The 57671-nt window shown below is 70.4% G+C and carries 52 protein-coding genes (2 of these 52 cut by a window edge); 24 read left to right on the top strand and 28 right to left on the bottom strand.

Annotated elements, in window-relative coordinates; translation table 11 throughout:
• On the bottom strand, positions 1-1769 hold the beginning of the coding sequence (locus AA0Y20_RS04030) for a S8 family serine peptidase (RefSeq protein ID WP_412937622.1). The gene continues 1843 nt to the left of window position 1, outside the view; only the first 1769 of its 3612 coding nucleotides appear in the window; its start codon is at positions 1767-1769; the stop codon falls past the left edge of the window.
• Between the two features lie 191 nt (positions 1770-1960).
• Between AA0Y20_RS04030 and AA0Y20_RS04025 the strand changes: the two genes are divergently transcribed.
• From AA0Y20_RS04025 to AA0Y20_RS04005, 5 genes are all read left to right on the top strand, one after another.
• The gene (locus tag AA0Y20_RS04025) at positions 1961-2503 is read left to right on the top strand and encodes an ECF transporter S component (RefSeq protein WP_412937621.1); all 543 of its coding nucleotides are present in this window, start codon (positions 1961-1963) and stop codon (positions 2501-2503) included.
• 75 nt (positions 2504-2578) lie between these two features.
• Entirely contained in the window at positions 2579-4405 is a 1827-nt protein-coding gene (locus AA0Y20_RS04020) for an ABC transporter ATP-binding protein (RefSeq protein ID WP_412937620.1), read from the top strand.
• Complete coding sequence (locus AA0Y20_RS04015; protein WP_412937619.1) at positions 4402-5220, top strand: energy-coupling factor transporter transmembrane component T; 819 nt, start codon at positions 4402-4404, stop codon at positions 5218-5220. Before AA0Y20_RS04020 ends, AA0Y20_RS04015 begins: the two co-directional genes overlap by 4 nt.
• A 109-nt stretch (positions 5221-5329) precedes the next feature.
• Complete coding sequence (locus tag AA0Y20_RS04010; protein ID WP_412937618.1) at positions 5330-6241, top strand: siderophore-interacting protein; 912 nt, start codon at positions 5330-5332, stop codon at positions 6239-6241.
• On the top strand, positions 6238-6807 hold the full coding sequence (locus AA0Y20_RS04005; protein ID WP_412937617.1) for an ECF transporter S component: 570 nt from the start codon (positions 6238-6240) through the stop codon (positions 6805-6807). The genes AA0Y20_RS04010 and AA0Y20_RS04005 overlap by 4 nt, the downstream gene beginning before the upstream one ends.
• 110 nt (positions 6808-6917) lie before the next feature.
• Here AA0Y20_RS04005 and AA0Y20_RS04000 read toward each other — a convergent pair whose 3' ends face one another.
• Positions 6918-8189 (bottom strand): M15 family metallopeptidase, encoded by a 1272-nt coding sequence (locus AA0Y20_RS04000; protein WP_412937615.1) that lies wholly within the window; start codon positions 8187-8189, stop codon positions 6918-6920.
• Between the two features lie 64 nt (positions 8190-8253).
• Positions 8254-8778 carry an NUDIX hydrolase gene (locus tag AA0Y20_RS03995; protein WP_412937614.1) on the bottom strand — a complete coding sequence of 175 codons (525 nt, stop codon included), beginning with the start codon at positions 8776-8778 and terminating at the stop codon, positions 8254-8256.
• 297 nt (positions 8779-9075) lie between these two features.
• Between AA0Y20_RS03995 and AA0Y20_RS03990 the strand changes: the two genes are divergently transcribed.
• Entirely contained in the window at positions 9076-10137 is a 1062-nt protein-coding gene (locus AA0Y20_RS03990; protein ID WP_412937612.1) for an Rv2578c family radical SAM protein, read from the top strand.
• 265 nt (positions 10138-10402) lie between these two features.
• Here the strand turns inward: AA0Y20_RS03990 and AA0Y20_RS03985 are convergent, their stop codons facing one another.
• From AA0Y20_RS03985 to AA0Y20_RS03970, 4 genes are all read right to left on the bottom strand, one after another.
• Positions 10403-12739, bottom strand: coding sequence for a DEAD/DEAH box helicase (locus AA0Y20_RS03985; RefSeq protein WP_412937610.1), 2337 nt, complete (start codon positions 12737-12739; stop codon positions 10403-10405).
• 521 nt (positions 12740-13260) lie between these two features.
• Positions 13261-16755 (bottom strand): efflux RND transporter permease subunit, encoded by a 3495-nt coding sequence (locus tag AA0Y20_RS03980; protein WP_412937609.1) that lies wholly within the window; start codon positions 16753-16755, stop codon positions 13261-13263.
• A 121-nt stretch (positions 16756-16876) separates the two neighbouring features.
• Positions 16877-17263: a fluoride efflux transporter FluC gene (locus tag AA0Y20_RS03975; RefSeq protein ID WP_412937608.1), complete on the bottom strand. Its 387-nt coding sequence runs from the start codon at positions 17261-17263 to the stop codon at positions 16877-16879.
• On the bottom strand, positions 17260-17721 hold the full coding sequence (locus AA0Y20_RS03970) for a fluoride efflux transporter FluC (protein WP_412937607.1): 462 nt from the start codon (positions 17719-17721) through the stop codon (positions 17260-17262). The genes AA0Y20_RS03975 and AA0Y20_RS03970 overlap by 4 nt, the downstream gene beginning before the upstream one ends.
• Before the next feature lie 59 nt (positions 17722-17780).
• Here AA0Y20_RS03970 and AA0Y20_RS03965 point away from each other — a divergent pair, with 59 nt between their 5' ends.
• From AA0Y20_RS03965 to AA0Y20_RS03930, 8 genes are all read left to right on the top strand, one after another.
• Positions 17781-19502: a dihydroxyacetone kinase family protein gene (locus AA0Y20_RS03965; RefSeq protein ID WP_412937605.1), complete on the top strand. Its 1722-nt coding sequence runs from the start codon at positions 17781-17783 to the stop codon at positions 19500-19502.
• A gap of 1 nt (position 19503) precedes the next feature.
• Positions 19504-19959, top strand: a complete 456-nt coding sequence (locus AA0Y20_RS03960) for a ribose-5-phosphate isomerase (RefSeq protein ID WP_412937604.1) — start codon at positions 19504-19506, stop codon at positions 19957-19959.
• Between the two features lie 10 nt (positions 19960-19969).
• Positions 19970-20710: a triose-phosphate isomerase family protein gene (locus AA0Y20_RS03955; RefSeq protein WP_412937603.1), complete on the top strand. Its 741-nt coding sequence runs from the start codon at positions 19970-19972 to the stop codon at positions 20708-20710.
• Between the two features lie 31 nt (positions 20711-20741).
• Positions 20742-21464, top strand: a complete 723-nt coding sequence (locus tag AA0Y20_RS03950; protein WP_412937602.1) for a GntR family transcriptional regulator — start codon at positions 20742-20744, stop codon at positions 21462-21464.
• Positions 21465-21611: 147 nt separating this feature from the next.
• Positions 21612-22505 carry a sugar phosphate isomerase/epimerase family protein gene (locus tag AA0Y20_RS03945; protein WP_412937601.1) on the top strand — a complete coding sequence of 298 codons (894 nt, stop codon included), beginning with the start codon at positions 21612-21614 and terminating at the stop codon, positions 22503-22505.
• A 23-nt stretch (positions 22506-22528) separates the two neighbouring features.
• Positions 22529-23500, top strand: coding sequence for a 3-hydroxyacyl-CoA dehydrogenase family protein (locus AA0Y20_RS03940; protein ID WP_412937600.1), 972 nt, complete (start codon positions 22529-22531; stop codon positions 23498-23500).
• An 11-nt stretch (positions 23501-23511) separates the two neighbouring features.
• Positions 23512-24282: an SDR family NAD(P)-dependent oxidoreductase gene (locus AA0Y20_RS03935; protein ID WP_412937598.1), complete on the top strand. Its 771-nt coding sequence runs from the start codon at positions 23512-23514 to the stop codon at positions 24280-24282.
• A gap of 162 nt (positions 24283-24444) precedes the next feature.
• Entirely contained in the window at positions 24445-25839 is a 1395-nt protein-coding gene (locus AA0Y20_RS03930) for an MFS transporter (protein ID WP_412937596.1), read from the top strand.
• A gap of 102 nt (positions 25840-25941) precedes the next feature.
• Here the strand turns inward: AA0Y20_RS03930 and AA0Y20_RS03925 are convergent, their stop codons facing one another.
• Positions 25942-26904: a DNA topoisomerase IB gene (locus AA0Y20_RS03925; RefSeq protein ID WP_412937595.1), complete on the bottom strand. Its 963-nt coding sequence runs from the start codon at positions 26902-26904 to the stop codon at positions 25942-25944.
• Between the two features lies 1 nt (position 26905).
• Positions 26906-27175 (bottom strand): Rho termination factor N-terminal domain-containing protein, encoded by a 270-nt coding sequence (locus AA0Y20_RS03920; protein ID WP_412937594.1) that lies wholly within the window; start codon positions 27173-27175, stop codon positions 26906-26908.
• A gap of 289 nt (positions 27176-27464) precedes the next feature.
• Between AA0Y20_RS03920 and AA0Y20_RS03915 the strand changes: the two genes are divergently transcribed.
• The 3 genes from AA0Y20_RS03915 to AA0Y20_RS03905 all read left to right on the top strand — a co-directional run bounded on the left by AA0Y20_RS03915 (position 27465) and on the right by AA0Y20_RS03905 (position 29379).
• The gene (locus AA0Y20_RS03915; protein WP_023953086.1) at positions 27465-27629 is read left to right on the top strand and encodes a hypothetical protein; all 165 of its coding nucleotides are present in this window, start codon (positions 27465-27467) and stop codon (positions 27627-27629) included.
• A gap of 155 nt (positions 27630-27784) precedes the next feature.
• On the top strand, positions 27785-28768 hold the full coding sequence (locus AA0Y20_RS03910) for a DUF4097 family beta strand repeat-containing protein (protein ID WP_412937593.1): 984 nt from the start codon (positions 27785-27787) through the stop codon (positions 28766-28768).
• A gap of 2 nt (positions 28769-28770) precedes the next feature.
• A complete protein-coding gene (locus AA0Y20_RS03905; protein WP_412937591.1) occupies positions 28771-29379 on the top strand; it encodes a PadR family transcriptional regulator in 609 nt (202 codons plus the stop codon).
• A 46-nt stretch (positions 29380-29425) separates the two neighbouring features.
• On the opposite strand, the gene AA0Y20_RS03900 is transcribed toward AA0Y20_RS03905, so the two are convergent.
• On the bottom strand, positions 29426-29956 hold the full coding sequence (locus AA0Y20_RS03900; protein ID WP_412937590.1) for a universal stress protein: 531 nt from the start codon (positions 29954-29956) through the stop codon (positions 29426-29428).
• A gap of 148 nt (positions 29957-30104) precedes the next feature.
• Here AA0Y20_RS03900 and AA0Y20_RS03895 point away from each other — a divergent pair, with 148 nt between their 5' ends.
• Complete coding sequence (locus tag AA0Y20_RS03895) at positions 30105-30281, top strand: DUF3073 family protein (protein WP_023953093.1); 177 nt, start codon at positions 30105-30107, stop codon at positions 30279-30281.
• A 9-nt stretch (positions 30282-30290) separates the two neighbouring features.
• On the opposite strand, the gene AA0Y20_RS03890 is transcribed toward AA0Y20_RS03895, so the two are convergent.
• From AA0Y20_RS03890 to AA0Y20_RS03870, 5 genes are all read right to left on the bottom strand, one after another.
• On the bottom strand, positions 30291-31514 hold the full coding sequence (locus tag AA0Y20_RS03890) for a CynX/NimT family MFS transporter (RefSeq protein ID WP_412937589.1): 1224 nt from the start codon (positions 31512-31514) through the stop codon (positions 30291-30293).
• Positions 31511-32971 carry an amidophosphoribosyltransferase gene (gene purF, locus AA0Y20_RS03885; RefSeq protein ID WP_412937588.1) on the bottom strand — a complete coding sequence of 487 codons (1461 nt, stop codon included), beginning with the start codon at positions 32969-32971 and terminating at the stop codon, positions 31511-31513. Before purF ends, AA0Y20_RS03890 begins: the two co-directional genes overlap by 4 nt.
• Before the next feature lie 6 nt (positions 32972-32977).
• Positions 32978-34096 carry a phosphoribosylformylglycinamidine cyclo-ligase gene (purM, locus tag AA0Y20_RS03880; protein ID WP_412937587.1) on the bottom strand — a complete coding sequence of 373 codons (1119 nt, stop codon included), beginning with the start codon at positions 34094-34096 and terminating at the stop codon, positions 32978-32980.
• Positions 34097-34424: 328 nt separating this feature from the next.
• A complete protein-coding gene (gene nagB / locus AA0Y20_RS03875; RefSeq protein WP_412937586.1) occupies positions 34425-35210 on the bottom strand; it encodes a glucosamine-6-phosphate deaminase in 786 nt (261 codons plus the stop codon).
• Between the two features lie 51 nt (positions 35211-35261).
• A complete protein-coding gene (locus AA0Y20_RS03870) occupies positions 35262-36407 on the bottom strand; it encodes an ROK family transcriptional regulator (RefSeq protein WP_412937585.1) in 1146 nt (381 codons plus the stop codon).
• A 98-nt stretch (positions 36408-36505) separates the two neighbouring features.
• Between AA0Y20_RS03870 and nagE the strand changes: the two genes are divergently transcribed.
• Entirely contained in the window at positions 36506-38425 is a 1920-nt protein-coding gene (nagE, locus tag AA0Y20_RS03865) for an N-acetylglucosamine-specific PTS transporter subunit IIBC (RefSeq protein ID WP_412937584.1), read from the top strand.
• Positions 38426-38498: 73 nt separating this feature from the next.
• Positions 38499-39110, top strand: a complete 612-nt coding sequence (locus AA0Y20_RS03860; RefSeq protein ID WP_412937583.1) for a zinc-binding alcohol dehydrogenase — start codon at positions 38499-38501, stop codon at positions 39108-39110.
• A 117-nt stretch (positions 39111-39227) separates the two neighbouring features.
• Here AA0Y20_RS03860 and AA0Y20_RS03855 read toward each other — a convergent pair whose 3' ends face one another.
• From AA0Y20_RS03855 to AA0Y20_RS03825, 7 genes are all read right to left on the bottom strand, one after another.
• Positions 39228-39551 (bottom strand): potassium transporter Trk, encoded by a 324-nt coding sequence (locus tag AA0Y20_RS03855; protein WP_412937581.1) that lies wholly within the window; start codon positions 39549-39551, stop codon positions 39228-39230.
• An 80-nt stretch (positions 39552-39631) separates the two neighbouring features.
• Positions 39632-42514 (bottom strand): HtaA domain-containing protein, encoded by a 2883-nt coding sequence (locus AA0Y20_RS03850; RefSeq protein ID WP_412937580.1) that lies wholly within the window; start codon positions 42512-42514, stop codon positions 39632-39634.
• Positions 42515-42618: 104 nt separating this feature from the next.
• The gene (locus AA0Y20_RS03845) at positions 42619-43404 is read right to left on the bottom strand and encodes a heme ABC transporter ATP-binding protein (RefSeq protein WP_412937579.1); all 786 of its coding nucleotides are present in this window, start codon (positions 43402-43404) and stop codon (positions 42619-42621) included.
• The gene (locus tag AA0Y20_RS03840; RefSeq protein ID WP_412937578.1) at positions 43401-44450 is read right to left on the bottom strand and encodes a FecCD family ABC transporter permease; all 1050 of its coding nucleotides are present in this window, start codon (positions 44448-44450) and stop codon (positions 43401-43403) included. The genes AA0Y20_RS03845 and AA0Y20_RS03840 overlap by 4 nt, the downstream gene beginning before the upstream one ends.
• Positions 44447-45550: a heme/hemin ABC transporter substrate-binding protein gene (locus AA0Y20_RS03835; RefSeq protein ID WP_412939697.1), complete on the bottom strand. Its 1104-nt coding sequence runs from the start codon at positions 45548-45550 to the stop codon at positions 44447-44449. The genes AA0Y20_RS03840 and AA0Y20_RS03835 overlap by 4 nt, the downstream gene beginning before the upstream one ends.
• Positions 45551-45552: 2 nt before the next feature.
• Positions 45553-46446, bottom strand: a complete 894-nt coding sequence (locus AA0Y20_RS03830) for an HtaA domain-containing protein (protein WP_412937577.1) — start codon at positions 46444-46446, stop codon at positions 45553-45555.
• Positions 46447-46495: 49 nt separating this feature from the next.
• On the bottom strand, positions 46496-46864 hold the full coding sequence (locus AA0Y20_RS03825) for a sterol carrier family protein (RefSeq protein ID WP_274178110.1): 369 nt from the start codon (positions 46862-46864) through the stop codon (positions 46496-46498).
• Positions 46865-46899: 35 nt separating this feature from the next.
• Here AA0Y20_RS03825 and purD point away from each other — a divergent pair, with 35 nt between their 5' ends.
• On the top strand, positions 46900-48171 hold the full coding sequence (purD, locus tag AA0Y20_RS03820; RefSeq protein ID WP_412937576.1) for a phosphoribosylamine--glycine ligase: 1272 nt from the start codon (positions 46900-46902) through the stop codon (positions 48169-48171).
• 116 nt (positions 48172-48287) lie between these two features.
• Here the strand turns inward: purD and AA0Y20_RS03815 are convergent, their stop codons facing one another.
• The 3 genes from AA0Y20_RS03815 to AA0Y20_RS03805 all read right to left on the bottom strand — a co-directional run bounded on the left by AA0Y20_RS03815 (position 48288) and on the right by AA0Y20_RS03805 (position 50937).
• Complete coding sequence (locus AA0Y20_RS03815; RefSeq protein ID WP_412937575.1) at positions 48288-49781, bottom strand: DHA2 family efflux MFS transporter permease subunit; 1494 nt, start codon at positions 49779-49781, stop codon at positions 48288-48290.
• Complete coding sequence (locus AA0Y20_RS03810) at positions 49778-50401, bottom strand: PadR family transcriptional regulator (protein ID WP_412937574.1); 624 nt, start codon at positions 50399-50401, stop codon at positions 49778-49780. Before AA0Y20_RS03810 ends, AA0Y20_RS03815 begins: the two co-directional genes overlap by 4 nt.
• Positions 50402-50466: 65 nt before the next feature.
• A complete protein-coding gene (locus AA0Y20_RS03805; protein WP_412937573.1) occupies positions 50467-50937 on the bottom strand; it encodes a DUF2695 domain-containing protein in 471 nt (156 codons plus the stop codon).
• Positions 50938-50969: 32 nt separating this feature from the next.
• On the opposite strand from AA0Y20_RS03805, the gene AA0Y20_RS03800 reads away from it, so the two are divergent.
• The 3 genes from AA0Y20_RS03800 (at position 50970) to AA0Y20_RS03790 (ending at position 54315) form a co-directional block, all read left to right on the top strand.
• Positions 50970-51848 (top strand): phosphoribosylaminoimidazolesuccinocarboxamide synthase, encoded by an 879-nt coding sequence (locus AA0Y20_RS03800; protein ID WP_412937572.1) that lies wholly within the window; start codon positions 50970-50972, stop codon positions 51846-51848.
• A 115-nt stretch (positions 51849-51963) separates the two neighbouring features.
• Positions 51964-53304 carry a uracil-xanthine permease family protein gene (locus AA0Y20_RS03795; protein ID WP_412937571.1) on the top strand — a complete coding sequence of 447 codons (1341 nt, stop codon included), beginning with the start codon at positions 51964-51966 and terminating at the stop codon, positions 53302-53304.
• 129 nt (positions 53305-53433) lie between these two features.
• Positions 53434-54315: a VOC family protein gene (locus tag AA0Y20_RS03790; RefSeq protein ID WP_412937569.1), complete on the top strand. Its 882-nt coding sequence runs from the start codon at positions 53434-53436 to the stop codon at positions 54313-54315.
• 3 nt (positions 54316-54318) lie between these two features.
• On the opposite strand, the gene AA0Y20_RS03785 is transcribed toward AA0Y20_RS03790, so the two are convergent.
• The 3 genes in view from AA0Y20_RS03785 to AA0Y20_RS03775 are tightly spaced (at most 7 nt apart) and all read right to left on the bottom strand, a layout consistent with a single transcriptional unit that may run on beyond the window.
• On the bottom strand, positions 54319-55332 hold the full coding sequence (locus tag AA0Y20_RS03785; RefSeq protein WP_412937568.1) for a LacI family DNA-binding transcriptional regulator: 1014 nt from the start codon (positions 55330-55332) through the stop codon (positions 54319-54321).
• 7 nt (positions 55333-55339) lie between these two features.
• On the bottom strand, positions 55340-56857 hold the full coding sequence (locus AA0Y20_RS03780; RefSeq protein WP_412937567.1) for a GH1 family beta-glucosidase: 1518 nt from the start codon (positions 56855-56857) through the stop codon (positions 55340-55342).
• Positions 56854-57671 carry the 3' portion of a carbohydrate ABC transporter permease gene (locus AA0Y20_RS03775; protein ID WP_412937565.1) on the bottom strand. It continues 100 nt past the right edge of the window, so 818 of the gene's 918 nt are visible here — the last part of the coding sequence; its start codon lies off the right edge, out of view; the stop codon is at positions 56854-56856. The genes AA0Y20_RS03780 and AA0Y20_RS03775 overlap by 4 nt, the downstream gene beginning before the upstream one ends.

Genomic DNA, 57671 nt, shown 5'->3' with positions numbered 1-57671 from the left:
GCGACGCCGGGAGCGGTGATGTCGGGCTTGATCACGTCACTGCCGTCGGCGAGCATCGGTCCACGGCTGGAGAAGCCCGCCACCTGCGGGACCGGAGTCTCGGTGCCGGTGACGTTCTCGCCGATGAGCGTGACGACGCGGTCGGTGCCGCCCTGCACGTACTCGAGCACAGCCGGACGGGCGGTGTCGGCGACGTGCACGGTGGGGACCGAGTGGAAGTCGTTGTCGAGCGAGGCGGGCGTGACGTTCGTCAGGATCATGCCGATGCCGCCGGCCTCCTCGACCGCTTGCGACTTCTCGATGCGCGCGTTCGATCCGCGGTCGCAGACGACGATCTTGCCGGTGACCTTCGCCGGATCGAGCGATCCGAGCAGGCAGAGCTCGGGCGTCGCGGCACCGGCCAGGCCGGCATCGCCCGCGAAGACCGAGGGGCCGGAGATCGTCTCACCGAAGCCGACCGAGACGGAGGCTCCCGCGAACTGGGCTGCGGAGGTGTCGCCCTCCTCGCCGAGGCGGACGGTGCCCTCCCACGTGGGGATGGTGGACGCCGCCACCGTCGCGTACCACGGCGACGCGTGGTCGGCCGTGACCGGGTCGGGGCCGGAGTTGCCGGCGCTCGTCGCGACGAAGACGCCCGCCGCGGCCGCGTTGAAGAACGAGATGTCTTCGGGCGCGAGCACGGTCGTGGCCGAGCCGCCGCCGATCGAGTAGTTGATGACGTCCACGCCGTCGGCGACGGCCTGGTCGATCGCTGCCAGCAGGTCGCTGAGGGCGCAGATGTCGTCGGTCGTGACGAGCGGGTCGGGCCCAACGTAGCAGGCCTTGTACGAGGCGACCTTGGCCGCCGGCGCGACGCCCGAGATCGACCCGAAGTCGATTCCCTCGACATTCGCCTCGACGCCGTTGTTGCCCGCGGCGGTGCTCGCCGTGTGCGAACCGTGTCCGTCGCCGTCACGCGGCGAGAGGTGGTCGTCGGCGAACGAGAACCCATTGGCCGCGGCACCGTCGCCGAAGTAGTGCGCTGCGATGAGCTTGGTGTTCAGGAGCGACGGGTCCCAGGCATCCTTCGTTCCCGCACCCTGGTCGACGACCGTGCTGCGGAACTCGCCGCCGTCTGCCTTGGTGAACACGACGTCGTCGCCGTCGCGGTAGGGCTGGTCGCCCGCCGAGGTCCCGAGCGCGTCGCCGGCGAACGCCGGGTTCTCCGGCGCGATGCCCGTGTCGACGACGCCCACGACGACGCCTTCGCCGGCAGCGTCGATGCCGCCGACCCTCTCCCAGACGCCGCCGGCGCCTTCGAGACCGAGGAACTCGGTCGACGGGACGGCGTCGACATGACGGATCTCGTCGGGGAAGACGCCGAGGACGCCCTTCTTCGCGGCGAGCTTGCCCGCCTGGTCGGCGGTCAGCTGAGCCGCGAACCCGTTGAGGGTGGTCTGGTAGGTCGCGTCGGGCGTCGCGCCGACCTCGCTCGCGACCTCTTCTTGACGCTGTTCGAGGAAGCCGGAGTAGTCGGTGACGGCACGCGACTGAGCGTCGAGTCGTTCGCCCTCGTCGGGCTTGGTCGGCGCGAGGCCGGCCTCGCCGCCCTCATAGGTCGCGACGGGTGCCTCGTCGAGCAGGACGATGTAGCGCCCGCTCTCGCTCTCGATCGGAACCGGGATGTTCACCCCCTCTCCCGTTGCAGCAAAGGATGCCGTTGCGGCAGAGCTCGTGAACAGTGCAGCCAGGGATACAGCCGCGACTGTTCGCAGGGTGGTGCGAACCATGTGCGCTCCAGTGGGGGGATGGATGAGCAGTCCGCACGGCGTCGTCGGCGCGCGGTGAAGTCAACCTAGCTCACAGTTCGGGCACAAGGAACCCTCGGCTTTCATTCAGGTCACGGAGATCGCGCCGGGCGCGGCGTATTTCTCACGGCCGGGGGCAGAGCCGCCCCGCGCGCGTCCCATAGGCTGGGCGGGTGGCCCCGGCATCCCGTCTCTCCACGCGCGTTCTGCTCGTCTGCGCTGCCATCGGGGTCGCCACGGGTCTGCTCGGCGGCATCGAGGGATGGCTCGCCATCCCCGTCATCACGGGCCTTCCGATCCTCTACGGCTTCCTCCTCGGCATCCACGTGCTGCCCGGGATCGTCGCGCAGGAGACCCTGCGCCTGCCGTGGGTCGCGCTCATCACGCACCTGATCGCGGCGCTCGCGTCGTCGGCCGTCGCGCCGCCGTACACGTTCCAGTTCCTCGGAACCGCCCTGCTGTTCGGCGGCCTGCAGGAAGGGGTCGCCGCCCTCGTCCGCTACCGCTCGTGGGCGCCCTGGCGGTTCTTCGTCTCGGGCCTGGTCATCGGGGTCGTCGTCGCTCTCGCGGTGTTCTTCGCGGCCCATCTCAGCGCCCTCCCGCTCTGGGCTCAGGTGACGTATCTCGCTCTCGCCGTGCTCGGCCCCGTGATCTGGACGGCGATCGGGCTATGGATCGGCGTCGGCCTCCGGCGTGCCGGCGTCGCCCGCCGCTGACCCACCCACCGCACCTTTCGGCACGAAGTTAGGGTCGGCTAAGCTAAGCGCATCCGATCCGATCCGAGGACGCCCGTGACATCCGCCGCATCCGGTGCCGCCACGGCGGGGACGCCGGTCGCCGCGACCGCATCCACGCCGCTGCTCGCCGTCCGCGATCTCGCCGTGACTTACGAGGGATCGGATGCGGCCGCGACCCGAGGCGCCTCGTTCTCGGTCACCCCCGGCGAGGTCGTGCTGCTCCTCGGACCGAGCGGCTCCGGCAAGTCGACGGTCGCGCTGACGCTCAACGGTCTGATCCCGCAGTCGATCCCCGCGGCGACCGAGGGAACGGTCCTCGTCTCGGGGGAGGATGCCGCGACCACCCCGCTCCCCCGGCTCAGCACGCGCATCGGCATGGTCTTCCAGGATCCCGACGCGCAGCTGGTCACCGGCACCCTGCTCGACGAGGTCGCCTTCGGCCCCGAGAACCTGCGGCTGCCCGTAGACGAGGTCCTCGCCCGGAGCGAGCGCGCGCTGCGCCGGATGGGGCTCTGGGAGCGGCGGCACGAGAACCCCGACCGCCTCTCCGGAGGCGGACGCCAGCGCCTCGCGATCGCGTGCGCGCTCGCGATGGACTCGCCCCTGCTCGTGCTCGACGAGCCCACGGCGAACCTCGACCCCGAGGGCATCGAGGACGTCTATGCCGCCCTGGGCGAGATCGCCGCCGTCGGCGACCGGGCGATCCTGCTGGTCGAGCACAACCTCGACGCGGCGATCGGCTTCACCGACCGTGTCGTCGTGCTCGACCATGGCGGTCGCACGATCGCCGACGGTCCGATCGACGCGGTGCTGCGCGAACGGGCGGCCGAGCTGCACGAGATCGGCGTATGGCTGCCGGTGTCGACCATCGCGGCCCTCCATCTGCGCGATGCGGGCTATCCGCTCGATCCGCTCCCCCTGACGCCGGACGAGCTGCGCGCGGGGCTCGAGGCCGCGGCATCCGGTGGCGAGAATCGGAGGATCGCGGCATCGTCGGAGGCGACCTCCGATTCGGTCCGAGTTTCGCGCGATTCTCCGGCGCACGCGCACGCGCACGCGCCGGCGCCGGCGCCGGCGGTCTCGGTGCGCGGCCTGACCCTTCGGCGTGGCCGGGCGACGGTGCTCGACGACGTCGACCTGGAGGTCGCACCCGGTGAGTTCGTCGCCGTCGTCGGCGCCAACGGGGCGGGAAAGACGAGTCTCGTCCAGGCGATCGCCGGCGTCGTCCGGGGTCCGCGCGGGCGCATCGACATCGGCGGCCTCGACCCGAGCCGCGCGGACCCCCGGGCGATCGCCGCACGCGTCGGGTTCGTCTTCCAGAACCCCGAGCACCAGTTCGTCGCCCACACGGTCTTCGACGAGCTCGCCCACGGGCTGCGCCGCCAGCGGGTTCCCGACGACGAGATCCGAGAGCGCGTCGATCGGATGCTGCGCCGATTCGGCCTCGAGGCGCACGCCGAGCGGCATCCGTTCCTGCTGTCCGGCGGCCAGAAGCGCCGCCTGTCGGTCGGCACGGCACTCATCGCCGGCGCCCCCGTGCTCGCCCTCGACGAACCGACGTTCGGCCAGGACCGCGCCCGCGCCGACGAGCTGCTGCACGTGCTGCGCGACCTCAACCGCGACGGCACGACGATCATCGTCGTCACCCACGACATGCAGCTGGTGAGCGAGTACGCCGAGCGCTGCGTCGTCGTCGGCGCCGGCCGTATCGTGGCGAATGGCTCGACCGCCGAGATCCTCGGCGACGACGAGCTGCTGCGCTCCGCCGCCCTTCGGATGCCCCCGCTGCGTCGAGCGCTGCACGGGCTCGAGGCATTCCCGGAACTGTCGGGCATCGCGCGCCTGCGCGACCTCCCGCGAGACCCGCGAGAGACGCGATGAGCGCGACGACCGACACCGCGCTCGATCCCTACGCGGCAGCGCCGGCATCGCGTCGGCTGCTGTTCGGGCTCAATCCGCTGGCGAAGCTCGCGGCGCCCGTCCCCGCGATGGTCGCACTCATCTTCACGCGCGATCTCGTCACGCCTCTCGCGATCCTCGCGCTCGCTTACGCGGTGCTGATCGTCGGCGCGCGCTGGACGCTGCGCACAGCCGCGCTGCTCGCGGTCGCCCTCCCCCTCGGCATCCTGCTCGTCGGGGCCGGGATGTCGCTGTGGGTCGACGCCGCGCGGGTGGCGGACACACCGGTGCTCCTGCGGCTGGGCGGCTGGAGCCTGCACGCGGGAGCGTTGCAGATCGGGATGGCGACCGGGTTGCGACTGGGAGCGATCGCCGCGCTGGCCTTCATCGCGGGCCTCACCACGACCGGGCCGGATCTCGTCCGCGCCACCGTCCAGCAGCTGCGGGTGCCGTATCGCGTCGGCTACACGGCGCTCGCGGCGTTCCGGTTCGTGCCGCGGTTCGGCTACGAGCTCGAGCTCATCCGGCAGGCCCACCGCGTGCGCGGCGCCCATGGCGGTCGAGGCCCGTTCGCGGCGGTCGCCCGATGGGGCGGGTATGTCGTCCCGCTGCTGGCCGGAGCCATCCGGCACGCCGAGCGGGTCGCCCTCGCGATGGACTCGCGCGCCTTCGGCGCCCACCGCGACCGCACCGAGCGGCACCTCGTGCCCTTCCGACCTCGTGATGTCGTCTTTGTCGCAGGTTTCTGGCTCGTCTCGGCGGCGATCCTCATCGCCCTCTTCCCCTGGACCGCATGATGCCGGCCACACCCCGTCGACTCGCCACGTATCGCGGATGCGGGAGCGCCGGCATCCGCATTTGTCGGCGAGTCGACGGGCTGCGGCGGGCCCGGAAAGGATGCTGCGCATGACCCGCAACCTCGTCAAGCCCAGGACGCCCGGACTGGTGCGTCTGGAGGTGCTGCGCGCCGAGCGCCTCGCCCCGCACTGGATGCGGGTGACGCTGGGCCGCGGCGACATCGACCGGTTCGTGCCGCTGGGCTACGACCAGTGGTTCCGTCTCTTCCTGCCGCTCGGCGGCGATGAGGCCCTCGACCGCATCCCGGCCAAGGCCAACAAGCTGTTCGGCTACCTGAAGTACCTCCGCATCCCCGAGGGCGAACGGCCGGTCATGCGCAACTACTCGGTGCGGGCGTACCGCCCGGCGGGGCCGGCGGGCGGCGCCGAGATCGACGTCGACTTCGTGCTGCACGGCTCGGGGCCGACCGCCGGACCCGCCTCCCGCTGGGCGTCGCAGGCCCATGCGGGAGAGAGCGTCGTCGTCATCGACGAGGGGCTGCGCTTCAACCCCGAGCGGGGCGTCGATCATGTGCTCCTCGTCGCCGACGAGACGGGGGCGCCGGCCGTCGCCTCCATCTGCGCGTCGCTTCCGGAAACGGCATCCGGAACCGCATTCATCGAAGCCCCGTCGAGCGACGACGTGCTCGAGATCGAGGCACCTCCGGGCGTCGAGGTCCGCTGGCTCGTTCGGGCGCCCGACGCGAAGCCGGGGTCAGCCGCCCTCGCGGCGCTGAGCTCGTTGGCGCCGGGCGCATCATCCGCGCAGCCCCTGCACGCTTTCGTGGTCGGCGAGCAGTCGCTTCCGACCACCGCCCGGCGGATGCTCATCGCCGACCACGGCATCCCGAAAGAACAGATCAGCTTTATCGGCTACTGGCGGGAGGGCGTGAGCTCGCCGACCCCGAAGCCCTCGGCGGAACCCGAGCACAGCGCGGTCGATGAGCGCCGAATCGAGCCGGAACAGGAGACCCGGGCATGACCACCACACCTCGATCGCGCGCAGCGCGTGTCTCGACGGCTTATCTGCTGACCTGCGCAGCGATCGGCGTCGCGGCGAGCGCATTGCTCGCGCCTGCGTGGGTCGCGTCGACGACCCTGTTCCTCACGGTGCCGTTCGCGACGGTGGCGGTCGCCGGGCTGTGGGTTCTGCCCGCCGTCACCGCCCTCAGGCTGCTGCAACGCCCGGGAGCGGGGCTGCTCGTGGGGCTGATCTCGGGACTCGTGCTTGCGCCGTTCTTCACGATCGGATCGGTCGCGACGATGCTCTACTGGTCGTTCTTCCCCGAGCTGCCGTTCCTCGCGACGCTCTACCGACGCTGGAACACCTGGCTGCACTACGCGGGGGCCGCGATCATCGGCGCGACGTACCCCGTGTTCGCAGCGCAGTCGTTCGATCTGTGGAGCATGACCGCGCCCGTGCTCATCGGGTTCGTCGCACTGTGCATCGCCAGCTGCGTCGGAGCGACGTGGCTCGGCATCCTGATCGGCGACCGCCTGCGTGCCGCGGGCGTCGCGACCCTGGCCCGCCGCCGCACCCCCGCCTGACCCCCCCTCTCCCTTCCGTCGACTCGCCAGAGAATGCGGATGCGGGGGGTGCGGCATCCGCAGAACCTGGCGAGTCGACGAGCGGGCGCGGGCGCGGGCGCCGGGCCGGGTCAGTCGGCGTAGGTCGGGGCCGGAGGCATCCCGAAGAAGTCTTCGAGGGTGCGGTAACCACCCTCGGCGTAGAGTGCGGCGAGCTCGGGGCCGATGTAGCGCAGGTGCCAGGGCTCATACTCGTAGCCCGTGGTGTCGGTGAGTCCGTCGGGATAGCGAATGATGAAACCGAAGCGGTGCGCGTTCGCGGTGACCCAGTCGGATTGCGCGGTGCCGCCGAACTGCTCGATTGCTCCGCACCCGCCGTCGCAGGCGACGACGTCGACGGCGAGGCCGGTCTGATGCTCGCTGTGACCGGGGCGGGCGCTGGTGAGGTCGGCGTTGCTCTGTCCGAGCTGACCGACGTAGTTGCGGTACGTCGACACCTGGGAGTCGTACGAGCGGAATCCGCTGTTGACCCCGATCGTGCCCGCGCCCTCGTCTCGAGCAGCGGCCACGAGCTGCGCGAGCGCGAGCGCCACATCCGCCCGCATGTGCCCGCCGCTCGTCCGCTCCACGCCCTCGGCCCGCGCTTGCGGCTCAGGCCAGTAGTCGATCGGATCGAGCGCGTTCAGCTTGTTGACGACGACCCAGGTGCGCCCCGCCTCGTGCAGGTCGACGCAGGGGGCGGCACCGGCCGCGACGGCAGCGCGGAAAGGCTCCGCGCCGCCCGCCGCGGCGAAGACCTCCGCATCGGATCCCGATGCCACAGCCTGCGTGAAGGCCTGCGCGGAGCAGATGTCGGCCGTGCCGGCGGCATCCTTCGCCGCGTCGTCAACGGCGTGGTCCCCGGCAGCGTCGCCGGACTGCGCGGGCGCGGGAATCGACGACGCGTTGGGCACGACAGCTGCGCGGTCGCCGAGAAGAGCGGCGACCGGGTCGGTGGGAGCGTCGTTCGATCCGCTGAGCGCCGACGTGATGCCGGCGGTGCCGGCGACGACGAGTCCGACGAAGGCGAGCGCGGCAACGGCCGCGACAGCGCGGCGGCGGACGTAGACGGATGCCGGCAGGCGCACGGATGCCGGCAGGGCATCGGCCTCGGCCGATCCGGGCTCAGGTGATCGGCTGTGCGGTGATCGACCTGTCGGCGCCGGTGCGAGGTCGTCGCGCGGGCGGGCGGTCGCAGACCCCGAAGCGGCGGCCCGCTCACGCAGCTCGCGCCGCGAGGGAAGGGGTCGCGCCTCCGTCGACCGCTCGCGTCGCGAGCGACGCGTCTCGGAGTCGGTCGGGTGCACCACGACCCCCATTCTGCCCTGCAGGTTCGGTGCGGCTCCGATCTCAGCGCGGTTCATCCGCGAGCCGGGGTGCTCCTGCCGTCGAACAGGGCTCGGAGTCCGTCAGGCGCGATCGCCGTGCTCACGCTTCCGCGCGACCCTTCGTCGCCGCCGCGGCAGCCGGTGCGAGCAATTCGCGCGCGATCGCCTTCACGGAGGGGAACGCGTCGAGCTCGTCGATCTCGACGCTCGAGAACCAGCCCGCGTCGTGAACCTCTCCGGCCGCGGGCATCAGGGCGCCGCGCTCCGACGTGTGCAGCACGAAGGCCATGTCCATATGGATGTGCGCGGGTTCGCCGGGGCGCTCGGGGATGAGCTGATAGCTCATGCTGATCGGGAGGCCGAGCTGCGCTTCGGTGCGACCGTCCGCAGAGAGGTCGATGCCCGTGTGCGGGCGCAGCACGGCTGCCACGCCGGTCTCCTCGAACACTTCTCTGACGACCGCCGCCTGGGGCGTCTCGTCCTCGTCGACATGACCCCCCGGCGGAAGCCACTTCGCGAGCTTTCTGTGATGGATGAGGAGGATCCGGTCCTCGGCGGGATCGAGCACGTAGCCACTGACGGTGAACTGTTTGGCGTACGACGCGGTGCGATCGATGATCGTCATCGTGCGGCACCGTTCACGCTGGCGCTGACGACACGTCGGATTTCATCCTCTCGGACGAACCGCGGACGCATCGTCGTCATCAGCGCGCGGCCTCGATCCGGCGCGCAGGCGCCACCCACCCCGGCGTATCGCGCCCTCGTCGCCCCTGACGTCGATGTCACTTCACACTCCCCCATCCGCTCGCGGCCTCGGCGATTCCGGCGCGGCGACCTGATCGTCGCCTCACCGGCACCCGAGCATACGAGTGTTCGGGTGTTCATGTTTGACAACGCTTCGAATCTCTGTTCGAATCTTCTCATGCGATGGCAGGGGCAGCAGATGGGCGTGGCGGATGCCGCTGCGCTGCCCGGCCTCGAAACGCTCAACGGCCTGGTGCGCTCGGTGACGACGCCCGAGTTCGCAGGAGTGACCTTCCACGAGGTCATGTCGCGCTCGGCTCTCAACCGGGTCCCGGGCCCGTCGGCGATGCCGTTCGACTGGACGGTCAATCCCTACCGGGGGTGCACGCACGCCTGTGTCTACTGCTTCGCCCGCGGCACGCACGAGTACCTCGACATGGACGCGGGAGCCGACTTCGACTCGCAGATCGTCGTCAAGCTGAACGTCGCCGACGTACTTCGCCGCGAGCTCTCGAAACCGACCTGGGCGCGCGAGCAGGTCGCTCTCGGCACGAACACCGACCCCTACCAGCGTGCGGAGGGCCGCTATCGGCTGATGCCCGGCATCATCACGGGACTGGTCGACAGCGGCACACCGTTCTCGGTGCTGACGAAAGGCACCCTGCTGCGCCGTGACCTGCCGCTGCTTGCCGAGGCGGCACGCTCGGTGCCCGTCGACCTCGCGATGTCGATCGCGGTACTCGACGAGCCTCTCCGGCAGCTGCTCGAACCCGGCGCGCCGACATTCGCAGCTCGCCTCGACACCGTTCGGGCCGCCAGCGCCGCCGGCTTCCGCGTCACCGTCTTCCTCATGCCGATCGTGCCGCACCTCACCGATTCGACCGAGGTGCTCGACGACGCCCTCGACCAGATCGCGGATGCCGGTGCCGCCCGCGTCGTGTACGGCGCGATGCACCTGCGGCCCGGCGTCAAGCCCTGGTTCCAGCAGTGGCTCGCGCGTGAACGCCCAGACCTCGTGCCGGTGTACCGAGGCCTGTACCCCGGGGCCTCGGTGCAGGCGCCGCAGGGCTACCGGCGAATGCTCGCGGCGCGAGTCCGTCCGCTGCTCGCACGGCATCGCCTTCGGGGCGGGCTCGAGGAGGAAGAGGCCCAGCCGAGCACCCGGCGATTCCGTCCCGGACCGGTGGTCACGACCTCGCGCGGCCGCGCCGCCGCGGCATCCGCTCCCACGCTCTTCTGACAGAAGCAGCACAGCGGCCCGGGTTTCGCGCTGCGGGGCGCTGCGGATCGGAGCCGGGAGTGCGAGCCAGGACACTCTCCCGCGCTGCCGGGGTGTGGTCCCGAGATCAGGCTCAACCCGCGGGCGGCTCCCACCGCTCAGCCTCTCAGGGCCCTCAGCCTGCGCACGGCACGCGAACCGCGAGCGACCCGCCGACGGAAACGCCCCGCCGACCGCCACGACCGTCGGGTCGCAGCGCTCGGCGGGGCGTCTACGGGGCGTCAGCTCAGGCGTCGACGTTCGACAGTTGGCGGCCCGAGACCTCCTCGAGGATGTCGTCGCCAGGGCGGACATCGTCGAACGGCGCGTCGATCTCGGCACGCTCGAGCATCTCGGTCATGCGACGGCGACGCTGACGCGTGATCAAGGTCACGACCGATCCCGAACGACCGGCGCGGCCCGTGCGGCCTGCGCGGTGCAGGTAGGTCTTGTACTCGTCGGGCGCGTCGGCCTGGATGACCAGATCGATGTCGTCGACGTGGATGCCGCGGGCTGCGACATCCGTCGCGACCAACACTCGCACCTTGCCGTCGGTCAGGCGCTGCAGGTTGCGCGTGCGCTTGCCCTGGTTGAGGTCGCCGTGGAGCGCGACCGCCGCGATCCCGGCATCCTCGAACTGCTCGGCGAGCATCTCCGTGTAGGCACGGGTGCGCGCGAAGACGAGGGTCTTGCCGTCGCGGTCGACGAGCGAGTTGAGGATCTCGGCCTTGTCGCGGTGATCGAGGACGAGCACGCGGTGGTCGATCGTGGAGGTGTCCTGGCTCTCGCCCGCGACCTCGTAGACGGCGGGCTCGACGAGGAACTCGTCGACCAGAGCCGCGACCTCACGGTCGAGCGTCGCCGAGAACAGCAGCTTCTGCGCGCCGTCCTGCACGAGGCGGAGGATGCGCTGCATCGGCTCGAGGAAGCCCAGCTCGCTCATGTGGTCGGCCTCGTCGAGGACGACGATGCCCACCTCGGACAGGTCGAGCTTGCCCTGGTTCTGCAGATCCTCGATGCGACCGGGGGTGCCGATGATGATGTCGACGCCCTTCTTGAGGGCTCCGACCTGACGCGCCTGCGGCACTCCGCCGTAGATCTGCGTCGTGAACAGGCCGACGCTGCGCGCGATCGCCTGGACGGTGCGGTCGATCTGCAGCGCGAGCTCGCGCGTCGGGGCGAGGATCAGGGCCTTGGGTGAACGCCCGAACTCACGGCGCTTGCCTGCCTGGCTGCGCAGGATCGACTCGACGAGCGGCGCACCGAACGCGATGGTCTTGCCCGAGCCGGTGCGGCCGCGGGCGAGGACGTCCTTGCCCTCGAGGATCGGCGGAATGGTGGCCGCCTGGATCGGGAACGGGGATGCCGCACCGAGCGCCTCGAGCTGACGCACGATGTTGTCGCCGAGACCGAGGTCGGCGAACGACGACTGGGCGACGGATGCCGCGTCGACGGCCTCCGCCTGCAGACGCTCGTGGACGGTGTCGACGTGGTCCTGGTGGGCCTTCGACTTCGTCTCGGCGTTCCAGTCCGACCGGTTCGGGCGGTCGCCGAAGTCACGGCGGGGTCGGTCGTCGCGGTTGGGACGGTCCGAGAAGTCACGACGCGGACGGTCGTCGAACGAACGCGCGGGACGATCACCGAAGTCACGACGCGGACGGTCGTCACGGTTGGGACGGTCCGAGAAGTCACGACGGGGCCGGTCGTCGAACGAACGAGCAGGACGGTCGCCGAAGTCACGACGCGGACGGTCGTCACGGTTCGGGCGATCACCGAAATCGCGACGGGGGCGATCGTCGAACGAACGAGCGGGACGATCGCCGAAGTCACGGCGGGGCCGGTCGTCACGGTTGGGGCGGTCCGAGAAGCCACGACGGGGACGGTCGTCGAACGAACGAGCCGGACGGTCATCACGACGCGGACGGTCATCGCGGTTCGGACGGTCCGAGAAATCACGACGCGGACGGTCATCGAACGAACGAGCCGGACGGTCATCACGACGCGGACGATCGTCACGGTTCGGACGGTCCGAGAAGTCGCGACGCGGACGGTCGCCGAACGAACGCGCCGGGCGGTCGCCGAAGTCACGGCGGGGACGGTCGTCACGGTTGGGACGGTCCGAGAAGTCGCGACGCGGACGGTCGTCGAACGAACGCGCCGGACGATCGTCACGACGGGGACGGTCATCACGGAACGAGGGCCGCGCGTCGCCGAATGTGCGACGGTCATCGCGGGGCTGCGCCTCGTAGGGACGCCGGCCACCGGCATCCGATCGCCGGTCGTTGCCGTAGCCGCGCTGCTCGCGAGACGCGCGGTCGTCACGACCGCCGCGGTCATCGCGGGCCTGCGAGCGGATGCTACGGGCTTCGTCGCGACCGGCCCGCTCCTGCGAGGACCAGCGGTTCTTGCGACCGGTGTCTTCGGTCTCCGCGCGATAACCGCGGTGCCCGGGGCTCTTGCTGCCGGGGGTCCCCGCCGACGACTGTCCGGGGCGACGCTTCGCGTCCTGGAACGAGGTCTTCTTGCCGTACCGGGGCTCGAAGTTCTGAGCGCGGCCGCCGGCCGGCTTCTTGTTCTTGGGCATGGGTGTGTCCTTCTGGGTTCTCTGCACGAGAACAGCGCCCGCGCGCACGCGAGCAAACCCGGACATCCGTCGGCCGGGGGCCATTCACATGATGGTCATGCGCGCCGATCGGCGCTCACCATCGGCCCCATGGACTCACAAAACCTGTCGCGATCACGCGCTGCCCAGAGCCGACGGCCCCACGATACGGCATCCGCCTGAGAATCCGCCCGCACCGGCCAATGCTCCGGTACCGGCCGGCGAATGCCGCGCTGAGCCTGACGACAAGACGGCCCGGCGAGAACCGGCTCGGGCAGCGCGGGCTCGAGGCGCGCCCCTCGCCAGCCCGAGGCGTGCCGCGAACATGCCAGGCAGTCGTTACCTGGCCCGTGGCGAGATTCGGGATGGACTGAGCCTGTCGACGGGACGACTCGAGCCCCGCAACCCTGGCCGCCGCGCCCGCAGCAGGTCAGCGCGGCGCGGCTCTGGCGCAGGCCGAGCCCGGCCCGAGGCCCGAGGCCCGAGGCTCGAGTGTGCCGCGATCAGGCCAAACGGCGGCGACGGGGTCCGCGAGACGGTCCGGGGATGCGCTGAGCCTGTCGACGGGACGGCCCAGTCCCCGGCTCACCGGAATCCACCGACTCACCGGCACCCGCACCGGCACCCGCACCGGCACCAGCACCCGCACCGGCACCGGCACCGGCACCGGCGACCTCATCGTCATCCGGCGCGACCGGGATGACGAGGTGCGTCGGCGCGTCGGGCGAGCCGTCGACCGGCACGACGAGGTGGGTGGGTTCGGCCGTCGCCGCTTCGGCGAGACGTCGTTCACGGCGGGTCATCGGCGTGGCGGACGCCTCATCCCCGTCGGCCCCGGCGACCCCGGCAGCACCAGCCCCGGCAGCACCAGCCCCGACAGCACCAGTCCCAGCCCCAGCACCAGCCCCCGCGTCACGGCGACGCCGCGCCGCGCGGCGCTCGCGCGCACCCTCGACGAGGTTGTAGAGGGTCGGCAGCACGAGCAGGGTCAGCAGCGTCGACGAGATGAGTCCGCCGATGACGACGATCGCGAGGGGCTGCGAGATGAATCCGCCGTGACCGGTGATTCCGAGGCCCATGGGCGTCAGGGCGAAGATCGTCGCGAGCGCGGTCATGAGGATCGGCCGCAGACGACGCGATCCGCCGGCGATCGTCGCGTCGTGGGCCGACAGCCCCTTCTCGCGATACTGGTTGACCAGGTCGATGAGCACGATCGCGTTGGTCACGACGATGCCGATGAGCATCAGCACGCCGATGAGCGACGCGACGCCGAGCGGCACGCCCGTCGCGATCTGCAGCAGAATCGCGCCGGTCGCGGCGAACGGCACCGAGATGAGCAGCAGCAGCGGCTGCCGCAGCGACTTGAAGGTCGCGACCATCACGATGTAGACGATGAGGATGGCGGCGAGCGCGGCGAGTCCGAGCTGCGCGAAGGCGTCCTGCTGCTGCGTGAGAACACCGCCGATCTCAGCGTCCGCGCCCTGCGGCAGCTCGACCGTGTCGAGGGCATCGGCGACCGTCGCGGATGCCGCGTTGAGGTCGTCACCCGAGGGCGTCACCGTGACCGTCGCGGTGCGCTGACCGCGCTGCGTCGTGATGGAGGTCGGGCCCTCGCTCTGCTCGACGGTGGCGACGTCCTGCAGCGGGATGGGGCCGCCGGCCGTGGGGATCGTCAGCTGCCGCAGCTCGTCGATCGACGCGGGCGCCTGCGACGCCGCGAGATAGACGGTGAGCGAGGTGTCGTCGATCTCGACGGTTCCGATCGACTGAGGCTGCATCGTGCCCGAGACGATGCCGCCCACCGCGACCTCCGACAGGCCGCGGGATGCCGCCGCGTCGCGGTCGACGGTCACGGCGATGTACGGCAGCGAGGCCGAGAGGTTCGACGTGACCTGGCTGACGCCGTCGGCATCCTGCAGCGACGCCACGACGGCGTCGGTCGCTTCGCGCAGCGCGGTCTGGTCGGGCGCGGTGACATCGATCTCGATGTCGCTCGAGCCGAAGCCGCCTCCGCCCGCGGCGATCTGGATGTCGCCGACGCCCTCAAGGTCGGCGACGGCGCGCTGCACGCGGTCGCGCACGTCGAGCTGGTCTGCCGAGCTGTCGGTCGTGATGGAGTAGGTGACTCCGCCGCCGCCGCCCGAGAAGGCGTCGCGCAGCTGCGATCCGGACGAGCCGATCGACACCTGCACGGCGTCGATGCCGTCGAGTCCGGTGATCGCGTCTTCGACGCGCTGCGCGGCGGCATCCTCCGCCTCGAGGGATGCTGCGGGCCCGAGCGTCTGCGTCATGGTGAAGGTGTTCTGACCGGAGTCGCCGAGGAAGTTCGTCTTCATCAGCGGCACGGCGGCGAGGGTGCCGCCGAGCACGAGGACCGCGAGCACGAGGGTGACGGCCGAGTGACGCAGGGTCCAGCGCAGGATCGGCAGGTAGGCCTTCTGCAGTCGCGACGGCGGGGCCTCGGGGTCTTCGGGGTCGATGCGCCGGCCGTCGGGGGTGACGACGGGCTTGCCGGGACGCAGGAACCAGTACGCGAGCACCGGCACGATCGTCAGCGAGACGAACAGCGAGGCCGACATCGCGATGGTGACGGTGAGGGCGAAGGGCCGGAACAGCTCGCCGGTCAGGTCGCCGACGAAGGCGATCGGCAGGAACACCGCGACGGTGGTGATGGTCGACGCCGTGATGGCGGCGGCCACCTCGCGGACGGCCAGGGTGATGGCCGCGAGTTTGTCGGCACCCTCGACGTAGTGCCGCTTGATGTTCTCGATGACGACGATCGAGTCGTCGACGACACGGCCGATGGCGATCGTGAGGGCGCCGAGGGTGAGGATGTTGAGCGAGTAGCCGAACGCCTGGATGCCGACGAAGGTGATGAGCACGCTCGTGGGGATCGAGATCGCGGTGACGATCGTCGAGCGGACCGAGAGCAGGAAGACGAGGATCACGAGCACCGCGAAGACGAGGCCGAGCAGACCCTCCTGCGCGAGCGCCTCGATCGACTGCTCGATGAAGGGGGCCTGGTCGAAGACGACCGTGAACTGCGCTTCACCGCCGAGGTCGTCCTCGAGCGTCGGCAGGGCGTCGAGCACACCGCGTGACACGTCGACGGTGTTGGCGGCGGGCAGCTTGGTGACCGCGATGGTGAGGGCCGGCTCGCCATCGACGCGTGAGATGGAGGTGATCGGCGAGGGTTCCTGCGTGACGGTGGCGACGTCGCCGATCGTGGTCGTGCCGTCGGCGAGCTGCGCGGCATCCGTGGGCACAAGCGGGAGCGCCGACAGCTCGTCGACCGAGGCGATCTTCGCGCCGGTCTGCACCGTCAGCGACTGGTCGCCCTCGGTGATCTCGCCGCCGGGGAAGAGCACGCCGTTCTGGTCGAGCGCGTCGCGGATGGCCTGCTGCGTGAAGCCCGCCTCGGCGAGCGCGGTCTGGTCGGGAGTGATCGTGATGCGCTCGACGCGGCCGCCGACGACCTGGGCGGCGTTGACACCGTCGACGTCTTCGAGGTCGGGGATGACGGTGCTCTCGAGCCGCGCCTGCACCGATTCCGCGTCGTCGTATCCGGTCACGGCGAGCTGGATCACGGGAAGGTCGTCGAGCGAGAAGCTCAGCACGTTCGGCGTGACGCCGTCGGGGAGCTGGCTGTCGATGCGGTTGATCGCCTGCAGGATCTTCTGCTCTGCGGTGGCCAGGTCGGTGCCGTACGTGAAGGACGCCTGGATGATCGAGGCGTTCGTCGAGCTCGTCGCGGTCGTCGACTCGAGCCCGGGCACGCCCTGGATCGCGGTCTCGATCGGGGTCGACACATCTGTGTTGACGACCTCGGGCGACGCGCCGGGGTACGTCGTGACGACGGAGAGCTGAGGCAGCTCGATCGACGGGATGAGCTCCTGCTTGAGGTTCGTGAGCGCGAGGCCGCCGAACACCGCGGCGACGATCGTGATGAGCGCGATGAGAGCGCGGTTCTTCAGGCTCAGGACGGCGAGTTTCGACACGGGTTCCCTCGGGCGCACCGGACCGGCGCAGGTAGGTGTGATGCAGGCGAACGCGATGCGCTCGTCGATACATGGATGTATCGACTTCAGTATCCCACGGGGTCACCGACGCAGCGTGGGCTCAGCCTGGGAGCAATCCCCCGATGACGATGCCGATCGCCGCGGCGACGACAGCCATGGCGAAGGTGCCGACGAGGTTGACGATCGCCCAGTCGCGCCGGCCTCGCCGCATCAACTGGATCGTCTCGACCGACACCGTGCTGAACGTCGTGTAGCCGCCGAGCAGGCCGATGCCGAGGACGGCGAGCCAGTCCGGCGCGACGAGCGTTCCGAGTCCCGTCAGGAGCCCGAGCAGTCCGGATCCGGTGACGTTGATCACGAGGATGCCGATGGGGAAGGCATCGCGGCGCCCCGGTGTGAGCAGGGCGTCGATGACGTACCGGATGCCGGCGCCTGCTCCGCCCGCGACGATGAGCGCCACGAGCATCCCGCCGCTCACCCCGTTCACGCGGCATCCGTTTCGGGGCGGGTGCCGAGGGCCAGTCCGAGGGAGGCGGCGACGAGCCCACCGGCGAGACTGACGGCGATGAGCGCGAGTCCGACGATCGGCGCGGCGGTGGCGACCTGGATCGATTGCACGGCGAAGGCGCTGTAGGTCGTGAACCCGCCGAGCACGCCGGTGCCGGCGAAAGCACGGAGCCGCGGCCGGGTGGCAGCCCACCGCCCGACGACGACGCCGAGCAGGAGCGATCCGAGCAGATTGCATCCGAGCGTGACCGCGGGCACCACGAGGGGGTGGGTCCATCCGGTGACCGGAAGAGTGAACGCGGCTCGCACGGCGACGCCGACCGCACCGCCGATCACGACGAGGACCAGCGTGAGCGGCGAGATGCGCACCCGCTCGACCACGTCGCCACCGTAGACCCGGCGAGCGGTCGGCGGAGGCCGCCACTCCGGGTCGCACATCGGCTCATTTCCTATAGGATCGACGAAAGGTTCACTCCCCCATCGCAGAGGAGAGCGCAATGACGCGTCTGTTCAACGACCCCGACGAGTTCGTCGAGGATTCCGTCGCCGGCTTCGTCGCGGCATCCGCCCGATGGGTCCGCCCGGTCACGGGAGGCGTCGTCCGTTCGACCCGCGGCTCGGAGCCGACGGTCGCTGTCGTCGTGGGGGGCGGCAGCGGCCACTACCCCGCGTTCGCCGGCCTCGTCGGTCCCGGCCTCGCGCACGGCGCGGTGATGGGCAACGTGTTCGCGTCGCCGTCGGCGCACCAGGTGCGATCCGTCGCGAAGGCGGCGCACGAGGGCCGCGGTGTGCTGCTCAGCTACGGCAACTACGCCGGCGACGTCCTGCACTTCACCCAGGCGCAGGATCGCCTTCGCGAAGCGGGCGTCGACTGCCGCACCGTGACGGTCACCGACGACATCTCCAGCGCGCCCGCGGGCGAGCGCGAGAAGCGGCGCGGCATCGCCGGCGACCTCGTCGTGTTCAAGATCGCCGGCGCCGCCGCTGAGGAGGGCCTCGACCTCGACGACGTCGAGCGCCTCGCACGGCTTGCCAACGACCGCACCCGCTCGCTCGGCGTCGCCTTCGGCGGCTGCACTCTCCCGGGCGCCACCGAGCCGCTCTTCACCGTGCCCGAGGGACGCATGGCCGTCGGCCTCGGCATCCACGGCGAGCCCGGCATCGACGAGGTCGACATTCCGACCGCGGCCGATCTCGCGCGACTGCTGGTCGAACGACTGCTCGCGGAGCGCCCCGACGGCGCCGCTCCGACCGGCCGCGTGGTGCCGATCCTCAACGGCCTGGGCTCCGTGAAGTACGAGGAGCTCTACGTCGTGTACGCCGCGGTCGATCGTCTGCTGGCCGAAGCGGGAGTCGAGGTCGTCTCGCCCGAAGTCGGCGAGTTCTGCACGAGCTTCGACATGGCGGGTGTCTCGCTCACCCTGCTGTGGCTCGACGACGAGCTCGACCGGCTGTGGCACGCGTCGTGCGACACCCCCGCGTTCCGACGCGGCTCGGTCGACGGACGCGTCGCAGTGACGGCCGTCGCCGACGACGACGACGAGACCGAGGCGATCGGGCCGGCGGGAGAAGAGTCGCGACGCGCGGCCACCGTCGTCGCCCGCGCGCTCGACGCCGTCGCGGCGATGCTCGACACCGAGGCCGACGAGCTGGGCCGCATCGACCGCATCGCGGGCGACGGTGACCACGGCATCGGCATGCAGCGCGGCAGCCGCGCGGCAGCGGCCGCCGCATCGCGGGCCGTCACCGCCGGCGCCGGCGCTCGAACGGCGCTGCAGCACGCCGGCGACGCCTGGGCCGACAAGGGCGGCGGCACGTCGGGCGCGATCTGGGGCGAGATGCTCGTCGACCTCGGTGCGGCGCTCGGCGATGACGACGCGGTCGATGCCGAAGCCCTGTCCGCGGGCGTCGGGCGCATGAAGGATGCCGTGATGTCGTTCGGTAAGGCCACGGTCGGCGACAAGACGATGATCGACGCGATCGTGCCCTTCGCCGACACGCTCCGCGACCGACTCGCCCAGGGCGATCCCCTGCTCGAAGCCTGGGCCACCGCCGCCGATGCGGCGCACGCGGCCGCGCAGGCCACGGCCCAGCTCACCGCCCGACTCGGACGCGCCCGCACGCACGGCGACCGCAGTCTCGGCACCCCCGACCCCGGCGCGGTCTCGTTCGCGCTGGTCACCCGCACGGTTCTCGATGTCCTGAAGGAGGACGCCTGACATGGCACTGCGACTGATCGTCGGCTCGGATGACGCCGGCTTCGAGTACAAGGAACGCATCAAGGCCGACCTGGAGGCGAACCCCCTCGTCGCCGAGGTGATCGACGTCGGCGTCGATGCCGACAGCCACACCAACTACCCGGCGGTCGCGACGGCCGCCGCGGAGCGCGTACGCGACGGTGAGGCCGACCGCGCGATCCTCATCTGCGGCACGGGCCTCGGAGTCGCGATCGCGGCGAACAAGGTCACCGGCATCCGCGCCGTCACGGCGCACGACTCGTACTCGGTCGAGCGATCGATCCTGTCGAACGACGCCCAGGTGCTGTGCATGGGCCAGCGCGTCGTGGGGATCGAGCTGGCGCGGCGCCTCGCGGCGGAGTGGTTGACCTACACCTTCGACACCTCGAGCGCCTCGGCCGACAAAGTGCGCGAGATCTGCGCCTACGAAGAGGGGTGAGGACCGCCCGATGCTCATCGGCGCGAGCCTCAAGACCTACTTCTCGCACGCCCGCACGCTGACCTGGGTGTCGGCGGTCGCGGCGATCCTCGACGACCACCCCGCGCGCGACCGGGTCACGGCCTTCGTCGCGCCGCAGTTCCCCTCGATCCCCGGCGCCCTCGAACGCGCCGGGCGTCTGGCGGTCGGAGCGCAGGACCTCGCCGTCCACGACGCGGGCGCCTTCACGGGCGAGGTCTCGGGTGCAGTCCTGGCCGAGCTCGGATGCCGCTACGCCGAGGTCGGCCATGCCGAACGGCGCCGGATGTTCGGCGAGACCGAGACTGTGGTGTCCGCCAAAACCCACGCAGCTCTCCGGAACGGCCTCATCCCGGTCGTCTGCGTCGGCGAGAACGACGAAGCGGGGATCGACGCCGCGATCGCCACATGCGCGGACCAGGTGCGCAGCGCCCTCGCGGACGCCGACGATGCGGGCGTGCGCGGGACGGTCGTCATCGCCTACGAGCCGCTGTGGGCGATCGGCGCCCCGGCACCTGCGACGCCCGACCACATCCGCGCGGTCTGCTCGGGGCTGCGAGCCCAGTCTGGCTTTGCCGATCGCGAGGTCTCGATCATCTACGGCGGCAGCGCGGGACCGGGTCTGCTGTCGACGATCTCCGACGACGTCGACGGCCTGTTCCTCGGCCGGTTCGCGCACGACCCGCGCGCAGTTCGTGACATCCTCGATGAGGTGGACGCCCTCTCGGGGTGAGGCGCGCTCCGTGCGAACCGGAAGAGGGACGATGACCGCATCACGGGACGGCAGCCTGCGGGGACTCGATGCGACGATCGAGCGTCGCGGCCTGCGCGACCACGTCTACGAACGGATCCTCCAGCTGCTGCTCAGCGGCGAGGCCGTCCCGGGACGCCGTCTCTCGATCGACACGATCGCGCGCCAGCTCGACGTGTCGCAGACGCCGGTGCGCGAGGCGCTCGTCCAGCTCGAGCGCACGGGTCTCGTCACCCGCGAGGCGCTGCGGGGCTACCGCGTGGCGCCGCCGCTCGGACTCGATCAGCTGCGCGAGCTGTTCGACGCGCGGATCATGCTCGAGACGCACGCCACGCGTCTCGCCACCCCCGCCTCCGCCGAGATGATCGGTGAGCTCCGCGCCGCCGAGGAGGAGCACCGCAGCATCGGCAAGCGCGTCATCGAGGCCCTGAACGCCGGTGCCGCCGATCTCGAGCTGACCGCCTCGTACTTCGTCGCGGACGCGGCTTTCCACCGCGTCGTCTTCGATCACTGCGGCAACCGATACCTGACGGAGATGTCCGAGACGCTCGGAGCCCAGCTCCACCGGATGCGCCAGTCGGTGCGCCACGGCGTGACCGACGTGCGTGAGGCGATCGCCGAGCACGAGGCCCTCGTCGACGCCTTCGCCACCGACGACCCCGACGCTCCGGAGCGGTCGATGCTCCATCACCTCGAGCAGGTGCGCCAGCGATCGCTCGGGCTCGAACAAGCCTGACTTCGTCGCCCGGAATTTACTCTTGCAGCGTTCTCTATTTCCTATAGGATCTACGGGAGTCCTCGACCGGACCCGCTCGCCAATGGAGTCGTCATGAATGCACCGTCGCACCCGTCCGCCCCTACGCCCGGCCCGATCGCCGTCTGCATGCACGGTTTCGCACCGGTCGCTGCAGACGGGACGCGTCTGCACGACGCCGACGCCGAGACCTGGAACGACGTGTTCTCGCAGGTCGAGCGGCTCGGTTTCACCGCGATCGAGATCGCGGACAGCCATATCCGCCCGTCCGAACTGACCGCATCCCGCCGCGCGGAGCTGAAGTCGATCGCGGCGAGTCACGGCGTCGAGCTCGTCTCGGTGCACGTGCAGCGACAGAGCGTCATCCAGCCGGGCAAGGGTGAGGAGAATCTCGCTTACGCGCACCGCGCCATCGATGCGGCCGCCGAGCTCGGCATGAGCGTGTTCTCGACCGGACTCCACCAGCCCTTCAGCGAGGCGCAGCGCGCTGCCCTGTGGTTCTGGACCGCCCCGGGCCCCGTCGACCCCGACGACGCCGACACCCGGGCGCTCGCGGTCCGGCGTCTGCGCGAACTGGGCGAGCACGCGGCATCCGTCGGGCTGCCGATGTCGCTCGAGATGTACGAGGACACCTACCTCGGCACAGCCGACAGCGCGGTTCGCCTCATCGAGGAGATCGGTCTCGACAACGTCGGCCTCAACCCCGACATCGGCAACCTCGTGCGCCTGCACCGCCCCATCGAGGACTGGCGCGAGATGCACGAGAAGACGCTCCCCTACGCCAACTACTGGCACATGAAGAACTACGCGCGCGACGAGGCGGCCGACGGCAGTTGGCAGACCTCGACGCCGACGAGCATGGAGCTCGGCCTCATCAACTACCGGGCGATGGTCGCCCGCGCGCTCGAGCTCGGGTTCCGCGGCCCCTTCCTCATGGAGCAGTACGGCGGCGACAGCCTCGGTGTCTGCGCCCGCAATCGCGACTACCTGACCTCCCTGCTTCCGGCGCCCGCCGGAGCCTGACCGACACCGACGAGGAGAACGTCATGACCGAGAACGAACGCCCCGTGTACGCGGTGGTGGGCAGCGGCTACATGGGCGGCGGCATCGCGCAGTCGCTCGCCCTGTCCGGCGCCGACGTGCGCATCGCCGACGTCGACATCGAAGTCGCCCGCGGCAACCGCGACCGCCTCATCGCCGAGGCCGCGCAGTTCACCGCCGACGGCCTGTTCCCCGCCGACGCCAGTGCCGTCATCGCGGAGCGCATCACGGCGATGACGATCGAGGATGCCGTCGCCGGCGCCTCTTTCATCGAGGAGGCCGTGCCCGAGAAGATCGAGATCAAGCACGCGACCCTCCGCCGCATCTCGGCGGCGGCCGCTCCCGACGCGATCATCGGCAGCAACACGTCGACGATCCTCATCGGCCGCCTCGCTGAAGCCGTGACGAACCCCGGCCGGTTCCTCGGCGTGCACTTCTCCAACCCCGCCCCCTTCATCCCCGGCGTCGAGCTGATCCCCCACGCCGGCACCGACGAGTCGGTCCTCCCCGTGGTCGAGGCCATCGTCGCCGCGACGGGCAAGGAGACCGCCCGGGTGAAGGATGCGACCGGGTTCGTGCTGAACCGCCTGCAGTACGCGCTCTTCCACGAGGCGACGCAACTGGTCGAGGAGGGGGTGGCCACGCCGGAGGACATCGACACCATCGTCCGCACGACCTTCGGCTTCCGCCTGCCGTTCTTCGGGCCGTTCGCGATCGCCGACATGGCCGGGCTCGACGTCTACGCGTTCTGCTACGCCTCGCTGCAGACCGAGTTCCCCGAGCGGTTCGCGACGCCGCCCATCCTCGATCAGCTCGTGTCGGCCGGCAAGCTCGGCACGAAATCCGGCGCCGGCTTCCTCGACGTGCCCGCCGAGCGCACGCCCGAGCTCATCGCGTACCGCAACAAGGCGTACGTCGCGATGAAGAAACTCGTCGACGAGCTCGGCCCCGCCCCCATCCACCCCGCACAGGACTGAGAGAACCCGCTATGGCATCCGTCTTCCCCGCTGAGCGCACCGTCATCCTGACCGGCGCCGCGAGCCCCCGGGGCATCGGCCGCACGACCGCCTTCCACCTGGCCGAGCGCGGCTGGCACGTGGGCATCGTCGACGTCGACGCCGAGGCGGCCGAGCGCACCGCCGCCGAGGTCGCCGAGGCCCACGGCGTTCGCGCGGTCGGTGTCGGTGCGAACGTGGCCGACCGTGAGCAGGCCGTCGCCGCGATCGACGCACTCGAGGCGTCGCTGCCGCAGATCGTCGCACTCGTGAACTTCGCGGGCGTCTCGTCACCCGTGCCGTACCTCGACGTCACCCCCGAGGAGTGGCACCGCGTCGAGTCGATCAACCTCGACGGCGTGCACTGGGTCACTCAGCGCGTCGCACGCACCCTCGTCACCAACGGCGTCGGCCGCCTGGTGGGCATCTCGTCCGTCTCGGCGCAGCGCGGCGGCGGAACCTTCTCGAAGACGCCCTACTCGGCGGCGAAGGCGGGAGTGATCGGACTGATGCGCTCCGTCGCACGCGAGCTCGGACCGCTCGGCATCACGGCGAACGTGATCTCTCCGGGTCCGATCGACACCGACATCATGGGCGGGACGCTGACAGAGGAGCGCAAAACGGCGATGGCCGCCGACGGCGTCCTGCCGCGCATCGGCACCCCCACCGACATCGCCGCAGCCGTGGCCTACCTGATCAGCGAGGACGCCGGATTCGTGACGGGCCAGACCCTGAACGTCGACGGCGGCCTCTACATGCACTGAGGCTGTCGTGAACCGCAACTGGACGCGCGGACGCCTCGGGTTCCTGGCCATCGGGGTGATCTGCGTGGTCGTCGGCCTCGTCCTGATCATCCCCTCACTCGGCGGCTGAGCCGCCACTTCGTCACCCCGTCACACCTCACACGAACTCGAAGGAGAGTCACTGTGTCCTCATCGGACTACGGTCCCGCGACGCGGGCCAACGTCACGGTCGCGAATGAGCTGCTGAGCAGCCCGCACCTGGCGAGCGGCATCAAGAAGGCCACCTACCGGCTCATGCCGATGCTCATCATCCTGTACTTCGTCGCGTTCCTCGACCGCACGAACGTCGGGTTCGCCGAATCCGCTCTCGAAGTCGACCGGGGCATCTCCGCGGGCGCGTACGCTCTCGGAGCCGGCATCTTCTTCATCGGATACGCCCTCTTCGAGATCCCCTCGAACCTGCTGCTCGACAAGTTCGGCGCGCGCTTCTGGCTCGCCCGCATCGCCGTCACCTGGGGCATCGTCGCCTCGCTGTTCGCCTTCGTCAACGGCGAGACGATGTTCATCGTCCTGCGCTTCCTGCTGGGCGTCACGGAGGCCGGTCTGTTCCCCGGCGTCATCATGTTCCTCGCGCAGTGGTTCCCCAACAAGCGCCGCGTGCAGATGTTCGCCCTGTTCTACCTCGCGCAGCCCTTCTCGCAGATGCTCGGCGCCCCGCTCTCGGGCGGCCTGATCAGCATCGGCGACCAGGTCACCCCGTGGGCGGGATGGCAGGTGATGTTCTTCGTCGAGGGCATGATGGCGGTCGTCGCCGGTATCGCGGCGCTGTTCTTCCTCGTCGACTCGCCGCAGAAGGCGAAGTTCCTCGACGACGATGAGAAGGCCGCGCTGAAGGCGGTCATGGAGCACGAGGACAGCGTGAAGGAATCCGATGGACCCCGCGGCATCGGCGCGGCGCTCATCAGCTGGAAGGTCTGGTACTTCACCGTCATCTACTTCTGCCTGCAGATCGCTGTCTACGGCACGACGTTCTACCTGCCCCAGCAGGTGTCGAGCCTCATCGGCGAGTCCGTCGGCTGGCAGGTCGGGCTCGTGTCCGCCATCCCGTGGGCCGTCGGTCTGTTCGCCTGCTACTACGTCGGCAAGCACGCCGACACCGTGCGCCGTCGCCGCGTCTGGGGTGCCCTGTTCTTCCTCGTGACGGGCTCGGCCATCCTCGTGTCGGCCTGGGCCGGGGCCAACGGACAGGGACTGCTCGGCATCATCGCGATCACCGTCGCCGTCGCCGCGTTCCTGTCGGCGGGGCCCATCACCTGGTCGTTCCCGACCTCGTTCCTCACGGGCGCGGCGGCCGCCGCCGGCATCGGCCTCATCAACTCGCTCGGCAACCTGGGCGGTTTCGTCGCCCCGATCATGCGAACGGGAATCAACGAGGCCGTTCCCACCGACAGCGGAGCGTGGGGCGTGGTGTCGCTCGGACTGTTCGCCTTCCTGGCCGCCGTCATGATGTGGGCCACCCGGTTCTTCAGCTCGAAGGCCGACGCCCTCCTCACCTCGGGGGAGAGCAAGCGCCGCTGACGCGTCGCGCTTCTCGAACGGCCCGGTGTCGCCTCGTGCGGCCCGGGCCGTTTCGACGTTGTGCGCCCGCGCCGGCGCCGTCGTTGCTCGGAAGCTGCGCCGTCAGCCGAGGACGAGCGAACGGATGGCGGACTCGGGCGAGACCGTCGTGTCGAGCAGCATCCCCGAGCGGTAGCGTTCGAACACGCGCGGGTCGATGTACGAGCTGCGGGCCACCGCGGGCGTGTTCCCCAGTGCCGTCGCGGCGGCGCGCACCGCTTCGACCTCCGCCTGATGCACAGCCCGGGCGGTCTCGGCGATGCCGATGCGCGCGAGGGCGTCGGCCGCGACGACGGTGCCGCGGAGGGTGCGGAAGTCCTTGGCGGTGAACGGACCGCCCGTCAGCGCGCGCACGTATGCGTTGACATCGTTCGGGGTGAGCGGCACGCGCCGACGCTGCCGCTGCCACGCGAGCAACGGCGACGCGGGCCGCCCCTCGATCAGAAGCATGATGGCCGTCGCGAGATCCGGGTCGGGGATCTCCAGCGCCTGCCGCTGCCCGCTCTTGCCCGAGAAGGCCAGGCTGACGACGGCGTCGGCCACCGAGGCATCGCGACGCCTCAGCGTCGTCAGGCCGCGGCTGCCATGCTGCAGAAGGTAGCGCTGCGATCCGATCCGGAGCGCCGAGCGGTCGAGCAGCCGGAACGCCGCGGCAAGCACGCGCTCGCGGTCGAGGTCGGAGCGCCGCAACGAGGCGGTCGCCCGTGACCGGGCGCGAGGCAGCGATTCGGCGAGCTGCAAGGCACGGGCGTACTTGCCCTTGTCGCGACTGCGCGTCCAGTCCGGGTGATAGATGTACTGTCGGCGACCCGCGTCGTCGGTTCCGACGACCTGGATGTGGCCCTGCGGGTCCGCGCAGATCCAGACGTCCTGCCAGGCCGGCGGGATGACGATGGTCCGGATGCGGGCGAGGTCGCGGCGTGCGACGGCCGCGCCGGCGGCATCGGTGTACCGGAACCCTTTGCCCGAGCGGATGCGGCGGATGCCGGCATCCACGTCGGGCCGGACCCGGACGAGCCGCGCCACCTCAGTGGTCGCGCAGCATCGAGATGATCTGCGCCTTCTTCTTACCCGAGTAGCCCGAGATGCCGAGCTCCTTGGCGCGCTTCTTCAGGTCGTCGACGGTCCAGTCCTCGTAGTCGCCGGACTTTCCGCCTCGACTGCCGACCTTCTTCCGACCGTCGCGGGCTGCGGCGTTCGAGATGCGGGCGGCCTTCTCTTTCGAAGCGCCGTCCTCGCGCAGCTCCTCGTAGAGGTCGGGGTCTTTGAGACTGTTCGATCCGCGTCCCTGTGGCATGGCGGTCTCCCCTCTTCGTCAGGCCGAGGCTACGACCGTCGCGAGGGTCGCCGCAGGTGCTTGACAGGCGTTCGCGCGAGGGCGTAGCCGGGCGTTCCGCGGCTGTGGACGGTCACGGGACGCGGGTTCGGCGTAGTGCGCATCGCGTGCGGGCAGCTACCACCGCGGAGAATCCCTCGTCAAGGCCTCGGCACTTACGCTCGGCATTCTCTAACGTTGCGGTCAGCCCTTCACGGGGTCGGAACGTCTCGCAGTGGGACGGACATTGGGAGACAGACAAGGAGCCCCCATGAACATCTTCCTCATCATCATCATCGTCGTTGCGATCGTGCTCGCGATCGTCAGTGGCCTGAACAGCGCACTGAGCTGGCTGCTCTGGGTTGCCCTGATCGTCGGTGTGATCGCGCTCATCGCGTTCCTCTTCCGAGTGATCAGCGGTAACAAGCGCGTCTGACCGCCGCGCTGCTCGAACGCCTCCGCCTCCGGGCGGGGGCGTTCTGCATTCCTCCGCCCTCCCCTGGACGACTCACGATATATCGTGTTACCGTCAGCTCACGCGATATATCGCGAACCGTTCGCGGCACGCATCGCTTGAGAAGAGGGAACGCCATGACACTGCAGAAATGGATCGTCCACCCGGATGAGACCAGAGTCATCGACATCGACGACATCCGCAAGCTCAAGGTGAGCATGGTCGGGGGCCAGATCGACATCGTCGCCCACGATGAGCCCGGCGTCCGCATCGAGGTGCACGCCGTCACCGGCAAGGACTTGCGCATCGAGGCGACCGGCGACGTCGTCGAGATCGACCACCCGCAGCTGCGCTGGGACAACTTCACGCAGGTGTTCCGCAACTTCGGCTCGTCCGGCCCGAAGGCCGAGATCAGCGTCGCCGTTCCGCGCGGAACCGACCTCACGCTCGGCGTCGTCAGCGCGAGCGCGCTGGTCTCGGGGCTCGAGGCCGACGCACGCGTGAACACCGTCTCGGGAGACATCATCATCGACGGGATCACCGGCGATGTGAACGCGAACGCGGTCTCGGGCGACGTGCAGGCCCGCGAGCTGACCGGCGCACTCACCGCGAAGTCCGTCTCGGGCGACGTGTCCGCGGTCGGCGCCCTGCGCGCGGCCGACATCGACACCGTCTCGGGCGCCATGCTCGTCGACTCGTCGGGTCCGATCCAGTCGATCACGCTGCACACCGTCGGCGGCGACGCGACCGTGCGCCTCGACGAGAGCCTTCCCGCCAACTATCAGGTGCGCAGCGTCAGCGGACGCGTGCTCATCGACGGCGTCGTACGCTCCGGGCAGGGCGCCGGCCCGCTCACGAGCTTCACCGGCTCGACCGGTGAGCTGAGCGGCTCCTTCGTCGATGTCCGCACTAACTCGGTCTCGGGCGACCTGACCGTTCTGCGGCGCTCCGCACCCGCGGCGACCGACGTCACCGCCACCACCGCATCCACCCTCTCGAGCGAGACGACACCCGAGGCGCCGGTCGACTCCACGCCGCCGACGACGGCCATCCCCTCGGCGGCGAACCCGGGCGAGACGGGGACCGCCGAGGACGACGCGGACCGCCACGAGGAGCGCTGACGATGCCGCCCGTCTTCTCCCACGGCGACCTGCGCCTGTACCTGCTGTCGCTCCTCGACGAGTCGCCGCGCCACGGGTACGACCTCATGCAGGCCCTCACCGAACGCACCGGAGGCACGTACTCGCCGAGCGCGGGCACGATCTACCCCCGCCTCGCGAAACTCGAGGACGAGGGGCTCGTGACCAAGACCGTCGACGGCCGCAAGACCGTCTACGAGATCACGGATGCCGGGCGCGACGAGCTCTCGGCCCGGCGGCACGATCTCGACGGCATCCAGGCCGGCCTGGCCGACAGCATCCGTCTCATCGCCGACGAGGTGCGCGGCAGCGTGCGCGCGGCGATGAAGAGCCTGCAGGCCGACCTCGCCGCCGCGGCGAACGTCGATCACGAGACGGCCACGCGCCCCGCCCCACCGGAGAACCCGAGAGCCGAGGCGCGGGCTCAAGCGCAGCGAGCGGATGCCGCGATCGCAGAGTTCCGCGCGAACCTGAAGGCCGATCTGCGGTCGCACATCGCACGAGACGGCGACGTCACGGCATCCGCCGTCGATGACCTCGTCGAGGCCCTGAATCGAGCCCGCGACGAGGTGCTCCGGACGCTGCGAAGCTGACGGAACGCGGCGTCCGAGACGCGACGAGGACCTCTGCCCGCCCAGCTCAGGGCTCGGGCCAGAGGTCCTCGTCGTCTGCGGCGTTCTGCCCCTGGGGCACCACGAGGACAGGGCGCTGCTGACGATGCGCGAGCCGCGCGGCCACCGAACCGGTGAAGAACTCGCGAATCGACTCGCCGATGCCACGTCGACGCGTGCCCACGACGAGCAGCTTCGCGTCGAGGCGGTCCGCCAGGTGCTTGATCGCGAGAGCCGGATCGCCGACCAGCTGATGCACGGTCCAGTCGACCGACGACGACGCGAGAGCCTCGGCCGCGGTCGCGCGGATCTGTTCGAGCTGCGCCGCGCTCGATACCGCCCCGAGGTCGATCGGAGCCGTGTGCACGTAGCCGTCAGGGTCCTCATAGGTCACGAACCGCGTGACATCGACGTGCACGACGACGAGTCCGACGCCGAGCATCGATGCGTACCGGGCCGCTTCGACCACCACGCGGGGCGACTGTCCGGGAATGACTCCCGCGATGACAGGTGTCTCCGGAAGGCGGCTCTCGTCGCCTGCGGAGTGCTGATCGGCCATGGTCGCCCCCTGTCTCAGCGGCGGCACCGGCGATGGCTCGGGGCCCCCGTGTTATTCTTGATGCTACTCTTCCCCGGCGCAGCGCCGGATCGTGAAATGCTCCGGGCACCGCTGAATAGCCCGTGACTCAGAAATGAGGGGGTCTCGCATGGGGCGTGGCCGTCAAAAGGCGAAGCACACCAAGATCGCGCGTGAGCTGAAGTACGACACCTACAATGTCAACTTCTCCTCGCTCGAGAAGGAGCTCGCTCATTCCGACGACGATCAGTACGTCGACAAGTGGGCCGACCAGTACTCCGACGAGTACGAGGACGAGAAGGCCTGACCGGGCTCATCACCAAGCGCCGTGGCGCTGCTCCCACTCGTCTTCGATCGTGTGGGGGCGCGTGACCACGATCCCCGCGGGGATCGCTGCGAGCATCAGCACACCGATCATGATGAGCGGGGCCGTCCAGTCCCCCGTCGCTTCGTGCAGCAGCGCGAACGAGATGGGGAACACCGCGGCCACGGCGTAGCCGACGCTCTGGGCGAATCCGCTGAGGGCGACCGTGCCCTCATGCGTCCTCGTCTTCCGCTGGATGAACACCAGCGCGGCCGGGAACAGCATCTGCGGCGTGCCCAGCAGCACGACCCACAGCACGACCGCCGACCCCGGCGCGATGAGCAGCCCCGCGACGGCGACGAGTCCGGCCGAAGCCGCGACAGCGTAGATCGCGCCGAGCCGCTGCCACCGAGTGATGACGAGGGGAACCAGGATCGACCACGGCAACCCCATCGCGCCGAACAGCGCGAGCAGCGAGCCCGCGGCGGCGTGCGAGACGCCGGCGAGGTCGACGAGGATGATCGGCAGCCACGCGAACGACGCGTAGACGCTGGATGCCGACACCGCGAAGGTCACGGCGATCGCCCAGGCCATCGGCAGGCGTACGAGCCGTCCGAGCACGTTCGGAGACGGAGCAGGCGGCGCCGCGGCATCCCCCATGGCCGCCGCTATGCGCGAGCGGCGCAGGGTCACGAGCCACGGGATGACCGCCAGCACCGCGAACACCGACCACAGGCCCAGGGAGAACCGCCATCCGGCCGTGTCGGCGATGGGCACCGCCACGAGCGGCGGCACGAAAGCGGCGACGGCGAGCATCGTCGAGTACACCGCCGTCATGGTCCCGACGCGGTCGGGGAAGTACGTCTTGATCAGGGGAGGCAGCACGACGTTGCCGGTGCTGATCGCGGCGAACAGGACGGTCGTGGCGATCAGCAGGACCCCCGCGTCCGGCGCGAGCGCGCGGCCGAGGAGCGCCGCCGCAGCGACGACCATGGCCGCGACAGCGAGCCGCTGCAGGCCGAACCGTCGCTCGAGGACCGGGGTGACGACGCCGAAGACCGCGAAACACACCGGCGGCGCAGCCCCGATGAGCCCCGCCACCCACGACGGGACACCGAGGTCGGCGTCGATCTCGGTGAGGATCGGCGACAGCGATGCGACAGCCGACCGCAACGAGAAGGCGACGAGGACGACGCCGAGGAACGCGAGGACGCGTCCCCGCCAGAGCGAAGTCACGACTGCTGGGTGCCCTCGACCCAGTTCAGATACTCCTCGCTCACCGTTCCGGTGACGTAGCGTCCGTCGAAGCAGCTCATATCGAGGTCGACGATGTCGGTGCCCTCCACGATCGCCGCCTTGAGGTCGTCGATCTCCTGGTACACGAGGTAGTCGCAGCCGAGCTCCTCGGCGATCTCGGGGATCGTCCGGTCGTGGGCGATGAGCTCGTGGCGCGAGGGCATGTTGATGCCGTACACGTGCGGGTAGCGCACGGGAGGCGCGGCCGAGGCGAACGTGACGCTCTTGGCACCGGCATCCCGGGCCATCTGGATGATCTCCTTCGACGTCGTGCCGCGGACGATCGAATCGTCGATGAGCAGGACGTTCTTACCCTTGAACTCGCTCGACATGGCGTTGAGCTTCTGGCGCACACTCTTCTTGCGCACCGCCTGCCCCGGCATGATGAACGTCCGACCGACGTAGCGGTTCTTGTAGAAGCCCTCGCGGTACTCGATGCCGAGCTTGCGCGCGACCTGCATCGCCGCGGGACGCGACGAGTCGGGGATCGGCATCACGACGTCGATCGCACCCTGCGGGGTGTACTTGGCGATCGTGTCGGCGAGGCGTTCCCCCATGCGCAGACGCGCCTCGTAGACCGAGATGCCGTTCATGATCGAGTCGGGTCGGGCGAGGTAGACGTACTCGAACGAGCACGGCGCGAGCTGCGTCTGCTGCGCGCACTGCCGCGTGTGCAGGGTGCCGTCGGCGTCGATGAAGACCGCCTCGCCGGGCTCGACGTCGCGGACGACCTCGAAGCCGCCGTTCTCGAGCACGAGCGACTCGGATGCGACGGTCCACTCGTCGCGGCCGTTCTCGGCCCGGCGCGTGCCGAGGATGAGCGGACGGATGCCGAACGGGTCGCGGAACGCGAGCAGCCCGTGACCGGCGATCAGGGCGATCGCCGCGTACGAGCCCTCGACGCGCTCGTGCACGCGCTCGACGGCCTGGAACACCTGGTCGGGGTCGAGGTCGAGCCCGGAGATGGTCGCCTGCAGCTCGTTCGCGAGCACGTTGACCAGCAGCTCGGTGTCGGAGCTGGTGTTGAGGTGACGGCGGTCCTTGCGGAACAGCTCGTCGGTCAGCTCGCGCGTGTTGGTGAGGTTGCCGTTGTGCACCAGCACGATGCCGTACGGAGCGTTGACGTAGAAGGGCTGCGCCTCCTCCTCGCTCGACGCGGTGCCCTTCGTGGCGTAGCGGACGTGGCCGAGCCCGATGTTGCCGAGCAGCGACCGCATGTCACGCGTGCGGACCGCCTCGCGCACCTGGCCGTTCGCCTTGAAGATGTGGAAGACGCCGCTGTTCTCAGCGGTCGCGATCCCCGTCGAGTCCTGGCCGCGGTGCTGCAGCAGCAGGAGGGCGTCGTAGATCTCCTGGTTCGCCGGGGACTGCCCGACGATTCCGACGATTCCGCACATAGGGGGTTAGTTCGCTCCTGCTTCGCGGTAACCGCCGACGAGACGCACGGCACCGCCGTCGACGCCCTTGGCGCCTTGTTCGTAGTGTCCGTCGGGGCGCGGACCGGTCGAGACGACGCCGACCTGCCACGTGTCGATGCCGTCCGCGCGGAGCGCCGCGATCGCGGCATCCGCTGCAGCCGGCGACACGACGGCGAAGAAGCCGATGCCGAGGTTCCAGGTACCCTCGGTGCGCTCGATCTCGAGGCCGCCGAGGTCGGCGAGGACCCGGAAGACCGGGGAGGGCGACCACGTCGTGCGGTCGACGTCGACCCAGGTGTCCTTCGGCAGGACGCGCGCGAGGTTCGCCGCGATGCCACCGCCCGTGACGTGGCTGAGCGAGTGGATGCCGTCGCCGAGCTCGGCGATCAGACGGAGCAGCGGCGAGGTGTAGAGGCGCGTGGGCTCGAGCAGCTGCTCGCCCCACGTGCGACCGAAGTCGGCGGCCTGGTCGCCGTAGCCGATGCCCGCACCCGTGATGATGTGTCGGATCAGCGAATAGCCGTTGGAGTGCGGGCCGCTCGAAGCCAGCGCGAGCACGACGTCGCCGTCCTGGACCCGGTCGGCTCCCAGAACCTGCGCGGACTCGACGACACCCGTCGCGGCACCCGCGACGTCGTAGTCGTTCACGCCCAGAAGACCGGGGTGCTCGGCCGTCTCGCCGCCGACCAGGGCCGTGCCGGTGGCCGAGCAGCCGTCGGCGATGCCGCGGACGATGTCGGCGATGCGCTCGGGCACGACCTTGCCGCATGCGATGTAGTCGGTCATGAACAGCGGCTTCGCACCGACCACGACAATGTCGTCGACGACCATGCCGACCAGGTCCTGCCCGATCGTGTCGTGCTTGTCGATGGCCTGCGCGATCGCGACCTTCGTGCCGACGCCGTCGGTCGAGGTCGCCAGCAGCGGCTTGGTGTAGCCGAGCAGCGCGCTCGCATCGAAGAGGCCGGCGAAGCCGCCGACACCTCCGAGGACTTCGTCGCCGTGGGTTCGCCGGACTGCCGACTTCATCAGTTCGACGGCGAGGTCTCCCGCCGCGGTGTCGACGCCGGCTTGGGTATAGGGATCAGTGGGACTCGAGGCCACGGCATCCAGAGTACCGGCACACGGAGGGGCTGAGCGCCGGGCGTGTCTCGCGAGGCCGAATCGGCCGGCGGCGTGCCGCAAACAGGCTCAGGTGAGCCGAGGGTCGCCCGCGGGGCGGTGGGGCGCAGTTCAGCCTGTTCGCGGAATCGCGAGCTGGGCGAACCCGCCGTCCCGCCGACCGGCGCAGCGAGATCGGCGAGGGTGCGCGGGCGTGCCGTCAACAGGCTCAGGTGTGCCGAACCCCGCCCGGCGGGCGACGTTGCACCGCTCAGCCTGTTCGCGGCACAGCGCAGGGGTTCGACGGGGCGGGTCTACGCCCGCCCGCGGGTCAGATGCCCTGCCAGGCGGGCTTGTTGGCCCACGCGTGGCGGTAGTAGGGCGTCTGGGTGAGGGCGCTCGCGGCCGCCTCGTCGACGACGACGGTCACGTGCGGATGCAGCTGCACGGCCGATCCCGGCGCCGATGTGCTGACCGGTCCCTCGACGGCGGCGGCGACGGCATCCGCTTTGGCCTCGCCGAAGGCCAGCAGCACGAGGTGCCGGGCGCGCAGGATGGTGCCGATGCCCTGGGTGATGCAGTGCATCGGGACGTCATCGGGCGAGTCGAAGAAGCGCGCGTTGTCGGCCCGGGTCTCCTCGGTGAGCGTCTTGACGCGCGTCAGCGAGGCGAGCGAGCTGCCGGGCTCGTTGAATCCGATGTGCCCGGTGCGTCCGATCCCGAGGATCTGCAGGTCGACCCCGCCCGCCGCGCGGATCGCGGCCTCGTACTGGTCGCCGGCGGTCTCGATGCCGTCGAGGTCTCCGTGCGGCACCTCGATGCGCCCCGGGTCGAACCCGACGGGCTCGACGACCTCGCGCTCGATGACGCTGCGGTAGCTCTCCGGGTGCCCTGCGGGCAGTCCGACGTACTCGTCGAGCGCGAACCCGCGCACGTGCGACACGTCGATGTCCTCACCGCGAACGCGCTCCGCCAGATGCCGGTATACGGCGAGCGGGGTCGACCCGGTCGCCAACCCGAGCACGGCGTCCGGGCGTCGACGGACGAGGTCGACGATCGCGTCGCCGACGAGTCGGCCCGCTTCCTGCTCGCTGGGGACGATGACGACTTCGGCCATGGCTCTTCCTTCTTTCAGGTGTGGTCTGGAGGGCGGATTTCGCGCCGCGGGTCAGGTCAGGCCGAGGGTCTCCGACAGCACGAGGGCCGCCGCGCCCCGCAGCCGGAGATCGCCGTGGGTCTCGGCGAGGCGCACGGTCAGGTCGTCGAAGAGGATCGGCAGAACGCGGACCGCGATCGCTTCGCTCGCGGCGTCGATGAGCGGCCCCTCGATCAGCTCCGCCGGCCCGCTCAGCACGACATCCGTCAGTCCGAGCGTCGCGACGAGCGGCGACAGCGCGATTCCGAGGCACCGCCCGGCCTCGCGGCGGACGAGCTGAGCGGCCTCGTCGTCGGGCGCCGCGGCGAGCCGCGCCTCAAGCTTCGGCACCGACAGCCAGGCCTCGAGGCATCCGGTCCGGCCGCACGCGCAGACGGGACCCGCGCCTTCCGTCACGACGACGTGACCGATCTCGCCCGCGGCCCAGTTGCGGCCGTGGACGACCGCGCCGTTGATGATGACCGCGGCGCCGACGCCGGCGCCGATCCGGACGAGCAGCAGGTCGTGGTCGACCTTGCCGAAGCTCAGCTCGCCCATCCCCGCAGCGTTGAGGCCGTTGGTGACCGAGACCGGCAGACCGGTGCGGTCGGACAGGATGCCGCGGAGCGCGACGTCGTGCCAGTCGAGGTGCGACGACTCGCGGACGACGCCCGCGCCGTCGACGACGCCCGGCGTCGAGACGCCGATCCCGAGGATCGGAGCCTCCGCCTCACGCACGAGCCGGTCGATGAGGTCGCCGAGCACCGTGAGCGCCTCCGACCCGGTCGCGCCGCGCCGCTCGACGACCTCGCGGGCGATGACGGTTCCGCCGAGGTCGACGACCGCGCCCTCGATCGTGTCGCCGCTCGAGATCGACACGGCGACGACATTGCGCGACGACCGCGCCAGAGCGAGTGCCCGAGAGGGCGCGCCCGGACCCGACCGGTGCCCCCGGCCGCTCTCGACCACCAGCTGCTCGTCGACGAGCTCGCCGACAAGATCGGAGATCGTCACGCGCGAGAGTCCCGTCGCGCGTGCGATGTCCGCACGCGACAGTCCTTCCTCGCGGTGGAGCGCCTGCAGGACGAGGCGGCGGTTGTTGCTGCGCGCGTCTTCGGGACGGATGCGGCGGCCGCGCGCCCTCCGTGAAGCCGTGCCGTCCGCTGACGTCGTAGTCATACGCTCCCCGATCGAGTACAGTTCCCGAGAAATAATTCGGAAACGTTCTTAACCAATACTGTCAGAACCCCGTTCCCCCGCGCACATCGGAGTGACCCGTGAAATTCTTCCAACGACTCGGCCGGTCGATCATGCTGCCGGTCGCCGTCCTTCCCGTCGCCGCCATCCTCATGGGGATCGGCAACTGGATCGTCGCCGCCGCCGGCGAGAACATCGCCTCGACGTTCCTCCTCGCGGCCGGCGGCGCCGTCCTCGACAACATGGCCCTGCTCTTCGCCATCGGCATCTCGATCGGCATGGCCAACAAGTCCGACGGCACCTCGGCCCTCGCAGGCCTCGTCTCGTGGCTCACCGTCACGACGCTCCTCGCCCCGGCCACGGTCGGTCAGTTCTTCGGCATTGCCGACGTCGCCGACGTCGATCCCGCGTTCACCAACATCAAGAACGTCTTCGTCGGGATCATCTGCGGCCTCATCGGCGCGTGGGCCTACAACCGCTTCAAGGACGTCAAGCTGCCGGACGCGCTCTCGTTCTTCTCCGGCAAGCGATCCGTCGCGATCGTCACGGCGGGCATATCCCTCGTCGTGGCCCTGGTGCTGCTGTTCGTGTGGCCCTTCGTCTACGGCGGTCTGGTGACCTTCGGCGAGTGGATCGCGACCCTCGGCCCCGTCGGCGCCGGGCTCTACGGATTCCTCAACCGACTGCTCATCCCGTTCGGCCTCCACCACGCCCTGAACTCGGTGTTCTGGTTCGACGTCGCCGGGATCAACGACCTCAACAACTTCCTCGGCGGCGCGAACGGCGATGGCGTCTACGGCGTCACCGGCCAGTACATGACCGGGTTCTTCCCGATCATGATGTTCGGCCTGCCGGGAGCCGCCCTCGCGATGTACGTGACCGCGAAGGACAAGCGCAAGAAGGTCGTGGCCGGCATCCTGCTCTCGTCGGCCGTCGCCGCGTTCTTCGTCGGCATCACCGAGCCCCTCGAGTTCTCGTTCATGTTCCTGGCGCCGTGGCTCTACCTCGTCCACGCCGTCTTCACCGGCATCTCGGTCTTCATCGCCGCACTGCTGCCGACCCGCATGGGCTTCGGCTTCTCGGCCGGCTTCATCGATCTCGTCCTCGGCTGGTTCAACCCGCTGGCGCAGAACCCCTGGATGATCCCCGTGATGGGCGTGTTCTGGTTCGTCGTCTACTTCCTGGTGTTCCGGTTCCTCATCCTGAAGTTCCGGCTCAAGACGCCGGGCCGCGAAGACGACGACGCGCTCGACGCGGATGCCGCCACCTCGGGCCGCGACGCGGGCTACGGCCCCACCGCGGAGAAGATGATCGCGGGTCTCGGCGGCAAGGAGAACATCGTCCAGCTCGACAACTGCGCGACCCGCCTCCGCCTCGAGGTGGCCGACACGTCGCGCGTCGACAGCGACGCGCTCAAGCGCGCCGGCGCCGCGGGCACCATGATCTCCGGCGCCAAGTCGGTGCAGGTGGTCTACGGACTCAACGTGCAGTTCGTGAAGGATGCGATGGACGACGTGCTCGCCGGACGCGAGGTCGAGCCGCCCGCGGCATCCTCGGCGCCGCAGGGTGCGGGCGCCGTGACGACCACCGCTCCCGCCGTCGTCCGACTGCGTCAGCCCGTCGCGGGCAGGGTCGTGCCGCTCGCGGAGGTTCCCGATCCGATGTTCTCGCAGGGGACGATGGGCCCGGGCCTCGCGATCGATCCGACCGGCGACACCGTCGTCGCGCCCGCCGACGGGACCGTGACCACGGTGTTCCCCACGGGGCACGCCGTGGGGATGACCCTCGACGACGGCACCGAGCTGCTGATCCACGTGGGCATCGACACCGTCGATCTGAAGGGTCGCGGGTTCCAGGCACTCGTCCAGCAGGGCGAGGGCGTGCACGCGGGGCATCCGCTGCTCCGCATCGACACCGCCGTGATCCGCGGGGCGGGCTACTCCCCCATCACACCGGTCATCGTGCTGAACAACGAGCGCGCGACGGTCGAGTTCGAGTGACACCTCGGCCGGTGTCGGGCATCATCGCCTCGGCACCGGCCGCGACCCGCCACCCCAGCTCTAAACTGGCGCCATGAGTGCGGCGAAGACTCCCGAATGGGTGGTGCGGGAGGATGCCGCGCCCTCGGTCGTCGTCGCGCTGTACCTGCGTCAGGTGCTCGGCATCCGCTCTCCCGACGAGCTGCCGCACCTGCGCGGTGTCGAGGCGGCCCCGATCGAACGCGCCCCCGAGACGCAGGCCGAGCTCGAACAGCAGTGGCGGGCGTACTGGGAGATGACGGTCGAGCCGCTCGCGCATCCCTCGCCCGTGCCGCTCGACCTGGTCGACGGGTTCGACACGCTCGTCGCCCTGCCCACCGAGGGATTCGAGCGGCTCGAGATCGAGATGCGCCCGCACGCGGCCGAGGCGGTCGCTTTCGCGCGTGACGTGCACGGCCGGTACACGGCGCGCTCGTCGGGGGCCGGCGCCGTCGCCTACCGCGCCTACGCCGGGGCGCTCGCCCAGCACGAGCGCCGCATCGGCCGACGCGCGCACTCGTTCGAGCTGAACGTGCAGGTTCTGCCGCTGAGCCAGCGCGGGGTGTGGTGGATCGGCGCGCTCACGATCGCCGTGACCGACGGGCTGCGCAGCGACGTCGTGGCCTTCGACGCCGCGATCGCCCCGATCATCGCCGAGATCGCCTGACCCGCGGCATCCCGCCCGGCGCCCGCGCCCGCGCAAGAAGCGCACGTGCGTGGATGAGGCGCGGTTGAAGCTGCGGCCGACGCACGGAAGTGCGCCTGACTCGCGGTCGAGCCCGCGTCAGGCGTCGTCGAGGGTGCGTACGCGCTCGTGCAGGATGCGCACCTCGCGCGTGCGTCGGCGCGCGGCGCGGTCGAGCACGAGGGCGATGATGGCCGCGATCGCCATGCACGCCGGGATGGCGCCGAGCGCGATGAAGCCGAAGACCTGACCCGCGGAGTACTGCAGGCCGGTGTTGGTGCTGACTCCCTCATCCGGGATGCCGAACGTCAGGGCCAACGCCACGATGATGCCCGCAGCGGCGCCGAGCAGGAGGAACACGCTGTACTTGGGCACCCGACGCACGCGCGCCGACTCGACCCGTTCGGTGATCTCCTCAGCCATGAGTCCATTGTCGCACCGCCCGAGCGATGCCCGGGCGGTGCGACAAGACGGGACTCAACGACGCGTCACGTCGTCAGTCGTCAGACCGTGCTGCGACGGCGACGCGTGAACGACACGGCGAGCGCGCCGATCAGCAGCATTCCGGCACCCAGCCACAGGGTGTCGACGGGAGCCTGTCCACCGGTCGCGGCGAGGGTCGCATCGGTCGAGGCGTCGCACGGCACCTCGGCCCCGAGCGGGAACGTGATGCTCACCGGGTCGAGTGCTTCGCCGGCCGAGTAGAAGCCCGCGAAGGCCTCTGCCCCCGCGGCCGTCAGCGTCGCCGATGCGCCCGTCCAGCTGATCCGGTCGGCCGTCGTCGTGGCGGCGGGCAGCGAGAGCGTCGCGAAGACGACGCCGTTCGCGTTCACGTCGGGCGAGCCGTTGTAGCCCTTCGACTGCACGTTCACGATCAGTGAGGCGGTGTTCGCGCCGGTGATCTGAACCCGCGGGTTCGACAGGGTCATGTCGAGCAGGCCGCTGTGGCCGGTGTAGTGCACCGATCCGCCGAAGCTGACGCGACCGCGATCGTTCTTGGGGCTGTACGCACCCGAACCGCTGCCCCAGCCGCCGGAGATCTCGCCCTTGGCGATCGGGCCGGTGATGTACGAGCGGTACGACTCCTTCACACCCCACTGGATCGTCGCGCCCGACACCGACCGTGCGACGCACGACGGTTCGGCGGGCGACTCGACGGCTGCGGCGACGGCGGCAGCCGTGACACGGAAGGGCGCGGATGCCGCGACGGCGCCGCCGACGCTGAGCTCGAGCGTGTGGTCGCCCGTCGCGAATCCGGCCGGGACCGCCCACGAGAACGACAAGCGTCCGCCGGCATCCGCCGTCGCCGTGCCGATCGTGACCGGCTCGGAGTGCGCGACGGCCGTGACGACGTCACCGGGCGCGAAGCCACCGCCGGTGAATTCGAGCACTCCACCCTGGGCGACCGTCGCCGAGCCCGCGAACGCGACGAACGGGGCCGTCGGCTGAGCGACGGTGACGTCGGCGAAGGTGTCGAGCGTCCGGTCGGTGATCGACAGCGCGTGCGCTGCCGAGGTCGCGACGTGGTAGCTCTTCGTCGGGTCGAGCGAGCCTGCGGGGACCGTCAGCTCGACGGTGAACGCGCCGCCCACGATCGAGCCCGGGCGCACCCAGGCCAGCTGCACCCAGCCCTCGGCGGGCAGCGGTCCGGCGCCTGCCCAGAGCGACTTCTCGCCGAAGACGACGTACGCGCCGTTGGCGGCGCTGTCGCCCACGAAACCGGTGCCCGAGACCGTGAGCGTGTTGGTCACGGCCGGGTCGAGGTCGGCGCTCGGGGTCACCGTGATTCTCGGGCTCTTCGTCGGCTCGGGCTGGGGTGCGACCTCGGCCCACGTCACGGGGACGAAGATCTCGTTGTCGGGCTGCAGGCCTTGCGACACCTTGTTGCCGAAGGTGAACACGCCGAGTCGGTAGTCATCGCCGGGGCGCTTGTCGTTCGCGGACTTCTCATCGACCTGGACGGTCCACGTGAAGTCGACCGTGCCGTCGGCGTTCTCGCTCCACTGGAGGTTGGTGCCTCCGGTCGGCTCGTCGGAGACCCGGACGTACGAGATCGACGGACGCGCCGCATCCGCTGCCCCGTCGGTGGGCTTCCACGTCTCGGCGACCCAGCCGAAGCGCAGCGCGAATCCGGCGCCGACCTCGCTCTGGCGGTAGTTGCGCCCCTCGACGGTCAGCGTGGCGCCGCTCGGGTCGACATCCGTGTTCGGGGTGACCGTGAGCGTCGGCGCGGGGAGCGGCTCGGCCGGGGCGGTCGCGAACGACACCACCGCCTTCGCGTCCTGCGTGCGGTTGGTCATGCCGGTGTGGTTGGCGATCGTGTACACCGCCGTCGTCTCGCCCTTCGGCGCGACCGTCAGCGTGGTCTCGAACGATCCGTCCTCCGTGAACTTCACCATCGTCGCCGTGGTCGGGTTCGAGGTGACGACCTTCGCGCCGCTGGTGCACCCCGCCGCGATGAAGGCGAAGTCGACCTCTGCGAGGGGGCGGTCGGTGCACGTCGTGAGGTAGATCGGCTGAGCCGGGTCGTAGCCCGTGCCCGTGACCGTGATCTGCTCGCCCGCGGGGTCGAGCCCGGTCGACTTCGACAGCGTGAGGGTGGGGACCCGCACCGGGGTCTCGGGCTCGGTCGCCTTCGCGGTGACCGTGTAGCTCAGCGCCGGTGCGGTCGAGGCGGAGTAGGCCGTGGCGTCGGCCGGGGTGAACGCGGCCGCGATGGTGTGCGCGCCGACGGCGAGCGACGAGGTGACGATGCTCGCGACGCCCCCGTCGACCGGAGCCGATCCGAGCGATGCGTCACCGGCCGTGAAGGACACCGACCCGGATGCCGCGGGCGAGACCGTCGCCGTCAGGGTGACGTCGGCGCCCTCGACGGCTGTGCCGTCGGGTGAGGCCGACAGGGTCGTCGTGGTCGATTCGGCGACGGCCGGGAAGAGGGCAGCCCAGTCGATCGAGACGTCGGCGCGGGCGAGGAGGTTCGCCTCGGTGGGGAACGAGCGAGACGGCCACGAGATGATCTCGTACGCCTTCGTGGGGTCGAGCTCCGCGGCGACCTGCTCGAGGCTGCCGTTGATCTCCCCCGAGGCCGAGACGTCGAGCGCGGCGTTCGGCGTGCTCGACTGGTCGACCGTCAGATCACCCTTCTCGACGAGGGCGACATAGGCGTGCCGGGTCGGCTGACCCGGGTACTGCGGGGCGACCTCGAAGCCGGTGCCGGCGATGGCGACCGTGATCTTCTCGTTCGCGACGACGGTGGTCGACGTCGTCAGGGCGGGGCCGGCGGCGGATGCCGGGGCGGCGACGCCGACGACGGCGGCCATGGCTATGAGCGCGCCGGTCAGCACGCTCGCGAGCGGACGCTGCAGCGCCGCCCTCCTGGTTCTCATCATGGGAACCCTCCGAATCTCGATGCAGGTGAAGCTCGCGCGTCGGGCACGCGACATCAGTTAGCTTAGCCTTACCTAATCTCTATTTGTGAAAGAGCTGGCAATCAGGGCTCGGCATGACGGCGCGGGAGGATGACCGGGCGGCCGGTGTCCGGATCGTCCAGCACCCTCACCGGGGTGCCGTAGACCGCCGCTACCCGCTCGGCGGTCAGGACGGAACGCGCATCACCGCGGGCGACGAGCCGGCCACCGTCGATCATCGCGATCTCATCGGCGTAGGCCGCGGCGAGCGACAGGTCGTGAAGCACGACGACGACCGCTCTCCCCTCCCGCGCGAGCCCGCGCGCGACGCGGAGGACGTCCTCCTGGTGTCGGAGATCGAGGGCCGCGGTCGGCTCGTCGAGCAGCACGACGGGGGTGTCCTGCGCGAGCACCCGCGCCAACGAGACGCGCGCCTTCTCGCCGCCGGAGAGAGAGGGGTAGTCGCGATGCAGGAGGTGCGCGACATCCGCCCGTGCCACGGCATCGGCGATGCGCGCGTCGTCGACGGCCGCATGCTCGGTGCCGATCCAGGGCGTCCGGCCCATCGAGACGACCTGACCCGCGGAGAACGAGAACGCGACCTGGTTCGACTGCAGCAGCACAGATCGCCGCCGGGAGAGTTCCCGGGCCGACCACTCGCCCACCCGGCGCCCGTCGAGACGGACATCCCCCGAGGAGGGTGCGCGATCCCCCGTCAGCAGCGACAGCAGGCTGGACTTACCGGCACCGTTGGGTCCGACGAGCGCGATCAGTCGGCCGTAGTCGACATCCATGTCCACGTCGTCGAGGATCGTCGCGTCACCCAGCCGAAGGCTCGCATGCCGCAGCTCGACGGCCGCGCCCGTCACGACCAGCCCCCGGCGGTGCGCCGCGTGCGGCGGATGAGCCAGAAGAAGAACGGACCGCCGACGAGCGACGTGAGGATGCCGATCGGCAGGTCGGCCGACACGACGAGGGTCCGGGCCAGGAGGTCGGCGTAGACGAGCACGACCCCGCCACCGAGGGCCGAGAGGACGATGAGCCGGCGATGTGCGGGCCCCACCAGCATGCGGACGATGTGCGGCACGACGAGACCGACGAACGCGATGATGCCGACGAACGCGACGGCGACCCCCGTCAGCAGCGCCACGAGCACGATCGACCCGATGCGGAGCGCCTCGACGCGCACGCCGAGGTGCGCTGCAGTGCGGTCACCCAGCGCGAGGAGGTCGTAGCGACGCGCGAGAGCAATGGATGCCGCTGCGCCGAGCGCCCCGATGACCGCGACGATCGCCACCTCCGACCAGCGCGAGCCGTTCATCGAGCCGAGCTGCCAGAACACGATCTGCTCGCGTGACGCGGTGTCGCCGACGAACATCAGCAGTGCCAGCGCGGCACCCGCGAAGGCGTTCACGGCGATGCCCGTCAGGATGAGCGTTATCGACTCGGTACGCCCGTGCGCGCGTGCGGCGGCGTAGACCACGAGGGTCGCGACGAGGCCGCCCGCGAATGCGCAGACCGCGATCGACCACGGGCCGAGGAACGAGACGCCCAGCGTGATGGCGGCGGCCGCGCCGACCGCTGCGCCCGAGGAGACGCCGACGACCCCCGGCTCGGCGAGCGGGTTGGCGAAGATCGCCTGCATGACGGCACCGGCGACCGCCAGCAGCGCGCCGACGAGCAGCGACATCGCGACACGGGGGAACCGGATCTGCCACAGCGTCTGCTCGATCAGCGGCGCGGTCGGCGCCCACGGATTGGACAGGCCAATCGCCCGGAGCAGCGAGCCGACGACCTCGGCAGGACCGACGGGCAGCTGGCCGAGGCCGGCCGAGAGGACGACCCCCACCACGAGCAGCGCCACGGTCACGGCCGCGACGACCGCGACGCGGCGCCCTGCGGCGAGCGGGGTCACGAGGCGGGAGCGGGCGCGTAGACGGCGCGTGCCAGCGCGTCGAGCACCCCCGCGCTGCGCGGTCCGAACGACAGGATCTGCCCGTCGGCCATGTCGACGAAGCGGCGGTGCTGGCCGGCCGTTGTCAGCGCGATCGCGGGCTTGTCGGCGAGCAGGCCGTCGACGCCGCCGACCGACTCGATCCCGCCGGTCATCACGAGGATGAGGTCGGGATCGGCAGCCACCATGGCCTCGTCCGTGAGGGGCTGCATCCCGTTCCACCCGAGCTCACCGGCGACGTCGACGCCGCCGAGGGCGGTGATGAGCTGGTCGGCACCGGACTCGGACCCGAACAGGTAGTAGACACCCGCGGTGCCGCGCAGGTAGAGGAAGACCATTCGCAGACGCTCGCTCGCGGCCTCCGGTGCGAGCGCGGCGATCTGCGCACGCGTCTCGTCGACCTCGCTCACGATCCGCTGAGCGAGCTGCTCTCCCGCCTCGGCGACGCCGAGCACCTCGCCGACCGAGCGCGCCAGGTCGGCGGCGCCGTCGAACGATGCCGAACGCTCGACGAAGACGACCGTGATGCCGACATCCCGCAGCTGCTGCACGACGTCGACCGGCCCGATGCTTCCGTCGGTGATGACCAGCGTGGGGGCGAGGCCGATGATCGACTCGGCGTTGACCGTGTGGCCGCTTCCGGTGACCACCGGCAGGTCGGCAGCACCGGGGAACGTCGTCGAGACGTCGCGCCCCACGAGGTCGCCGCCGAGACCGAGCCCCCAGACGGTCGCGGCCAACGAGCCGGAGAGGTCCATCGCGATGATGCGCGACGTGTCCACCACCGTCACCTCGACGTCGCCCGTGAGGTCGTGAGAGGTCACGGTGACCGGCAGACTCTGGGCGGGGTCGGTGACGACCGGCTCGACCGCGGCGTCGGCGAGGACGGCGGTCGACGGGCCCTCGATCGAGTGCGGGTCCCCCGCCGTCGCGAGCTCGCTCAGCGGCGGACGCTCCGCCGCGACCTCGATGCCGCCATCCTCGGGAGAGCTCGTCGCCGGCGCGCAGGCGGTCAGCGAGAGGGCCGCAGCGGCGAGCGCCGCGACGACGAGCCGCCGCATGCTCACGCGGCCGTCCCGTCGTCGGGGCGGCCCTCGCCGGAGGCCTCACGGCGCTTACGACGCGAAGCCGCGATCGCTGCCGTGGTGCCGGCCGCCGTCGCGACCAGCGCACCGCCGACGGCGGCCAGGATCGCGGGGAGCGCGCTGCCCGATCCGCTCTCGCCGTCGCCCGTTTCAGCGGCATCCGCGGCGGGTGACGGAGCATCCGCGGTCGGTGACGGCTCGGCCGTCGGCGTGGGGGTCGCGCAGACCCCGCTCGCGGTGAACGAGAGCGGGTCGAAGGCGGTTCCGGTCTCGTAGTTACCGAAAGCGGCGTACCCCTCCTCGGTGATCGCGGTGGCGGCATCCGTCGCGGCGAGGGTCAGCGCCTCACCCGACACCGTGGTCTCGAGACCCGCGAGGTCGAGGGACACGAGCGGCACCTGGGCCGTCGTGACGACGGTGTCGTCCCCGGCCAGCGCGCTCTCCATCGACACACCGGACAGGTCGACGATGACCCGACCCGACGCCGGTGCCAGCTCGAGCGTGGCGTTCTGCACCGTCGAGTCGAGCAGGCCGCCGTGGCCCGTGAAGCGGATGCCGCCGGGGAAGGCGATCGTGCCGCTGCCGGTCTCGGGGTCGTAGCTGCCCGTGCCGCCGCTCCAGGTGAACGCGGGCGTCTCGTAGCCGACGCCGCCGAACGGCTCCCACGCCCCCTTCGCGATGGAGCCGGAGATGTACGAGCGGAACGACTCCTTGAAGCCCCACGTGATGGTCGCGTCGGTGATGGTGCAGGCAGACTGCGACCCGGATTCGGCAGCGCCGACCGCCGAGGCGGCAGACGCGCCCCCGAGGGAGAGCGACGCAACGACGAGGGCTCCGAGGGACGCTCGGGCGAGGACAACAGGAAGGCGCACGTGAAACTCCGGGTAAGGTCAGGCTCACCTAACCCTATCGAAGTCCGCGTCAGGGACGGAGCGGCAGCAACGCCCCGAGGTCGGCACGGGTGCCCGAGGCGCGCAGTCGGCCCGCCGTCGCGGCATCCGCCCATGCCAGCTCGCCGAGGGCGAGCGCGATCCACGTGGCGGCGTCGGTCTCCACGACGTTGGGCGGAGTGCCGCGGGTATGACGGGGCCCCTCGACCACCTGCACGGCGCCGAACGGCGGCACGCGCATCTCGACCGAGTTGCCGGGCGCCTTCTCGACGAGCAGCTGCAGCAGGTAGCGCACGGCGGTCGCCAGGTCGGTGCGGGCGGGCTTCTCGCCGGAGGCATCGGCGGCGGCGACGGCGGCGAGCGCGGCGCGGCCATCGGCGGTGAGGATGCTGCGGGCCATGGGTTCCACGCTAGCCCGGTCGGTAGGCTGGCCGGGTGAAGATCCTGGTCCTCGGCTCGGGCGCGCGCGAGCACGCCATCATCCTCGCTCTCGCCGCGGAAGGCGCCGGCCACGAGCTGCTCGCGGCGCCGGGCAACGCCGGCATCGCCCGCGATGCCGAGATCGTCCCCGGCCTCGATCAGAACGACCCGGTCGCGGTGACCGAGTTCGCCGGCAGCGCCAACGTCGATCTCGTCGTCGTCGGCCCGGAGGCGCCGCTCATCGCCGGCGTCGCAGACGCACTGCGCGAGCGCGGCATCCCGGTCTTCGGCCCCGGCAGGGTCGCCGCGCAGCTCGAAGGGTCGAAGGCCTTCGCGAAGCGCGTCATGGATGAGGCGGGAGTGCCCACCGGCCGCGCGGTCCGCGCGAGGACGCGCGCCGAGGTCGAGACCGCGCTCGACGAGCTCGGGGCGCCGCACGTGGTCAAGGCCGACGGCCTGGCCGCAGGCAAGGGCGTCATCGTCACCGACGACCGCGAGGCGGCGCTCGCCCACGCCGACACCTACCTGCCGAGCGGACCGGTGCTGATCGAGGAGTTCCTCGCCGGCCCCGAGGTGTCGCTCTTCTTCGTCTCGGACGGCGACACCGTGCGCGCCCTCAGCCCCGCGCAGGACTATAAGCGCGCCTACGACGGCGACGCCGGCCCCAACACGGGCGGGATGGGGGCCTACTCGCCGCTGCCCTGGCTCGCCGACCGGTTCGGCAGCGAGGCGGAGTTCGTCGCCGAGGTCACGCGCGACGTGGCCGAGCCCGTCATCCGCCACCTCGACGCCGAGGGCACGCCGTTCATCGGCCTCCTCTACGCGGGCCTCATCCTCACCGAGTCGGGCATCAAGGTCATCGAGTTCAACGCGCGGTTCGGCGACCCCGAGACGCAGGTCGTGCTCGCGCGGCTGACCTCGCCGCTCTCGGAGCTGCTGATGGCCGCGGCGAGCGGGCGACTGGAGTCCGAGCCCGATCCGACGTTCTCGGGCGATGCCGCCGTCACCGTCGTGCTCGCGAGCGAGGGGTACCCCGAGAACCCGGTGACCGGCCGGGCACTGACGGGGCTCGACGCCGCGGCATCCGTCGAGGGCGTGCACCTCGCGCACGCCGCGACCGCCAAGTCGGTCGACGGGCTCGTCGCCACCGGTGGGCGCGTGCTCAACGTCGTCGCCCGCGGCACCGACTTCGCCCAGGCCCGCGACCGCGCCTACCGCGCCCTCGCGGAGATCAGCCTCGAGGGCTCGCACCACCGCACCGACATCGCCGCCCGCGTCGCGGACTAGGCGGCCGCGGCCCGCCGCAACTCCTCAATCTCGGGCCGTCTCCAGCCCGACGTCGGCTGCGACGTCCGAGCTGAACGTGTTCTTGAGGAGTTACGGCAGGCCACCGGTCAACCAGCTCAGCGCTTCGCGAGGTGCGCGGGGCGCTTGAGGAAGATCACGACGATCACCGCGACCCCGATGACGATCGCAGGCAGGATCATGGCCTGCGCCATCGCGGCGGAGAAGCCCTCGGCGATCGCGGGAGGCATCGTGCCGCCCCCGCCGCCGAAGTCGCCGCTCGCGGCATCCCCGGCACCAGGCAGGTTCGCCGTCAGCCGCGACTGCATGTACGCCGCGATGGCCGCCGAGCCGATGACCGAGCCGACCGTTCGGGTCGTGTTGTAGATGCCCGAGCCGGCGCCGGCCTGACGCGGCGGCAGGTTGCGGGTCGCCGTCGTAGCGAGCGGCCCCCACATGCCGGCGTTGGCGATACCGATGATCGCGGCGGGGATGAGCAGCAGCAGGACGGGCGCCTCGGTGTTCATCAGCAGCGCGTAGCCGACGAGGCCCACGACCATCAGCGTCAGGCCGGGGACGAGCAGCAGACGCGGGTCGACCCGGTCGAGGATGCGGCCGGCGAGCGGCGCGAGCGCTCCCGAGAGCACCGCCATCGGCACGAGCAGCAGCGCAGACTGCGTCGGCGTCAGGCCGCGCGCGAGCTGCGTGAAGAAGGCCATCGGCAGGGCCATGCTCGTCACCGTGAACCCGACCGCGGCGATCGCGAGGTTCGAGATCGCGAAGTTGCGGTCGCGGAACAGCTCGAGCGGCACGAGCGGCTCGCTCTTGGTGCGTCCCTGCGTCCAGATGAAGACCGCCATCACGACGACGCCCGCCGCGATCGTCACCCAGATGCCGGCGGCCCACTCGTAGTGCTCGCCTTCCTGCAGACCGAAGACGATGAGGAAGAGTCCGATCGCGCTGAGCACGACGCCCACGACGTCGAAGCGGTGCGGGTGCGTCTCGAGCTGCGGCACGAGGCGCCACGCCAGCACGAATGCCACGACGCCGACGGGGATGTTGACGAAGAAGATCCACTCCCACCCGAAGCCGTCGACGAGGAGGCCGCCCGCAAGGGGGCCGACGAGGGTGGCGACACCGGCCGTCGCGCCCCACAGGCCCATGGCCGCGCCGCGACGCTCGGCGGGGAAGGTGCGGGTGATGACCGCCATCGTCTGCGGGGTCATCAGCGCAGCGCCGAGACCCTGCACGGCCCGGGCGACGATGAGCACGGCGAGAGAGCCCGACAGCCCGCAGGCGAGCGAGGCGACCGTGAAGATCGCGAGCCCGATCAGGTAGATGTTCTTCGGTCCGAACCGGTCGCCCAGACGGCCGGTGACCAGAAGGGGCACGGCGTAGGCGAGCAGGTACGACGACGTGACCCACACGACGTTGTCGAGGTTGCCCGTCGACGGGTCGAGCGCGGCCTTGATCGCGGGGTTCGCGACTGAGACGATCGTGGTGTCGACGAGGATCATGAAGAATCCGATGACCATCGCCCACAGGGCGGGCCACGGGTTGACGGTGGGCGCGGCGCCTCCGGGGACGCGGACGGTGCTGGTTCTCTCGCTCATGCGCGGGCGGCTTCTCTCTGTGCCAGGTAGCGGTCGGTCGGTGAGAGGTCGGAGACCCCCCACACGGTGTCGGGACGACGGATGTACTCGACCGCTTCGTCGAGCCAGGCGACATCCGCCGACAGCAGAGCCGTCTCGCGGTGCACCTCGATCCAGAACTGGGGATATGAGCCGCGTTCGATGGCATGGTCGCGCGCCTGACGGTGCGCCTCGAGGGATGCCGCCAGGGCGTCCCGTCGCTCGCTGAGGAGCGCCACCACTTCGGCGCGGTCGAGGTTGTGCGACTCGGCCAGCGCGACGCGGAATCGGTCGGGGCGGTCGACCGCGGGCAGCTCGCGCCGCACCCACGCGATCATCATGTCGGCGCCGGCGCTGGTGAGCGTGTACGTCGTCCGCTCCGGGCGGTTGCCGTCGCGATCCGTGCCGACCTCGGCGATGAGGCCCTGCCGTTCGAGGCGCGCGACTGTGTGATAGATCGTGCCGTGGGTGAGGGCGACCAGTCGGTCGGCCTTGCGCTCGCGCAGCAGACGGACCATCTCGTAGGCATGCATGTCGTCCTCGTGCAGCAGCGCGAGCAGCATCAGCCCCAGCGGGGTGAGTCGGTCGACGGCATCCGGCATGGCATCCCCCTCTCGATTAGTCCATGTGGACTATACGCCTTTTCTCACGGCCCACGCGACATCGTTCACCACCCGCCGAACCGCACCCGGCGCCAATGGGCACACGGCTGTGCGGAGCCGTGCCCGACCGAGGCGCAGGGGCGCAGCTCGGCGGGCGAGCCGCTGCTTTCGGCGTCCGCACGCGCGTCGAGATCGGGCGCGGCGATCGCCAGCCCCGGCAGGCTCAGCGGACGGGCTGGCGTATAGACCTTGAAGAACACACGGCAATCGCACTCGCCGCCCCGCGCCACCAGTCGGCGCTCGAGCGTCGTCGCCCGCGGCGTGCGGAGGTCGCGATAGTGACGCATGAATCGGAGCGTGTCGGCACAGCCGAACGCGAGCAGCATCCGCTGCAGGTAGCAGACCAGGCATTCGCGGGTCGTGGGCGCGAGCAACGACGCCTCGAGGTCGCGCAGGTAGTGCTCCGCCTCGTCGGCAATCGTGGTTTCCATGCCGACATGATCGTGCGGGCCTCCGACATCGAACCCGCGGCCCACGCCACCCCCCCACGCTCCGGGATAATGGCCGGGTGAGCGCCCTCGATCTGCCCGGCTGGAAGCACGTCTACTCCGGCAAGGTCCGCGACCTGTACCGCCCGGAAGAAGGACCCGCCGACCGGATGCTGGTGGTCGCGAGCGACCGTGTGAGCGCGTTCGACCACGTCCTCGAGCCCGGCATCCCCGGCAAGGGCGAGCTGCTGACGCGCTTGAGCCTGTGGTGGTTCGCGCAGCTCGCCGGCCATGACGGCGGCCGGCCGATCCCCAACCACGTGCTCGGGCTCCAGCCCCCGGCCGAGGTCGCGGCCCGGGCCATGGTCGTGCGCGAGCTCGACATGCAGCCGATCGAGTGCGTCGTGCGCGGCTACCTGACCGGCTCGGGCTGGGCCGAGTATCGCGAAAACGGCACGGTGTGCGGCATCCCGCTTCCCGACGGCTTGCAGAACGGCGATCGGCTCCCCGAGCCGATCTACACGCCGGCCTACAAGGCCCCCCTCGGCGAGCACGACGAGAACATCTCGTTCGAGCGCTCCGTCGAGCTCGTCGGCGCCGAGACCGCCGCGGCGCTCCGCGACGCGTCGCTCGAGATCTATCGGCGCGCGGCGGCCCTCGCCGAGAGCAAGGGGCTCGTCCTCGCCGACACGAAGTTCGAGTTCGGCCTCGACTCCGACGGTGTGCTGACATTGGCCGACGAGGTGCTGACGAGCGACTCGTCGCGCTACTGGGATGCCGAGGCCTGGCGCACCGGCTCGACGCCCGCCGAGCGCATGGCCAGCTACGACAAGCAGATCGTGCGCGACTGGCTCGCGGGCGCCTGGGACAAGACCGGCACTCCCCCGGCCCTCCCCGCCGACGTCGTCGAGCGCACCGCGGCGAAGTACCGCGAGCTCCTCGAGACGCTCGCCGGCTGACGACCGGCCGCACACACGCTCTGCGGAGCGCCGACGCGGCATCCAGGGATCTCACAGGTAGGGTAGGGCCGCTCTCGCGCTCCATCCCGAATCCCTCATCATCCCGAGGAGCCCCATGCCCATCTGGTCCCTCCACGGCGACGGTCGCACCGTCGCGCGCGGCGCCGTCGTCAAGCCCGGCGAGCGCCTGAACTGGCCCGGCACCATCGCGATCGGCGCACAGCACGTCGTCGCGATGTTCGGCGCGACGTTCCTCGTGCCGATCATCACCGGCTTCCCCGTCTCGACGACCCTGCTGTTCTCGGGTCTCGGCACGCTCGTCTTCCTGCTGATCACGCGCAACAAGCTGCCCAGCTACCTCGGATCGTCGTTCGCCTTCATCGCGCCGATCACCGCACTCAACGGCGGCAATCGCCTCGAGACCGCCGAGCAGATCACCCAGGCTCTCCTCGGCGTCGTCGTCGCGGGTCTGCTCCTCGCGGCCGTCGGCTTCGTCGTGCAGGCGTTCGGCACGGGCTGGATCGAGAAGCTCATGCCGCCCGTGGTCGCCGGCGCGATCGTCGCGCTGATCGGCTTCAACCTCGCACCCGCCGCGTGGAACAACTTTCAGCTGCAGCCCGAGATCGCGACGGTGACCCTGTGTGCCGTCATCCTGTTCAGCGTGCTGTTCCGCGGGTTCCTCGGCCGCATCTCGATCTTCCTCGGCGTCATCGTCGGGTACGTCGTCGCCGCCGTCACCGGACAGGTGCAGTTCGAGGCCGTCGAGGCCGCCGACTGGTTCGGCCTGCCCGACTTCCATCTCGTGGCGATCGGGGATGCCGCGGCGTGGTCGATCGTCCCGATGTTCCTGCCCGTCGTGCTCGTGCTGATCGCCGAGAACGTCGGTCACGTGCGCGGTGTCGCCACCATGACCGACGACCCGTCGATCAACAAGCACACCGGCCGCGCCCTCATCGCCGACGGTGTCGCGACGACGCTCGCGGGCGGCTTCGGCGGCTCGGGCACCACGACCTACGGCGAGAACATCGGCGTCATGGCCGCGACCCGCGTCTACTCGACCGCCGCGTACTGGGTGGCGGGCATCGTGGCGATCCTGCTGGCGTTCTCGCCCAAGGTCGGCGCCGTGTTCAACACCATCCCGGCAGGCGTGCTCGGCGGCGTCACGACGGCGCTCTACGGTCTGATCGGCGTCATCGGCATCAAGATCTGGGTCGACAACCGCGTCGACTTCTCGCGCCCGGTGAACCAGTACACCGTCGCGGTGTCGTTCGTCATCGCGATCGCGGGATTCGCGATGAACTTCGGCTCGCTGCAGTTCGGCGCGATCGTCCTCGGCACCATCGCGGCCCTCGTGATCTACCACGCGGGCAACGCGATCGCCCGCTGGCGCAAGACCGGCGCCGACGACGGCGGCCCCATCCCCGCCGTAGGCCCCCTGGGTGGAGACCCCCAGTAGCGAAAATTCGAGTGCACGGCATCCCGTCCAGAGGACGACTTTCAGACGCGAGGATGCCGTGCACTCGGCGTTTCACCGTGCACTCGGCGCCGCCCGCGGGGAATGACCATGGGGGGTGGGGGGTTGTGTATGTGTGTGAATGAGAAATTGGCGGATGCCACCACCATGGGCGCCGTCACCCTGCTGGTCGGCGACCTCGACGGGATGACGCGGTACTACCGCGATGTCGTCACACTGCAGGTGCTCGCGGCCGAGGGTGACACCGTCACGCTCGGGCGCGCGGGGCGGCCGATCGTGATCCTGCGGCATGAGCCCGCGCTCCGCCACGCGGCCGCCGGCTCGGCGGGCCTCTTCCACACGGCCATCCTGTTCGAGACGCAGGCAGCCCTCGCTGCCGCGCTCTACAGCGTCGCCCGCCACGCGCCCTCGACCTTCACCGGCAGCGCCGACCACCTCGTCAGCCAGGCGTTCTACTTCACCGACCCCGAGGGCAACGGCATCGAGCTCTACTGGGACCGCGACCGCAGCACCTGGTCGTGGACCCACGGACAGGTCGAGATGGACACACTCCTGCTCGACCCCAACGCCTTCCTGCGCGAGCACCTCGACCCCGCCGCCCTCGACGGCTCAACCGCGACCGGCTCCACACCGTCCGATCCCGCCCGGGTCGGGCACGTGCACCTCTCGGTCGGCGACGTGGCGACCGCCCGCGCCTTCTACATCGACGCGCTCGGCTTCGACACGACCGCGGCGCTCGGCAATCAGGCCCTCTTCGTCAGCGCGGGCGGCTATCACCACCACATGGCGATGAACGTATGGAACTCGCGAGGCGCGGGGCCGCGCATGCCGGCACTCGGGCTCGGCCGCGTCGACCTCGCCCTGCCGACATCCGACGACCTCGGCGCCCTCGCCGAACGTCTGCGCCACCACGGCGTCGAGGTGCGCGACGACGGGCGGACGGTCGTGTTCGACGACCCCTGGAACAACACGCTCCACGCCGCCCTGGCCTGAGCGTCAGGCCGAGCCGCGGACGATGAGCTCGGTGTCGAGGATGGTCACCTCGGGCGGCGACAGCCCCGCGAGCCGCGCGAGCAGAACGTCGGCCATGCACTCGCCCTGGGTGAACGAGGGCTGCCTCATCGTCGTCAGCTGAGGCTCGGTCGTCAGCGCGACCGGCGAATCGTCGAAGCCCACGACCGCGACCTCGTCGGGGATCCGGATGCCTTCGGACGCGAGCACCTGCATGGCGCCGCGCGCCATGAGGTCGCTGGCCACGAAGAGTCCGTCGAGCGGCTCGCCCGCCGCGAGGATCGCACGCATCGCCACCGCGCCGGACTCGGTCGTGAAGTCGCCCTGCACGACGGGAGCCGGCGTCAGGCCCGACTCCGCGAGCGCCACGCGATGGCCCTCGGCACGGTCGACACCCGCGGGCATGGACGGCGGCCCCGTGATGGCGCCGATGTGGCGGCATCCACGACCGATGAGGTAGGCCGTGGCATCCCGCGCACCGGCGACGTTGTCGACGTCGATGTAGTAGTCGCCGGCCCGCGATCGGACGGGGCGCCCGCCGTAGACCACGGGGATCGCGGCGGCGATGCGCTCGATGAAGGTGTCGCTCGTATGGTGCGACACGATGATCGCGCCGTCGACGGCGCCGCTGCGCACGTACTGAGCGGTCTTGTCGCCGGGGTCGGCGCTGGCCATGATCAGGTTCAGCACGTAGTCGCTGCGGCTGATGCGCGAGTTGATGCCCGATACGACCGACGCGAAGAACGGGTCGCCGAACACGCGACTGGTGTCTTCGGGGACGACGAGCGCGATCGCCATCGTCGACCGGCTGGCTAGCGAACGGGCGGCGCGATTGGGCACGTAGTTCAGCTCGTCGATCGCGCGGCGCACCGACTCGAGGGCTGCCGGGCTGACCGCGGTCGAGCCGTTGACGACGCGCGACACGGTGGAGCGCGACACACCGGCGACGGCCGCGACCTCTTCGATGGTCGCGGCCGTCCGGTTCTGGTCGGAGATCACAGGTGGGCTACCTCGGGACGGCGGTCCGGGCGGCGTCCGCCGCAGCGGGAACGTCGATCGCACGATCTGCGATGACCCGACGATACTCCTTCGCGCTGTCCTTCAATGTCCGCTCCTGCGTGTGGTAATCCACGTGCACGATGCCGAAACGCTTCTCGTAGCCCCAGGCCCATTCGAAGTTGTCGAGCAGCGACCAGTAGAAGTAGCCGCGCACGTCGACACCGGCATCCTGAGCGTCGAGGATCGCGCCCAGGTGAACCCGCAGGAACTCGGCCCGCTCGGCGTCGGGCACGGTCTTCTCGCCGTCGACCTCGACGAGCTCGTCGTCGTAGGCGGCGCCGTTCTCGGTGACGTAGAGGATCGTGCCCACCGGCTGCGCGTACTCGGTCCACACACGCTCGAGCAGCTGCGTCAGTCCCGCCGGCTGCACCTCCCAGTGCATCGACGTTCGCAGCAGCCCGCGCTCGTGCCAGTAGATGTCGTGACCGGCGGGCCATGGCGTACCGGTCTTCCGATCGGTCGGCGCGTCTCCCGGCGTCGGCGGGTGAGGGTCGGGACGACCGCCCACGAACTCGCCGTGGTAGTAGTTCACCCCGAGGGCGTCGAGCGGCTGGGCGATGATCGCCTCGTCGCCCGGACGCACGGCCTCGCGCCAGCGTTCGACCGCCGCGGCATCCACTCTCTCGATGTCGGCGACGATGTCGCCCGGGTACGCGGCCCGGAAGATCGGGTCGAGGAACCAGCGGTTGAACTGTCCGTCGATCCGTCGCGCGGCGTCGACGTCGGCGGCATCGTTCGGGTCGGCCGGTTCGGCGACCGTCAGGTTCAGCGTGATACCCAGCGACAGCGAGGCATCGCGCTCGCGCAGGGCTGCGACCGTCTGTCCGTGGCCGAGCAGCAGGTGGTGCGCAGCGAGCATGCCGTCGCCGATGTCGAACCGTCCGGGGGCGTGGATGCCCGCGGTGTAGCTGAGGAACGACGAGCACCACGGCTCGTTGAGCGTCGTCCAGTGGTGCACGCGGTCGCCGAGCGCGTCGTGCATGTCGAGGGCGTACTCCGTGAAGCGGTCGGCCGTCTCGCGCAGGGTCCACCCGCCCCGCTCCTCGATCGCCTGCGGCAGATCCCAGTGGTAGAGCGTCAGCCACGGGATGATGCCGGCGCCGAGCAGTTCGTCGACGAGCCGCTCGTAGAAGTCGACGCCCTTCGGGTTGAGCGGACCGCCGTCGGGACGCACGCGCGACCACGAGGTGGAGAACCGGTACGTGTCGAGGCCGAGCTTCTTCATGAGCGCGACGTCGTCGCGGTAGCGGTGGTAGTGGTCGCACGCGACATCGCCGTTGTCGGCGTTGATCACGGCACCGGGAACACGCGCGAACGCATCCCAGATCGATGCCGTGCGTCCGTCCTCGAAGGCCGCGCCCTCGATCTGGTACGCCGCGGTGGCTGCCCCGAAGAGGAAGTTGGTGGGGAAACTGCGCGAAGCGTTCATGTTCTCCTGCTGAATACGGTCGAGGTTCAGGGTCATCCCTTCACCGCCCCGGCCATGATGCCACTGACGAGCTGCTTGCCCGCGAAGATGAACAGCAGCAGCAGCGGGATGGTCGCGAGGATGACGCCGGCGAGCACGACCGAGTAGTCGACGAAGTAGTTCGACTGCAGCAGCGACAGCGCCACGGGCAGCGTCGGGTTCTGCCGGTCGAGCACGATGAACGGCCAGAAGAAGTTGTTCCAGGCCCCGACGAAGGTGAAGAGGAACAGCATCGCCGCCGCGGGGCGCGCCGCGGTCATGCCGACGGTCCAGAACGTGCGGATCATCGAGGCGCCGTCGACGCGCGCGGCCTCGATCAGCTCATCGGGCACCGCCTGACGCAGGTACTGCGTCATCCAGAACACCCCGAACGCGCTCGTGAGCGCGGGGATGATGATGGCGCCGATCTGTCCCGTCCAGCCGAGCTCGGAGAACAGGATGTAGAGCGGCACGACGCCGAGCTGCTGCGGCACGGCCATCGTGGCGATGACGAAGACCAGCAGCGCCGGACCGCCGTGGAAGCGCAGCTTCGCGAAGGCCCAGCCGGCGAGCGTCGAGGTGATCACGACGGCGGCGGCGATGAGGAACGAGCTGTAGATCGAGTTCCACAGCGCCGGCCAGAAGTTGACGGCCGGGTTGGAGATGACCGACAGGGCGTTCTCGATGAAGTTGCCGCCGGGGATCCACGGGAAATCCCCGCGCAAAGTGGTGGAGTCACCCGAACCGATCACGAAGGACCAGTACAGAGGGAACACCGCCGAGAGGAAGACGGCCCCGAGGATGCCGTAGGTCCAGATCCCGGGCCGGCTGC

It is taken from the genome of Microbacterium pratiae (assembly GCF_047302165.1).
GTDB lineage: Bacteria > Actinomycetota > Actinomycetes > Actinomycetales > Microbacteriaceae > Microbacterium.
The sequence above is the reverse complement of the archived record's forward strand: the minus strand, read 5'-3'. Positions and strand labels throughout refer to the sequence as shown.

Bases quoted from the DNA above. Each gene is read 5' to 3' on its own strand.
- AA0Y20_RS03985 (WP_412937610.1), bottom strand. From the start codon at position 12,739: ATGCCCAAGAACAAGAAGCCGGCCGGCGGCCGCGCTCAGAACTTCGAG.
- AA0Y20_RS03945 (WP_412937601.1), top strand. From the start codon at position 21,612: ATGCACGGTTTCGCACCGGTCGCTGCAGACGGGACGCGTCTGCACGAC.
- AA0Y20_RS03970 (WP_412937607.1), bottom strand. From the start codon at position 17,721: ATGTGCGACCCGGAGTGGCGGCCTCCGCCGACCGCTCGCCGGGTCTAC.
- AA0Y20_RS03900 (WP_412937590.1), bottom strand. From the start codon at position 29,956: ATGGCCGATCAGCACTCCGCAGGCGACGAGAGCCGCCTTCCGGAGACA.
- AA0Y20_RS03915 (WP_023953086.1), top strand. From the start codon at position 27,465: ATGAACATCTTCCTCATCATCATCATCGTCGTTGCGATCGTGCTCGCG.
- AA0Y20_RS03955 (WP_412937603.1), top strand. From the start codon at position 19,970: ATGCTCATCGGCGCGAGCCTCAAGACCTACTTCTCGCACGCCCGCACG.
- AA0Y20_RS03935 (WP_412937598.1), top strand. From the start codon at position 23,512: ATGGCATCCGTCTTCCCCGCTGAGCGCACCGTCATCCTGACCGGCGCC.
- AA0Y20_RS03780 (WP_412937567.1), bottom strand. From the start codon at position 56,857: ATGACCCTGAACCTCGACCGTATTCAGCAGGAGAACATGAACGCTTCG.
- AA0Y20_RS03810 (WP_412937574.1), bottom strand. From the start codon at position 50,401: ATGCCGGATGCCGTCGACCGACTCACCCCGCTGGGGCTGATGCTGCTC.
- AA0Y20_RS04010 (WP_412937618.1), top strand. From the start codon at position 5,330: ATGACCCGCAACCTCGTCAAGCCCAGGACGCCCGGACTGGTGCGTCTG.
- AA0Y20_RS03995 (WP_412937614.1), bottom strand. From the start codon at position 8,778: ATGACGATCATCGATCGCACCGCGTCGTACGCCAAACAGTTCACCGTC.
- AA0Y20_RS03990 (WP_412937612.1), top strand. From the start codon at position 9,076: ATGCGATGGCAGGGGCAGCAGATGGGCGTGGCGGATGCCGCTGCGCTG.
- AA0Y20_RS03960 (WP_412937604.1), top strand. From the start codon at position 19,504: ATGGCACTGCGACTGATCGTCGGCTCGGATGACGCCGGCTTCGAGTAC.
- nagB (WP_412937586.1), bottom strand. From the start codon at position 35,210: ATGGCCGAAGTCGTCATCGTCCCCAGCGAGCAGGAAGCGGGCCGACTC.
- AA0Y20_RS04000 (WP_412937615.1), bottom strand. From the start codon at position 8,189: ATGAACCGCGCTGAGATCGGAGCCGCACCGAACCTGCAGGGCAGAATG.
- AA0Y20_RS03965 (WP_412937605.1), top strand. From the start codon at position 17,781: ATGACGCGTCTGTTCAACGACCCCGACGAGTTCGTCGAGGATTCCGTC.
- AA0Y20_RS03860 (WP_412937583.1), top strand. From the start codon at position 38,499: ATGAGTGCGGCGAAGACTCCCGAATGGGTGGTGCGGGAGGATGCCGCG.
- AA0Y20_RS03850 (WP_412937580.1), bottom strand. From the start codon at position 42,514: ATGAGAACCAGGAGGGCGGCGCTGCAGCGTCCGCTCGCGAGCGTGCTG.
- AA0Y20_RS03790 (WP_412937569.1), top strand. From the start codon at position 53,434: ATGTGTGTGAATGAGAAATTGGCGGATGCCACCACCATGGGCGCCGTC.
- AA0Y20_RS04005 (WP_412937617.1), top strand. From the start codon at position 6,238: ATGACCACCACACCTCGATCGCGCGCAGCGCGTGTCTCGACGGCTTAT.
- AA0Y20_RS03815 (WP_412937575.1), bottom strand. From the start codon at position 49,781: ATGAGCGAGAGAACCAGCACCGTCCGCGTCCCCGGAGGCGCCGCGCCC.
- AA0Y20_RS03895 (WP_023953093.1), top strand. From the start codon at position 30,105: ATGGGGCGTGGCCGTCAAAAGGCGAAGCACACCAAGATCGCGCGTGAG.
- AA0Y20_RS03940 (WP_412937600.1), top strand. From the start codon at position 22,529: ATGACCGAGAACGAACGCCCCGTGTACGCGGTGGTGGGCAGCGGCTAC.
- AA0Y20_RS03910 (WP_412937593.1), top strand. From the start codon at position 27,785: ATGACACTGCAGAAATGGATCGTCCACCCGGATGAGACCAGAGTCATC.
- AA0Y20_RS03870 (WP_412937585.1), bottom strand. From the start codon at position 36,407: ATGACTACGACGTCAGCGGACGGCACGGCTTCACGGAGGGCGCGCGGC.
- AA0Y20_RS03950 (WP_412937602.1), top strand. From the start codon at position 20,742: ATGACCGCATCACGGGACGGCAGCCTGCGGGGACTCGATGCGACGATC.
- AA0Y20_RS03855 (WP_412937581.1), bottom strand. From the start codon at position 39,551: ATGGCTGAGGAGATCACCGAACGGGTCGAGTCGGCGCGCGTGCGTCGG.
- AA0Y20_RS04015 (WP_412937619.1), top strand. From the start codon at position 4,402: ATGAGCGCGACGACCGACACCGCGCTCGATCCCTACGCGGCAGCGCCG.
- purF (WP_412937588.1), bottom strand. From the start codon at position 32,971: ATGTGCGGAATCGTCGGAATCGTCGGGCAGTCCCCGGCGAACCAGGAG.
- AA0Y20_RS03920 (WP_412937594.1), bottom strand. From the start codon at position 27,175: ATGCCACAGGGACGCGGATCGAACAGTCTCAAAGACCCCGACCTCTAC.
- AA0Y20_RS03825 (WP_274178110.1), bottom strand. From the start codon at position 46,864: ATGGCCCGCAGCATCCTCACCGCCGATGGCCGCGCCGCGCTCGCCGCC.
- AA0Y20_RS03835 (WP_412939697.1), bottom strand. From the start codon at position 45,550: ATGCGGCGGCTCGTCGTCGCGGCGCTCGCCGCTGCGGCCCTCTCGCTG.
- AA0Y20_RS03795 (WP_412937571.1), top strand. From the start codon at position 51,964: ATGCCCATCTGGTCCCTCCACGGCGACGGTCGCACCGTCGCGCGCGGC.
- AA0Y20_RS03905 (WP_412937591.1), top strand. From the start codon at position 28,771: ATGCCGCCCGTCTTCTCCCACGGCGACCTGCGCCTGTACCTGCTGTCG.